General features: G+C 64.8%; 46 protein-coding genes. 26 read left to right on the top strand and 20 right to left on the bottom strand.

The genetic code is table 11. The features are described from left to right. Positions 1-147: 147 nt before the first annotated feature. Positions 148-786, bottom strand: coding sequence for a methyltransferase domain-containing protein (locus I6F21_RS35655; protein ID WP_035999078.1), 639 nt, complete (start codon positions 784-786; stop codon positions 148-150). Between the two features lie 81 nt (positions 787-867). Then, positions 868-2049 carry a tRNA 2-thiouridine(34) synthase MnmA gene (gene mnmA / locus I6F21_RS35650; RefSeq protein ID WP_225139216.1) on the bottom strand — a complete coding sequence of 394 codons (1182 nt, stop codon included), beginning with the start codon at positions 2047-2049 and terminating at the stop codon, positions 868-870. A 364-nt stretch (positions 2050-2413) separates the two neighbouring features. Here mnmA and I6F21_RS35645 point away from each other — a divergent pair, with 364 nt between their 5' ends. The 9 genes from I6F21_RS35645 (at position 2414) to I6F21_RS35605 (ending at position 12111) form a co-directional block, all read left to right on the top strand. Continuing rightward, positions 2414-3994, top strand: a complete 1581-nt coding sequence (locus I6F21_RS35645) for a flagellar hook-length control protein FliK (protein ID WP_346656848.1) — start codon at positions 2414-2416, stop codon at positions 3992-3994. A 13-nt stretch (positions 3995-4007) separates the two neighbouring features. Beyond that, complete coding sequence (locus tag I6F21_RS35640; protein WP_109142571.1) at positions 4008-4712, top strand: flagellar hook capping FlgD N-terminal domain-containing protein; 705 nt, start codon at positions 4008-4010, stop codon at positions 4710-4712. A 384-nt stretch (positions 4713-5096) separates the two neighbouring features. Further along, positions 5097-5372 carry a DUF1153 domain-containing protein gene (locus I6F21_RS35635; RefSeq protein ID WP_002714638.1) on the top strand — a complete coding sequence of 92 codons (276 nt, stop codon included), beginning with the start codon at positions 5097-5099 and terminating at the stop codon, positions 5370-5372. A 178-nt stretch (positions 5373-5550) separates the two neighbouring features. After that, positions 5551-7161 (top strand): flagellar basal-body MS-ring/collar protein FliF, encoded by a 1611-nt coding sequence (gene fliF / locus I6F21_RS35630; RefSeq protein WP_225184200.1) that lies wholly within the window; start codon positions 5551-5553, stop codon positions 7159-7161. Between the two features lie 32 nt (positions 7162-7193). Then, complete coding sequence (gene fliG, locus I6F21_RS35625; protein WP_225184199.1) at positions 7194-8291, top strand: flagellar motor switch protein FliG; 1098 nt, start codon at positions 7194-7196, stop codon at positions 8289-8291. After that, positions 8291-8914: a FliH/SctL family protein gene (locus tag I6F21_RS35620; RefSeq protein ID WP_225184198.1), complete on the top strand. Its 624-nt coding sequence runs from the start codon at positions 8291-8293 to the stop codon at positions 8912-8914. The genes fliG and I6F21_RS35620 overlap by 1 nt, the downstream gene beginning before the upstream one ends. A 3-nt stretch (positions 8915-8917) precedes the next feature. After that, the gene (fliN, locus tag I6F21_RS35615; RefSeq protein WP_035704875.1) at positions 8918-9268 is read left to right on the top strand and encodes a flagellar motor switch protein FliN; all 351 of its coding nucleotides are present in this window, start codon (positions 8918-8920) and stop codon (positions 9266-9268) included. 51 nt (positions 9269-9319) lie between these two features. Then, the gene (locus tag I6F21_RS35610; RefSeq protein WP_225184197.1) at positions 9320-10705 is read left to right on the top strand and encodes a sigma-54 dependent transcriptional regulator; all 1386 of its coding nucleotides are present in this window, start codon (positions 9320-9322) and stop codon (positions 10703-10705) included. Between the two features lie 257 nt (positions 10706-10962). Beyond that, a complete protein-coding gene (locus tag I6F21_RS35605; protein WP_225184196.1) occupies positions 10963-12111 on the top strand; it encodes a M20 family metallopeptidase in 1149 nt (382 codons plus the stop codon). Positions 12112-12243: 132 nt separating this feature from the next. Here I6F21_RS35605 and I6F21_RS35600 read toward each other — a convergent pair whose 3' ends face one another. The 8 genes from I6F21_RS35600 to I6F21_RS35570 form a co-directional block, all read right to left on the bottom strand. Next, positions 12244-12399 (bottom strand): hypothetical protein, encoded by a 156-nt coding sequence (locus I6F21_RS35600; protein ID WP_035999067.1) that lies wholly within the window; start codon positions 12397-12399, stop codon positions 12244-12246. 94 nt (positions 12400-12493) lie between these two features. Then, positions 12494-13075, bottom strand: coding sequence for a flavin reductase family protein (locus I6F21_RS35595; protein ID WP_225146494.1), 582 nt, complete (start codon positions 13073-13075; stop codon positions 12494-12496). A 34-nt stretch (positions 13076-13109) separates the two neighbouring features. Beyond that, positions 13110-13958, bottom strand: a complete 849-nt coding sequence (locus I6F21_RS35590) for an ATP-binding cassette domain-containing protein (RefSeq protein ID WP_225184195.1) — start codon at positions 13956-13958, stop codon at positions 13110-13112. Between the two features lie 20 nt (positions 13959-13978). After that, positions 13979-14785, bottom strand: a complete 807-nt coding sequence (ssuC, locus tag I6F21_RS35585) for an aliphatic sulfonate ABC transporter permease SsuC (protein WP_225184194.1) — start codon at positions 14783-14785, stop codon at positions 13979-13981. Continuing rightward, the gene (ssuD, locus tag I6F21_RS35580; RefSeq protein WP_225184193.1) at positions 14782-15945 is read right to left on the bottom strand and encodes an FMNH2-dependent alkanesulfonate monooxygenase; all 1164 of its coding nucleotides are present in this window, start codon (positions 15943-15945) and stop codon (positions 14782-14784) included. Before ssuD ends, ssuC begins: the two co-directional genes overlap by 4 nt. A 9-nt stretch (positions 15946-15954) precedes the next feature. Further along, positions 15955-16077, bottom strand: a complete 123-nt coding sequence (locus I6F21_RS38915; protein ID WP_260344179.1) for a hypothetical protein — start codon at positions 16075-16077, stop codon at positions 15955-15957. A gap of 2 nt (positions 16078-16079) precedes the next feature. Continuing rightward, a complete protein-coding gene (locus tag I6F21_RS35575; protein ID WP_225184192.1) occupies positions 16080-17030 on the bottom strand; it encodes a sulfonate ABC transporter substrate-binding protein in 951 nt (316 codons plus the stop codon). 368 nt (positions 17031-17398) lie between these two features. Then, positions 17399-18565, bottom strand: a complete 1167-nt coding sequence (locus tag I6F21_RS35570) for a cytochrome P450 (RefSeq protein ID WP_225184191.1) — start codon at positions 18563-18565, stop codon at positions 17399-17401. Positions 18566-19219: 654 nt separating this feature from the next. Between I6F21_RS35570 and I6F21_RS35565 the strand changes: the two genes are divergently transcribed. Then, positions 19220-20332 carry a helix-turn-helix transcriptional regulator gene (locus I6F21_RS35565; protein ID WP_036022142.1) on the top strand — a complete coding sequence of 371 codons (1113 nt, stop codon included), beginning with the start codon at positions 19220-19222 and terminating at the stop codon, positions 20330-20332. Positions 20333-20459: 127 nt separating this feature from the next. After that, positions 20460-20663, top strand: coding sequence for a hypothetical protein (locus tag I6F21_RS35560; RefSeq protein WP_050995847.1), 204 nt, complete (start codon positions 20460-20462; stop codon positions 20661-20663). A 49-nt stretch (positions 20664-20712) separates the two neighbouring features. Here the strand turns inward: I6F21_RS35560 and I6F21_RS35555 are convergent, their stop codons facing one another. Continuing rightward, complete coding sequence (locus I6F21_RS35555) at positions 20713-21057, bottom strand: hypothetical protein (RefSeq protein ID WP_225184190.1); 345 nt, start codon at positions 21055-21057, stop codon at positions 20713-20715. A 329-nt stretch (positions 21058-21386) separates the two neighbouring features. On the opposite strand from I6F21_RS35555, the gene I6F21_RS35550 reads away from it, so the two are divergent. Together I6F21_RS35550 and I6F21_RS35545 are read left to right on the top strand one after the other, a co-directional pair. Then, positions 21387-21710 (top strand): hypothetical protein, encoded by a 324-nt coding sequence (locus tag I6F21_RS35550; RefSeq protein WP_225151280.1) that lies wholly within the window; start codon positions 21387-21389, stop codon positions 21708-21710. A 31-nt stretch (positions 21711-21741) separates the two neighbouring features. After that, positions 21742-22644, top strand: a complete 903-nt coding sequence (locus tag I6F21_RS35545) for a tetratricopeptide repeat protein (RefSeq protein ID WP_225137776.1) — start codon at positions 21742-21744, stop codon at positions 22642-22644. A gap of 65 nt (positions 22645-22709) precedes the next feature. On the opposite strand, the gene I6F21_RS35540 is transcribed toward I6F21_RS35545, so the two are convergent. The 3 genes from I6F21_RS35540 to I6F21_RS35530 form a co-directional block, all read right to left on the bottom strand. Next, positions 22710-23399 (bottom strand): hypothetical protein, encoded by a 690-nt coding sequence (locus I6F21_RS35540; protein WP_225184189.1) that lies wholly within the window; start codon positions 23397-23399, stop codon positions 22710-22712. Between the two features lie 133 nt (positions 23400-23532). Next, a complete protein-coding gene (locus I6F21_RS35535; RefSeq protein ID WP_225184188.1) occupies positions 23533-24309 on the bottom strand; it encodes a helix-turn-helix transcriptional regulator in 777 nt (258 codons plus the stop codon). A gap of 195 nt (positions 24310-24504) precedes the next feature. Then, the gene (locus I6F21_RS35530) at positions 24505-24774 is read right to left on the bottom strand and encodes a hypothetical protein (protein ID WP_225184187.1); all 270 of its coding nucleotides are present in this window, start codon (positions 24772-24774) and stop codon (positions 24505-24507) included. Between the two features lie 101 nt (positions 24775-24875). On the opposite strand from I6F21_RS35530, the gene I6F21_RS35525 reads away from it, so the two are divergent. The 3 genes from I6F21_RS35525 (at position 24876) to I6F21_RS35515 (ending at position 27692) form a co-directional block, all read left to right on the top strand. Next, a complete protein-coding gene (locus tag I6F21_RS35525; protein ID WP_225114793.1) occupies positions 24876-25781 on the top strand; it encodes a LysR family transcriptional regulator in 906 nt (301 codons plus the stop codon). 157 nt (positions 25782-25938) lie between these two features. Continuing rightward, the gene (locus I6F21_RS35520; RefSeq protein ID WP_036022129.1) at positions 25939-27213 is read left to right on the top strand and encodes an SDR family oxidoreductase; all 1275 of its coding nucleotides are present in this window, start codon (positions 25939-25941) and stop codon (positions 27211-27213) included. After that, positions 27213-27692: a DUF2269 domain-containing protein gene (locus I6F21_RS35515; protein ID WP_225114794.1), complete on the top strand. Its 480-nt coding sequence runs from the start codon at positions 27213-27215 to the stop codon at positions 27690-27692. The genes I6F21_RS35520 and I6F21_RS35515 overlap by 1 nt, the downstream gene beginning before the upstream one ends. Positions 27693-27776: 84 nt before the next feature. Here the strand turns inward: I6F21_RS35515 and I6F21_RS35510 are convergent, their stop codons facing one another. The 5 genes from I6F21_RS35510 to I6F21_RS35490 are packed head-to-tail and all read right to left on the bottom strand — an operon-like array spanning position 27777 to position 32031. Next, on the bottom strand, positions 27777-28511 hold the full coding sequence (locus I6F21_RS35510; RefSeq protein ID WP_225184186.1) for a hypothetical protein: 735 nt from the start codon (positions 28509-28511) through the stop codon (positions 27777-27779). Beyond that, entirely contained in the window at positions 28508-28924 is a 417-nt protein-coding gene (locus tag I6F21_RS35505) for a phage holin family protein (protein ID WP_225184185.1), read from the bottom strand. The genes I6F21_RS35510 and I6F21_RS35505 overlap by 4 nt, the downstream gene beginning before the upstream one ends. Next, complete coding sequence (locus I6F21_RS35500) at positions 28921-29598, bottom strand: hypothetical protein (protein WP_225184184.1); 678 nt, start codon at positions 29596-29598, stop codon at positions 28921-28923. The genes I6F21_RS35505 and I6F21_RS35500 overlap by 4 nt, the downstream gene beginning before the upstream one ends. An 11-nt stretch (positions 29599-29609) precedes the next feature. After that, entirely contained in the window at positions 29610-30779 is a 1170-nt protein-coding gene (locus I6F21_RS35495; RefSeq protein ID WP_346656847.1) for a DUF3618 domain-containing protein, read from the bottom strand. A 46-nt stretch (positions 30780-30825) separates the two neighbouring features. Continuing rightward, positions 30826-32031, bottom strand: a complete 1206-nt coding sequence (locus I6F21_RS35490) for an LLM class flavin-dependent oxidoreductase (protein ID WP_225184183.1) — start codon at positions 32029-32031, stop codon at positions 30826-30828. Positions 32032-32261: 230 nt separating this feature from the next. Here I6F21_RS35490 and napE point away from each other — a divergent pair, with 230 nt between their 5' ends. The 7 genes from napE to I6F21_RS35455 all read left to right on the top strand — a co-directional run bounded on the left by napE (position 32262) and on the right by I6F21_RS35455 (position 39353). Then, positions 32262-32447, top strand: a complete 186-nt coding sequence (napE, locus tag I6F21_RS35485) for a periplasmic nitrate reductase, NapE protein (protein WP_018318384.1) — start codon at positions 32262-32264, stop codon at positions 32445-32447. A gap of 26 nt (positions 32448-32473) precedes the next feature. Beyond that, on the top strand, positions 32474-32788 hold the full coding sequence (locus tag I6F21_RS35480) for a chaperone NapD (protein ID WP_225184182.1): 315 nt from the start codon (positions 32474-32476) through the stop codon (positions 32786-32788). 16 nt (positions 32789-32804) lie between these two features. Then, positions 32805-35318, top strand: a complete 2514-nt coding sequence (napA, locus tag I6F21_RS35475; protein WP_225184181.1) for a nitrate reductase catalytic subunit NapA — start codon at positions 32805-32807, stop codon at positions 35316-35318. After that, complete coding sequence (locus I6F21_RS35470) at positions 35315-35785, top strand: nitrate reductase cytochrome c-type subunit (protein ID WP_225184180.1); 471 nt, start codon at positions 35315-35317, stop codon at positions 35783-35785. The genes napA and I6F21_RS35470 overlap by 4 nt, the downstream gene beginning before the upstream one ends. After that, positions 35782-36435 (top strand): NapC/NirT family cytochrome c, encoded by a 654-nt coding sequence (locus I6F21_RS35465; protein WP_035998932.1) that lies wholly within the window; start codon positions 35782-35784, stop codon positions 36433-36435. The genes I6F21_RS35470 and I6F21_RS35465 overlap by 4 nt, the downstream gene beginning before the upstream one ends. A gap of 266 nt (positions 36436-36701) precedes the next feature. Continuing rightward, on the top strand, positions 36702-37817 hold the full coding sequence (locus I6F21_RS35460; RefSeq protein ID WP_035998929.1) for an ATP-dependent RecD-like DNA helicase: 1116 nt from the start codon (positions 36702-36704) through the stop codon (positions 37815-37817). Positions 37818-37973: 156 nt separating this feature from the next. Continuing rightward, positions 37974-39353, top strand: a complete 1380-nt coding sequence (locus I6F21_RS35455) for a lysophospholipase (RefSeq protein ID WP_202801492.1) — start codon at positions 37974-37976, stop codon at positions 39351-39353. 6 nt (positions 39354-39359) lie between these two features. On the opposite strand, the gene I6F21_RS35450 is transcribed toward I6F21_RS35455, so the two are convergent. After that, the gene (locus I6F21_RS35450) at positions 39360-41048 is read right to left on the bottom strand and encodes a caspase family protein (RefSeq protein ID WP_035998926.1); all 1689 of its coding nucleotides are present in this window, start codon (positions 41046-41048) and stop codon (positions 39360-39362) included. 247 nt (positions 41049-41295) lie between these two features. Between I6F21_RS35450 and msrA the strand changes: the two genes are divergently transcribed. From msrA to I6F21_RS35435, 3 genes are all read left to right on the top strand, one after another. Continuing rightward, a complete protein-coding gene (msrA, locus tag I6F21_RS35445) occupies positions 41296-42000 on the top strand; it encodes a peptide-methionine (S)-S-oxide reductase MsrA (RefSeq protein WP_035998921.1) in 705 nt (234 codons plus the stop codon). Between the two features lie 30 nt (positions 42001-42030). Further along, positions 42031-42450 (top strand): peptide-methionine (R)-S-oxide reductase MsrB, encoded by a 420-nt coding sequence (gene msrB / locus I6F21_RS35440; RefSeq protein WP_035998918.1) that lies wholly within the window; start codon positions 42031-42033, stop codon positions 42448-42450. A gap of 108 nt (positions 42451-42558) precedes the next feature. Next, positions 42559-42723 carry a DUF3309 family protein gene (locus tag I6F21_RS35435; RefSeq protein ID WP_035998916.1) on the top strand — a complete coding sequence of 55 codons (165 nt, stop codon included), beginning with the start codon at positions 42559-42561 and terminating at the stop codon, positions 42721-42723. Positions 42724-42891: the final 168 nt, after the last annotated feature.

Genomic DNA, 42891 nt, shown 5'->3' with positions numbered 1-42891 from the left:
GTCGCTTGCGGCGGCGTCGCCGGGGCGGGCGGGGCCTGCGCGATCGCCGGTGCAGAGGCGGCGATCAGGAGGCCCGCGAGGATGAGGTTTGTCGTGCGCATGGGAAGCAAACGCGCGCGCGAGGCCCCCTGTTCCCGCAGGTGGCAATCACGATTTGCGGTAGCGGATCAGCGAGAAATGGCCCATCGGCGGCATGGGACGGCGCTCGGTGAGCGCGACGCCGCCGTGCCTTGCGGCCCAGCCCTCGAGGCGCGCCCACGGGAATTCCGGGCGCCAGCCGAGACGGCGGGCGATGGGCGCGAAAGCGAGCTCGAACAGCTTGCGAGGACCGCTCTCCGCGCCGATGTGATTGACCAGGATCAGCTCGCCGCCTGACTTAAGCACGCGCATGAACTCGTCGAGCGTGCCTTCGGGATCGGGCACGGCGGTGATGACATATTGCGCCACCACCGCGTCGAAGAAATTGTCGGGGAAGGCGAGGTTCTTCGCATCCATCACCGAGAGCACTTCGACATTGGAGAGACGTAAGCTCCGGACACGCGCCTGCGCCTTGCGCAGCATCGGCTCGGAGATGTCGACGCCGCAGACCTTCGTGGTGCGCGCGTATTCGGAGAGCGAAAGACCGGTGCCGACGCCGACGTCGAGGACGCGGCCGCCGATGCGGTCGGCCTCGGCGATGGTCGACTGCCGGCCGGCGTCGAACACCTTGCCGAACACGAGATCATAGACCGGCGCCCAGCGGCCATAGGCCTTCTCGACCCCGGCCCGCGAGATGTCTGCTGCCATGCCCCCTGCCCTTACTTCACCTCTCCCCGACGGGAGAGGTGAACCCAGCCCAATGAGTTGCGCTTGATCTCGTCATCACGCTCAGCCGCGCACGGCTTCCGCGAGCGGGCGCGATGTGCCCGTGCCGACCTTCGCCGCGGCGCTCTGGATGAAGCCGCCGCCGAGCACGCGGGCCTGGCCGCCGGCTGCGTCGTAGAACACGCAGGCCTGTCCCGGCGAGACGCCCTCTTCGCCTGCGACGAGCTCGACCTCGTAACGGCCATTGCTGCCGCGCAGCCAGGCCGGTTGGGGGCTACGGGTGGAGCGCACGCGCACGAACATTTCGAGGCCGCTTCCGATGGCGCGGTCGATGTCGCCGTCGCCGATCCAGTTGACGTCGCGAAGTGCGATGCGGTGCATCTTCAGTGCCTCGCGCGGGCCGACCACGACGCGGCGGGTCGCCGCGTCCAGCCGCACCACGAACAGCGGCGAGCCGGAGGCGATGCCGAGGCCGCGGCGCTGGCCGACGGTGAAATTGGCGATGCCGTTGTGCCGGCCGAGCACGCGGCCCTCGAGATCGACGATGTCGCCGGGGTCCATCGCATTGGGGCGCAGGCGCGTGATGATGTCGGTGTAGCGGCCGGTCGGCACGAAGCAGATGTCCTGGCTGTCGTGCTTGTCGGCGACCGCAAGCCCGAAGCGGCGCGCGAGCTCGCGCGTCTCGGGCTTGGTCATGTCGCCGAGCGGAAAGCGCAGGAAGTCGAGCTGTTCCTGCGTGGTCGCGAACAGGAAATAGCTCTGGTCGCGATCGGCGTCGGCGGCGCAGACCAGCGCGCGCGAGCCGTCGCCCCGGCGGCGCGAGGCGACGTAATGGCCGGTGGCGAGCGCCTGGGCGCCGAGCTCGCGGGCGGTCTTCAAGAGGTCGCGGAATTTGACGCTGCGGTTGCACTCGATGCAGGGCACCGGCGTTTCGCCGAGCGCGTAAGAATCGGCGAAATTGTCGATGACGGACTCGCGAAAGCGGTCCTCGTAGTCGAGCACGTAATGGGGAATGCCGAGCTTGGCCGCGACGTCGCGGGCGTCGTGGATGTCCTGGCCGGCGCAGCAGGCGCCCTTGCGGTGGGTGGCCGCGCCATGGTCGTAGAGCTGCAGCGTGATGCCGACGACGTCGTAGCCCTCAGCCTTCAGCAGCGCAGCCGTCGTCGAGGAATCGACGCCGCCCGACATGGCAACGACGACCCTGGTGTCCTCGGGACGGCCTTCGAGATCCAGACTGTTGAGCATGGGCCCTAGAGCGTTGTGACGGCGGCGACGCGCGATTTGCTTTCTCGGGGGACGGCGGCGATCCCCCGGAACCTTGGTTCCCGAAGAGCACGACTGCCCAAGTCGAAAGCGGCTGAGAGTAGCCTCTTTAATATAGGCGGCATTCCGGTGAAGCAATCACGCGAGCCCCCCGCTTAGGGCAATTCTTGCCGGGGCGGCAGAAATGACGGGGTCGCAGCCGGCTGGCCGGCGATGGACCCACATCATCAAGGCTTTGATTACATTGATGAAATCGACGCCTTAGGTGGCTGGCCCGCTCCTTGCTCCCTCTTGATGCGAAGTTGCTTGCAAGGGGTTGCCTGTGGTCGGTCGGATGTCAGATGTCGTGGCAAGCGTGCAAATCCAGAGCGCGCAGCAGAAGCCTGCCCGGTCGCAAGCCCCGAAGGACACGCCCGCGAGCGAGGCTTTCGGCTCGCTGGTCGACAGCAACACGCAGGCCAGCGGCAACAACGCGCCGGCGCAGGACAGCCCGCCGCGCCGGAGCGAGCAGACCTCGTCCTCTCCGGCGGCCGAGCGGCCGTCGCGCGACACCTCGTCCACGGACCAGGCTTCGCAGAGCAAGGCGAGCGACGACACCGAGGCGTCTGCGCCGGCGGAGAATGACAGGGGCGAGGCGTCCAGCGATCCGGCCAAGGGCGCCGGCAAGGTCAAGGACAAGTCCGAGACGGCGGAGGCCAAATCGGCGGACAAATCCGACGAGCCCGAGAGCGACGCGACTGATGGCACCGAGGTCCTCACCGCCGCCGTCGAGGCGGCTGCCGCCGCGCCGTCCGCGACGACGCAGACCGCCCTGCCCGACCCCGGCATCATCGTTGCCGCGCCGGTCGTCCCGGTCGACCCGAATGCAGCTGCGAACCAGGCTGGCGATGCCGCCGCCGCGCCGCTCGCGATCGCCGCGGCAGGTCTTGCCGCCAGCGCCTCCATCGCGGCCCAGATCGCCGGCACCAAGACCGATACCGCCACGGCGAGCGCCAAGGCCGCAGGCGCCGAGGTCGATGCCGAGACCACGACGACGCTCGGCGAGGCCGCGGCCGGAACGACCGAGACCGCCTCGACCGATGCAAAAGCTGGTGGCGGACTGATCGCCGCGGTCAGCCAGGGCACGCCCAAGACCGCGTTCAAGGATGCCGCCACGGTGCAGGCCGAGACCGACATCTCGAATATCGGCCAGGACACCGGCAAGACGAACCTCGCCACGGCGCAGGCACCGGCCGCCAGCGCCGCGCATGCGCAAGGCGTCAAGCCGCAGCCCGATCGCGTCGCGACCGACGCCAAGGCGGGCCCCGCCGACCGCGCCGCCGATCAGGCCCAGGGCACGTCGGCCGCGCCGGCGCATGCCGGCCCGCAAGCCACGATCGCTCCGACGGATACCAGCGCGCAGGCCGCTTCTACCGTGCAGGCGCCGCTGACGAATGCGACCTCGGCCGCGACAGCATCAACCGCGACGCTCACCGCGACCGCGGCGACCCACCCTACGGCGGTGCCGATCAGCGGCATCCCGATCGAGATCGCAGCCGCCATTCGGTCCGGCAAGTCGCGGTTCGACATCAGCCTCGATCCGGCCGAGCTCGGCCGCATCGACGTGCGCATCAACGTCGACCGCGCCGGCAACGTCACCTCGCATCTCACCGTCGAGAAGCCGGAGACGCTGCAGATGCTGCGTCAGGACGCCCCGCAATTGCAGCGCGCGCTCGACGATGCCGGCTTCAAGACCGGCAGCAACGGCTTGTCCTTCAGCCTGCGCGACCAGAATTCATCGGGCCAGCACTCGGGCCAGAACAACGACAATGGCGGCAATGCCCGCCGCCTGATCATCAGCGAGGACGACAGCGTTTCCACGGCGCCAATCGGGCGCGGCTATGGCCGCATGCTCGGATCGAGCAGCGGCGTCGACATCAGAGTGTGAGGAGTATCTGGCAATGACCACCACGAATGCCGCCACTTCGCCCCCGGTCGTCTCCGGGACGACCGACCTGCCGAAATCCTCGTCGAATTCGTCGATGAGCTCGACCACGGGGTCGACGCTCGCCGGCAATTTCCAGACCTTCCTGACCCTGCTGACGACGCAGCTGCAGAACCAGAACCCGCTCGATCCGCTCGACACCAACCAGTTCACCCAGCAGCTGGTGCAGTTCGCCGGCGTCGAGCAGCAGCTCAAGACCAACGAATCGCTGGCTCAGCTCGTCACCCTGCAGCAGACCACGCAGGCGACCCAGGCGCTGGGCTTCGTCGGCAAGACCGCGCTGGTCGACGGCTCGACCGCGACGATGACCAACTCGACGGCTGTCTGGCATCTCAACGTCCCGACCGACTCCACCGTCGAGATCTCCATCGCCAATTCCAGCGGCCAGACCGTGTTCAACGGCAAATATACCGCCGCCGCCGGCAACGACATTCCCTTTACCTGGAACGGCATGGGTAATGACGGCACGCAATGGCCCGACGGCAAGTACACGATCTCGGCCACGGGCAAGGACGTCGCGAACAACAATGTCGGCATCGCCGCGCAGGTGCAGGGCGTGGTGTCGTCGGTCGATCTGACCCAGTCGCCGCCGCTGCTCACCATCGACGGCGCCAGCTACACGCTGAGCCAGGTGAAGAGCATCATTGCGACGAGCAATTGAGGGAGCGCTGCAGCGACAAGTTCGGTGTCATCCCCGCGAAGGCGGGGATCCATAACCCCAGGGAGCAATTGTAGCGCGCAGCTGGTAACCCCGAGTCTTCGTCAAAACTACTCCCTGGGGTTATGGATCCCGGGCTCGCGCTCTGCGCGCCCCGGGATGACTATCAGGGTCTTTGCGACACCACCGCAGACCCCGCTTGTTAGTAAAGTATTTACCTTCTGCCCCGCTCAGCCGGCCGAGATTGCGTCTTTCGCCCGCCGAGTCGGCCGCGTTCCCGCAAGATTCAACGAGAATTGTATTGAACCCTTAGGCTTAGCGGATTTTTAAGCCGCGGGGGTTACGGTTACGGCGTGAGTTCAGTGGTTGAGAGTTTGTGAGTACGCCATGACAGAACCCCATCGCCCGAGGGTAAAATACGTCATCGGGCCGGACGGCAGTCCGTTGACGATCGCGGATCTGCCTGCACCCGGCACCAAACGCTGGGTCATCCGCCGCAAGGCCGAAGTCGTCGCCGCTGTCCGTGGCGGACTTCTCTCCCTGGAGGAGGCCTGCAGCCGTTATACCCTGACGGTCGACGAATTCCTCTCCTGGCAGTTTTCCATCGACCAGCACGGTCTGGCGGGTCTTCGCACCACCCGCATCCAGCAATATCGCCAGTAGGCGATCCGGAATTCTGCGGTCTTTGACGAAAATCGGCCTCGCTTCGCGAGGCCGATTTTTTTCATGATGCACTTTTGTCCGACCTCTTAACCTTCGTTAACCATATCGAAACCATCACCTAGGCAATAATTGCCCAGTCGACCGCTCGGTTGCGGGTCGGATTGGTCGGGGCGGTTGCTTGCAAGGTCTTGCGGACTTCTTAAAAAGTATCGGTGCCGCCCGGTTCGGGGCGATGATCGCGGTCACCGCCGCGCTCATCGGCTTCTTTGCCTTCGTCATCATGCGTGTCACCACGCCGCAGATGACGACGCTGTTCACGGACCTGTCCGTCGAAGACTCCTCCAGCATCATCAAGGACCTGGAACGCCAGGGCATCCAGTTCGAGATCCGCAATGAGGGCTCCATCATCATGGTGCCCAAGGACAAGGTCACGCGGCTGCGGATGAAGCTCGCCGAGGGCGGCCTGCCCAAGGGCGGCGGCGTCGGCTACGAGGTGTTCGACAAGTCGGACGCGCTCGGCACCACCTCCTTCGTCCAGAACATCAATCATCTGCGCGCGCTCGAGGGCGAGCTCGCCCGTACCATCCGCGCCATCGACCGCATCCAGGCCGCCCGCGTCCATCTGGTGCTGCCCGAGCGGCCGCTATTCGCCCGCGAAGCGCCGGAGCCGTCGGCCTCGATCGTGGTCCGCGTCCGCGGTGCGCTGGAAGCCCAGCAGATCCGCGCCATCCGCCACCTCGTCGCCTCCGCCGTCAACGGCCTGAAGCCGCAGCGGGTCTCGATCGTCGACGAGGCCGGCCAGCTGCTCGCCGACGGCGCCCAGACCGATCCGGAACAGGCGATCGGCGAGGAACGCCGCATCGCCTTCGAGAAGCGGATGCGCAAGCAGGTCGAGGACATCGTCTCCTCCGTGGTCGGCTCGGGCCGCGCCCGCGTGCAGCTCTCCGCCGATTTCGACTTCAACAAGGTCACCCAGACCTCGGACAAGTTCGACCCCGAAGGCCGCGTGCTGCGCTCGAGCCAGACCCGCGAAGAGCAGAGCATGACCGCCGACAACAACGGCCAGGTCACCGTCAACAACGAGCTGCCCGGCAACCAACAGAACAACGGCGTCGCGCCCAAGGACCAGAGCAAGAAGACCGAAGAGACCAACAATTACGAGATCTCCCGCACCACCAAGACCGAGGTGACCGAGGCCGGCCGGGTCAACCGCATCTCGGTCGCGGTGCTGGTCGACGGCATCTACACCAAGAACGACAAGGGCGAGCTGGCCTACCAGGACCGCACCAAGGAGCAGCTCGACCGCATCGCCACGCTGGTGCGCTCGGCAATCGGCTTCGACCAGAAGCGCGGCGACCAGGTTGAGGTCGTCAATCTGCGCTTCGCCGACGCGCCCTCCACCGCCCCGATCGGCGAGCCCAGCGGCTTTCTCGGCATGCTGCAGTTCACCAAGGACGACGTCATGTACTTCGTCGAGCTCGGCGTGATGATGCTGCTCGGCCTCGTCGTGCTGTTCCTGGTGATCCGCCCGCTGGTCAAGCGCATTCTCGCCTCCGACGAGGTCGCCGCCGCCATCTCCGGCGTGCTGACGGGCCCAGCCGCCTCGGAAGAGGCCGCGCCGGCCGGCCAGCCGCTGCTGCCGAGCGGCGGCACCAGCGCCATCGACGTCGCCACCATTCAGGGCCAGGTCCACGCCCAGTCCGTTCACCGCGTCGGCGAGCTCGCCGAACGCAATCCCAACGAAACCGTCGCAATCATCCGCCAGTGGCTGACTGAGCCGACGAAATAACCAAAGCCAAGTGCATCAAGAAGTGATCTGACATGGCCGCCACCTTGCAAAACGCCAACTCGAACGACATCACCAGCGTGATCTCCACGCTGGGTCAGCGCGCCGGCAATCGCGCCGCCGACGGCAAGGGCCTCGCGCAGCTGCCCGGGCCGAAGCGTGCCGCGATCCTGATGCTGGCGCTCGGCGAGCAATACGGCGGCAAGATCTGGGGCCTGCTCGACGACGACGAGGTGCGCCAGCTCTCGCTGGAGATGTCGACGCTCGGCACCGTCGAAGTCGACACCGTCGAGGACATGCTGCTCGAATTCGTCTCGCGCATGTCGGCCTCGGGCGCACTGATGGGCAATTTCGACGCCACCGAGCGGCTGCTCCAGCAATACCTGCCGCCGGAACGCGTCAACGGCATCATGGACGAGATCCGTGGTCCCGCCGGGCGCAACATGTGGGAGAAGCTCTCCAACGTGCAGGAAGAGGTTCTCGCCAACTATCTCAAGAACGAATACCCGCAGACCATCGCCGTGGTGCTGTCGAAGCTGAAGCCGGAGCACGCCGCGCGCGTGCTCGGCATCCTGCCCGAGGAGCTCGCGCTCGACGTCATCAACCGCATGCTGAAGATGGAGGCGGTGCAGAAGGAGGTGATCGAGAGCGTGGAGAAGACGCTGCGCGTCGAGTTCATGTCCAACCTGTCGCAGACCCGCCGCCGCGACGCCCACGAGGTGATGGCGGAAATCTTCAACAATTTCGACCGTCAGACCGAAACCCGCTTCATCACCTCTCTGGAAGAGGACAACCGCGAATCCGCCGAGCGCATCAAGGCGCTGATGTTCACCTTCGACGACCTGGTGAAGCTCGATTCCGGCTCCGCCCAGACCTTGATGCGCAACGTCGACAAGGACAAGCTCGGCGTCGCGCTCAAGAGCGCGAACGAGGACGTCCGCAATTTCTTCTTCGGCAACATGTCCTCGCGCGCGGCCAAGATGCTCCAGGACGACATGGCGGCGATGGGCCCCGTGCGCCTGCGCGACGTTGACGAGGCCCAGGCGCTGCTGGTCAATCTCGCCAAGGACCTCGCCGCCAAGGGTGAGATCATGCTGACCAAGAACCGCGCCGACGACGAGCTGGTGTACTGATGGCCGCTCCGGCAAAATTCCTGTTCGATACCGACTTCGCGGCGCCCGAACGCTCGACGCGCGAGAAGGCCGCGACCGCAGCCGAGATCGCCCAGAAGGTCGCGGAAGCCGAGGCCCGCGCCTATCAGGACGGCTTTGCCGCCGGCCAGCGCGAGGCCAAGGCCGAGAGCGACCGCCGCGTCGCGCTCGCGATGGAAGAGATCAACATCGCCATCCGCGGCGTCGCCGCCGGCATCGGCAACATCGAGACCAGGATGGAGACCGAGGCGGTCGAGGTCGCAATCGCGGTGGCTCGCAAGCTGTGCGCCGACCTCGTCGCCGCCGAGCCGCTCGGCGAGGTCATCGCGCTGGTCAAGGACTGCTTCTCGCATCTGGTCGCGACGCCGCATCTCGTCGTCCGCATCAACGATTCGCTCTACGACAGCGCGCGCGAGAAGATCGAGCGGCTCGCCAAGCAGAGCGGCTTCGAGGGCCGGCTGGTGATCCTGGCCGAGCCGGAAATTGCCACCGGCGACTGCCGGATCGAATGGGCCGATGGCGGCGTCGTGCTGGAGCGCGGCGCCATCGCGGCCAAGATCGACGAAATGGTCGGACGCTATATCGCGTCCCGCAGGGGGAGCTAAACCATGAGCGACACCGACGGACAGGTCCCGCTGCCCGATCTCAACGGCCCGATGCCGCCTGCCGGCACCGACGTCGGCTACAACGAGGACGAATATGCGGCGCGTGCCGCCGCCGACCTCGAGGCGGTGTTCGACGTGCCGGTGCAGGTCTCGGCCGTGCTGGGCCGCTCCAAGATGGACGTCGGCGAGCTCCTGAAGCTCGGACCGGGCACCGTGCTCGAGCTCGACCGGCGCGTCGGCGAGGCCATCGACATCTACGTCAACAACAAGCTGGTCGCCCGCGGCGAGGTCGTCCTGGTCGAGGACAAGCTCGGCGTGACCATGACGGAAATCATCAAGGCCGAACGCGGCTGACACGCAAGGACATGACGCGCGACGGCGCGAGCAGACGGACAGGAGACTGACATGCGGCTTCTCATCGTTGGCACATTGAAGGGCCAGCTCACCACCGCCACCAAGATCGCGATGGAGAACGGCGCCACCGTGACCCATGCCGAGGATCACGAGCAGGCGATGCGCGTGCTGCGCGGGGGCAAGGGCGCCGACCTCCTGCTGGTCGACGTCGCGCTCGACATCCGCGACCTCGTGCTGCGGCTGGAAGCCGAGCACATCCACGCCCCGATCGTCGCCTGCGGCATCACCAACGACGCCCGCGCCGCGGTCGCCGCGATCCATGCCGGGGCCAAGGAATACATCCCGCTGCCGCCGGATCCGGAGCTGATCGCCGCGGTGCTGGCTGCTGTCGCCAACGATTCCCGCGAGCTGGTCTACCGTGACGATGCGATGGCAAAGGTGATCAAGCTCGCCCAGCAGATCGCCGGCTCGGACGCCTCGGTGATGATCACCGGCGAATCCGGCACGGGCAAGGAAGTGCTGGCCCGCTACGTCCACTCCCGCTCGGCCCGCGCCAAGCGCCCGTTCATCTCGATCAACTGCGCCGCCATCCCGGAGCACCTGCTGGAATCCGAGCTGTTCGGCCACGAGAAGGGCGCCTTCACCGGCGCGGTCGCCCGCCGCATCGGCAAGTTCGAGGAGGCGACCGGCGGCACGCTGCTGCTCGACGAAATCTCGGAGATGGACGTCCGCCTGCAATCGAAATTGCTGCGCGCCATCCAGGAGCGCGTAATCGACCGCGTCGGCGGCACCAAGCCGGTTCCGGTCGATATCCGCATCATCGCGACCTCGAACCGCAATCTCGCCGAGGCCGTGCGAGAGGGCACGTTCCGCGAGGACTTGCTGTTCCGCCTCAACGTCGTAAATTTGAAGATCCCGCCGCTGCGCGAGCGTCCCGCCGACATCCTTGAGCTCGCCCAGCACTTCGTGAAGAAATATGCCGATGCCAACGGCGTGCCGCTGCGTCCGCTCTCGGGCGAGGCGCGGCGCGTGCTCTCCGCCAACCGCTGGCAGGGCAACGTCCGCGAGCTCGAAAACACCATGCACCGTGCGGTGCTGATGGCCCAGGGCGACGAGATCGGGCCCGACGCCATCATCACGCCGGACGGCGACCGCCTCGACCTCGCCAAGACCGCCCCGGCCGTGGCGCATGCCACTATGGCCGCCGAGCAGGTGACGCGCGCGCTGGTGGGGCGCACCGTCGCCGACGTCGAACGCGACCTGATTCTGGAGACGCTGAAGCACTGCCTCGGCAACCGCACCCATGCCGCCAACATTCTCGGCATCTCGATCCGCACGCTGCGCAACAAGCTCAACGAATATGCCGACGGCGGCATCCCAATCCCGCCCGCAGGCACGCCCGGGGAATATCCGCGGATGCCGATGATGGGCGCGTAGACGCCTGCGACCATCGAGCGGACGCGAATGCCCGGGCCAAGTCCGGGCATTTTTCGTTTGGCGCAGGCCGCCACCCCGCCATTGCGAGCGCAGCGAAGCAATCCAGCATCCCTCGGCGGCGACAGACCGGATTGCTTCGCTGCGCTCGCAATGACGAACCTCAAGAGCGTCCTTCGCATGACCGAACCGCGCCACGTGACTATGCCATCCGCGCGGCACGCCCTATAACCCCGCCCGAAAACCACGCGAGGGACCACATGTCTGAAGCTCAAATCACGGATTGGCTGGCGTCGCAGAAGCAGGCGATGATCGACCTGCTCCGCGACGTCGTGAACATCGATTCCGGCTCCTACGACAAGGAAGGCGTCGATGCGGTCGGTGCGCGGTTCGAGCGGCATTTTGCCGAGCACGGCATTCCGTTCCGGCGCGAGGCCAACGCCACCTTCGGCGACGCGATCCATGCCGAGGTGGCAAAGCCCGGCAGCAACGAGAAGCCGGTGCTGTTGATGGGACACCGCGATACCGTTTTCGGCAAGGGCGAGGTCGGGCGGCGGCCGTTCACGATCCGCGATGGCCGCGCCTATGGACCCGGTGTCGCCGACATGAAGTCCGGCCTCGTCATGAACGTGTTCGTGGCCACCGCCTTCCACAAGTTCGGCGGCTCACCGCATCCGATCAAGGTGCTGATCACCTCCGACGAGGAGATCGGCTCGCCCTCCTCGCGCCCGGTGATCGAGCGCGAGGGACGCGCGGCCCGCGCGGTGTTCAATTCCGAGCCGGGCCGGCCCACGGGCAACGTCGTCACCGGGCGCAAGGGCGGCATCTTCATGCACATGGCCATCACCGGCAAGGCCGCGCATTCCGGCGCCAACTTCGCCGCCGGCGTCAGCGCCATTGGCGAGCTCGCGCACAAGATCGTCCAAATCCACGCGCTCACTGATCTCGACAAGGGCATCACGCTCAATGTCGGCCTCGTGTCGGGCGGGCAGTCCGTCAACACGACCGCGCCTTACGCGGAAGGGCAGATCGACCTGCGCTATGTCGATCCGGCCGATCGCGCGCGGATCATGGGTGCGATCGAAAAGATCGTCGCGACCTCCTACGTGCCGGGCACCAGCGCGACGCTGTCGATCAAGGGCGAGTTCGTGCCGGTGGTGCAGAGCGCGGACTCGAAGGCGCTGTTCGAAAACTATCAGGCGGCCGCAAGGCAGGTGGGCCTCACCACGCTGCAGGGCGAGTTCTCCGGCGGCTGCGCCGATTCCGGCTTCACCGCCGCCGTGGGCACGCCGACCATTTGCGGTCTCGGCCCGGTCGGCGGGCTCGCGCACACGCCGGAGGAATATCTGGAGATCGACAGCATCGTGCCGCGCGCGCAGGCGCTGGCGCTGGCGATTCTGCGGGGGTGAACGGAGGTGCGTAGGGTGGGTTAGCCCTGCAGATGCGCAAAGCGCATCTGCTCGGCGTAACCCACCTCGTCATTTTCCGTGGAGACAAACAGTGGTGGGTTACGCCTACGGCTAACCCACCCTACGAGACCGTCACGAATAGCTCGGCGCATCCGGCTTGCGGAAGATGTGGATGGGATCGCCCGGCACGATCGGAGAGCCAGAGAACATCGCATAGGCGTAGAGCGCGAGATAGGCGATCGCGAGCGCGCCGATGGCGTAGAAGATCAAGGTAGCCACGCGCTTCATTGTTCCGCTCCATGCGTCCGGCGGGACAGTCAGGAGCGCTTCTAGAGCGACGAGGCGGAAAAGGCCAGCCTTGCGCGAGGCTCGCCGACGGCGATCAAATGCCGCGCCGGCCGCGCGCGGGAAGGCTGACATCGGCCAGCCGGGCCGCGTCTTCGTCCTGGTCGACCGCCACATATTGGCCGTGCCAATAGGCCAGCGCGGCGGTGCGGGTCGAGCTCCTGATGTCCCGGACACGGCCGATGACGATGCCGTGCGAGTGCCGCTCGACGATCTCCTCGACTTCGCAATCGAAGGCCGAGAGCGCGCCGACCAGCAGCGGGACACCAGAGACTGCCGTCACCCACTGGCTGCCTGCAAAGCGATCCGCACCCTTCAGCCCGCCCTTGCCGGCAAAGCGTTCGGCAATGTCGAGTTGGTCAGCATTGAGGATGTTCACGCCGAAGGCGCCGTGGCGGCGGATCAGCGGAAACGACGAGGCGTCGCGGTTGATGCTGACCAGCAGCGTCGGCGGCTCGACCGACAGCGAGGTGACCGAGGTCACCGTCATGCCGGAGATGTCCTTGCCCCGCCCGGCCGTGATGACGCTGACGCCGCCGGTAAGGTGGCGCATGGCGCCGCGGAAATCGGCGGACGAGACGGGAATTTCGGTCATGAGCTCGCGGGGCACTACATTCATGGCGCTACTCCCCGCAAGCGGGGGTTCCCTTTATTTAGGTACGATCGTCCGCCGACAACAGGTGGCTCAGGATGGAGCCTTCGAGCCCGGCAAGCTCGGCCGAGCCGCGCTGGCGCGGCCGGGCGGCGTTAACCGTGACGTCATGGGCGATGCGGCCCTCCTCGATGACGAGCACGCGGTCGGCCAGCGCCACGGCTTCCGAGACATCGTGGGTCACCAGGATCGCGGTAAAGCCCTGATCGCGCCAGACCCGCTCGAGAAGCCGCTGCATCGAGATGCGGGTCAGCGCGTCCAGCGCGCCGAGCGGCTCGTCGAAGGCGAGCACGCGCGGGCGCGAGACCAGCGCGCGGCCGAGCGCGACGCGCTGCTTCTGGCCGCCCGAGAGCACCGAAGGCCATTGGTCGCGCTTGTCAGCGAGGCCGACCTCGATCAGTGCCTTCTCGGCGCGGGCATGCGCATCGCTCGAGGCACGATCGCGGCCGAGGCCGACCTCGACATTGGCGAGCACGCGGGCCCAGGGCAGCAGCCGCGGCTCCTGGAACATCACGCGGATGTCCTCGGGCTGGATATCCTGCCCGAAGCTGATGCTGCCGGCATCGATCTTGTCGAGGCCGGCGATCAGGCGCAGCAGGGTGCTCTTGCCGCAGCCGCTCTTGCCGACGATCGCGACGAACTGGCCGGCGGGAATGTGCAGGTCGATGCCGCGCAGCACCTCGTTGTCACCGAAGGATTTGCGCAAGCCGCGGATGCTGAGCGGCAGGCCGCTGGCCTGAACTCGGTGTTCTTCTTGCCGCTCCTCGCGCACCACGCGGGCGTGAGGGGCGAAAGTGGCGCGGCCGGCGAGCTCGGTCTCGGGAAGAGAGGTACGAAGCGCTGTCTGCATGTGATTCCCAGTATTTTCGCTCAACGTTTCTGGAAGGCGGGGTGCCAGGAGAGCGTCAGACGCTCCAGCACGCGGGAGGCGCTGTCGGCGAGCTTGCCGAGCAGGGCGTAGATCAGGATCGAGAGCACGACGACGTCGATCAGCATGAACTCGCGCGCTTGCATCGCCATGTAGCCGAGGCCGGAAGAGGCCGCGATGGTCTCGGCGACGATCAGCGTCAGCCACATGATGCCGAGCGCAAAGCGGATGCCGACGAAGATCGAGGGCAGCGCGCCCGGGAAGATGACGCGGCGGAACAACTCACCGTCCGTCATGCCGTAGATGCGGCCCATCTCGATCAGCTGCGGATCGACGGTGCGGATGCCGTGCAGCGTGTTGAGATAGATCGGGAAGAACACCCCGAGCGCCACCAGGAAGAGCTTTGCGCTTTCGTCGATGCCGAACCAGAGGATGACCAGCGGGATCAGCGCCAGATGCGGCACGTTGCGCACCATCTGCAGGGTGGTATCGGTGAGCCTGGCCGAAAGCTGCGACAGGCCGTTGGCGAGGCCGAAGGCGAAGCCGATGCTGCCGCCGATCAAAAAGCCGATCGAGGCGCGCCAGAACGACACCCAGATGTTGCGGACGAGCTCACCGGAGACCAGCAGCTTCCAGCCCGCGAGCACGACGTCGCTCGGGGCCGGCAGTACCCGCGTCGGCACGAAGCCGGTGACGCTCGCGACCTGCCAGACCGCGATGATGGCGAGCGGCACGATCCACTGGATCAGGCCGTCGGCCCGCGGCAGGCGGATGCTGCGCGGAAGCCAAATGCTGTCGATCAGGCTCATGACTGCGACACCCGGTGCTGCGGACGGAAATCGCTGCCGACCGTCTCGCCGAACGGACCGCCGTTGAAATGCAGCTTCGTCACGTTGCTCGGCTGCTCCAGCGCGAGCAGCGGGAACACCAGCTCGGCGAAGCGATAGGCTTCCTCGAGATGCGGATAGCCCGACATGATGAAGGTATCGATGCCGAGATCCTGATACTCCCTGATGCGCGCCGCCACCGTCTGGGCGTCGCCGACCAGCGCCGTGCCGGCGCCGCCGCGGACGAGGCCGACGCCGGCCCACAGGTTCGGCGCGATCTCGAGCTTGTCGCGCTTGCCGCCGTGGAGCTGCGCCATGCGCTGCTGACCGACCGAGTCCATACGGGCAAAGTTCTTCTGCGCCAGCGCGATGGTGTCGTCGCTGACATGCCTGATCAGCTCGTTCGCGGCGTGCCAAGCTTCTTCGTTGGTCTCGCGGACAATGACGTGTAGACGGATGCCGAAGGAGAGTTTGCGGCCACGAGCGGCGGCAACCTCCCTCACCTTCGCGATCTTCTCGGCGACCAGCGCCGGCGGCTCGCCCCAGGTGAGATATTTGTCGACGGTGTCGACGGCGACGTCGATGCCGGCATCGGAGGAGCCGCCGAAATAGAGCGGCGGGCGCGGCGACTGCACGGAGGGAAACAGCAGCTTGCCGCCCTCGATGCGGATGTGCTTGCCCTCGACGTTCACCGTCTTGCCGGCGAGCAGGTCGCTGTAGACGTTGAGGAACTCGCGGGTGACCTCGTAGCGCTCGTCGTGGCTGAGGAAGATGCCGTCGCCCTTGTTCTCGACGGGATCGCCGCCGGTGACGACGTTGACGAGGAGCCGGCCGTTCGAGATGCGATCGAGCGTCGCGGTCATGCGCGCGGCTACGCTCGGCGATTGCAGGCCGGGACGAATGGCGACGAGATAGCGCAACCGCTCAGTGAACGGCGCGACCGAGGACGCAACGATCCAGGAATCCTCGCAGGACCGCCCGGTCGGCAACAGCACGCCGAAATAGCCGAGCTGATCGGCGGCCTGCGCGATCTGGCGCAGATAGTTGAAGTTGACCTCGCGGCCGCCGATGCCGGTGCCGAGATAGCGGCCGTCACCATGGGTCGGCAGGAACCAGAGGATGTTGGCGTTGGATTGGCTCATGGATTGCCCCTAGCCGTAAGTGGTGCCGACGGCGGCCGCGACGATGCCGATCGACAGCACGATGGCTGCGATCACGCGTTGAACGATGCGCTTCATGTTCAGACCTTTTTGAACGGGAAGAGTTGTCGGCACGGTCAGGCTGCCGGGTTGCGCCAGACGATGTCGCGGATGACGATCGGCTTCGGGATCAGGCCGAGCTTGTAGAAGCGGTCGGCGACGCCCTGCTGGGTCGCGGCGATCTCGTCGGTGACGGGGCCGACCACGAAGTTCGCGCGATTGGCGGCGACGGTCTGGATATCCAAGGGAACGCCGGTGATCGCGGCGAGCGATCTTGCGACCTCGTCGCGGTGCTGCTCGGCCCATCGGCCGGCCGCGGTGGTGACCTCGGCGATCTGCCGCAGGATCGCCCCATGGTTCTTCGCGAACTCGCGGTTGGCGATGTAAAAGGAATTGGTCTTGGTGACCTCGCGCGCATTGATCAGGATGCGGCCGTTCTGCCTGGTCTCGCCGATCGCAAAATAGGGATCCCAGACCGCCCAGGCCTCGATGCTGCCATTGGCGAAGGCGGGGCCGGCGTCCGGTGGCGTCAGGTAGATCGGCGTAATGTCGGCATAGGTGAGACCGGCCTTCTCTAGCGTTTGCACCACGATGTTGTGGGCGCTGGAGCCCTTGGTGAAGCCGATGCGCTTGCCCTTCAGCTCAGTGATGTCGCGGATCGGCGAATCCTTCGGCACCAGGATGCCCTGGCCGTTGGTGATGGGCTGGCCGGCGGCGTAGACGATCGCAGCGCCCGCGGCTTGCGCGAACACCGGCGGGGAATCGCCGACCGCGCCGAAATCGACGCTGCCGACGTTCATCGCCTCCATCATCGGCGGTCCCGAGGAGAACTCGATCCACTTCACCTCGATGCCTTGCGATGAGAAATGTTTTTCCAGGGCGGCCTGCTGGCGCGCGATGACCAGCACGCCGGTCTTCTGGTAGCCGATACGAATTTCCTTCACCGCGCCTTGCGCGATCGCTGGAGACGCGAAGGCGGCGGCGGCCGCAGTTCCAACCGACAATCTCAGAAAATCTCGACGCTGCATCTCACACTCCCGGCCGCGTGCGGCCGTCATCATTCATGTTTGCCGAATGATGGTGCGCGTCGTCGAAAGTGTCGAGACGTCCGGGAAAATAGCGATGCGAGCACTGCGCTGCATGCCGAGCGCGTGATTAATCTTTCAAGCGGCGAAGCGAATAAGGATGGAATTTTTCTGCACGCGAATGTGAGAGCTGCACGGATTTGTCCAAGCCCAGACCACCGAACATAAAAGTCGCAAAAACAACCCCATGCACAGTAGCCGCGGCGTGCGAAAACAATAACTTACGTATTTTCCGAATCGAATTTGACATGTCGGGCAAAACAGGAGCAGAATGGCACCATGGCAGCGTCCGGAGCGGGGGCACCACCGGCCTATTGCTCCCACCTCACCGGCAGATTCTGCAGCCCGCGGAAGGCCCAGCCGCCGATCCGCACCTCTTCGTCCTCGGCGAGCTCGATGCGCGAGGCCCGCGCGAACAATGTCGGCAGCGCGACGTCGGCGATCATGGCGCGCGAGGCGAAGGCGCCGGCGCAGAAATGCGGGCCGGCGCCGAAGGCGACGCTCTTGGAGGTGTCGCGCCGCACGTCGAACTGGTCCGCGCGCTCGAAATGCTTCTCGTCGCGGTTGGCGGAGCCGAACATCAGAAATACGCGTTCGTCGAGCTCGAACGCCACATCGCGAATGGTCCAGGGTTTTGCGATGCGGCGCGGCGACATGCCGATCGGCGAGATCCAGCGGGCATATTCCTCGAAAGCCTGCAGCCAGGACACCTCGCCGCGCAGGACCAGATCGAGCTGGTCGGGATGGGTCAGCAGCGCCCAGACCGTGCCGGCGATCGCCTTGCGCGGCTCGTTCTGGCCGCCGGAGATGGCAAGCTTGACGTTGGCGCGCACGCTCTCCATCGGCATGTCCGAGGCGAGCAGCACGCCCAAAATGCTCTGGTCGGGATGCTTGCGCATCACCGGCAGGACGTCGTCGATCGCGGCGTCGATGCCCGCGGTCGCCGCATGACAGCGCGCCTCGACCTCAGGGTCGCCGGCATAATTGGCGATGCCTTCGATCATGCCTTGCGACCACGTGTCCATGTCCTGAAAGCCGATGTTGGTGAGGCCGGTGATCGACTTCAGGCATTCGCCGGAGAACGGCAGCGCGAAGTCGCGCATGAGATCGATCCGGCCCGGTTCGAGTGAAGCGATGATGCGATCCGCATGGGCCTGGAACTGTGCGGTCCAGTAGCCCTTCACCGTCTTCGGTGAGACCGTCGGAAACATCGCCCGGCGCTCGACGAGATGCGCCTCGCCATCCTTGCGCATCATGTTGTGGCCCATCAGCCGGTTCATCAGGCCGGCGGGCTGGTGCGAGGAGAACACGTCGATCTGCTTCTCCGAGATCGAGATGTCGTCGCGGCTCGTCAGCAGCGTCGAGCCGAGCTGCGGCACGAAGGCGATCGGCGCCTCCTTCCGCATCTTGGCGAGCATCGGATAGGGGTCGGCCCAGAAGGCAGCCGGGTCGATCTCGATGCGCGGCGCGGTGCTCAAGCTTCGCTCCCTTGTCGTCTCCTCGATGCCGAGGCTAGCGCCTTTCAGTTGCCGCCGTCTGTCCCCATGGATTGGGACAGGCGGGCCAAAAGCTGCCTTTGTCTGCTTTCAACTCAGATGGCAGCTCCGGCCAGCAAGAAAGCACCGCCAAGCGCGACCATCACAAGTCCAGGCCAGTTCGATTTGACGCCGAAGCCGCTACCGGGCCTTTCAGGCTCCAGCGTGTCACGTCCGGAGCGAAGCCACTTCCCACCACTGAATCGACCTCGCCAAATGGGCTGAAACGCCATTTGGAATAGGCCGCCGAAAACAAGGAGCACTCCAAGCCATATGAGGATCATGCTCGCCTCCTCTACCCGCGAACGCCGATAGGTTGATGCGCCGAGAACCGTGGTCCATTCAGCGCTGCCCCCGGCTTACGGGATCAGACCGACCTTGAAGCCGCCGGGACAACCTCTGACCTGTCAAATAGTTGATATATGGACATGATTTCTGCTAGCCGTCCATCCGGGCCGGCTTGGGAAATAGTAGCAATTGGTTCCGCCGAAGCGGATTGGTATCAAGGGCCTTGGGCGGGCGAAGCACGAAGGCTGCTGCAGAAATGCACGCCGCGCGTCTGAAAGATCGGTCGAATCTGATGGGTCCAGCGCAGCAATGACGGGCATCGACTTCGAGCAGATCGTGGACCGCATCCACGAGGCAGCGACCGTTCCGGAGCTCTGGCCGGACGTCCTGGAGAACATCGCTCATGCCGCGGGCGCGCATGGCATGGTCATGATCACCTCGGACTCCGATCAGTGGTCCGGTGTCTGGAATGGTGTCGTGACGTCGCCGTCGATCCGCGAGGCTTTCTCGGCGTTCCTGCGTGGCGACCTCTCCAGCCGGACGGAGACGACCCCGCGACTCCTGGCGCTTGATCACCCCGGCTTCGTCGGCGAGCACGAGGCATTTTCGCCGGAGGAATGGGAGCGCGATCCATATCGGGTGGAATGGAACAAGAAGTGGGGCTTCGAACACGCCTGCGCGACGGCGGTCCGCAGCCCGTCCGGTGAGATCATCGTCTTCCACATGGAAAGACTGGCCGGCCGCCCCGCCTTTTCGCGGCAGGACCTCGATTTTCTCGACCGCTTTCGCCCCCATCTCGCGCGGGCGGCTTTGCTGTCGACACGCTGGCGCCTCACCCGGATGCGGGCGGCAACCGAGGCGCTGTCGCTGGTCGGCTTGCCGGCCCTCGCGATCACGCGCTCCGGGCGGGTTCTGACCGCCAACGCCTTGATCGAAGCCATGACCGACCTTCTGCAATGGTTGCCGAAGGACCGGATCGCGATCAAGGACCGCGCCGCCGACACCCTGCTGCGCGCCGGCCTCGCCCAACTCGATGCGCCGGACAAGGCCGTGTGCTCCTTCGCCGCGCGTCGCGCCAGCGATCTCGATCGGGTGGTGCTTCATCTGGTTTCGATGCCGGGCGAGGCCCGCGATCTCTTCGATGGAGCGGTTGGCCTCCTCATCGCGACGCCGGTCACCGCCTCACAGGCCCCGAGCCTCGCCCTCATTCGCGGCCTGTTCGACCTCACCCCGAGCGAGGCGCGCGTTGCGCGCGGAATCGCGCAAGGACAGACGATCGGCGACATCGCCGCGCATCACGGGCTCAGCCGCGAAACCATCCGCACCCAGGTCAAGGCCGTCCTCGCCAAGACGGGAACGCGCAACCAGAAGAGCGCAGCTGCCCTCTTCGGTGCGATCCCCAAATTACCGCTGAGAGATTGACGCCGGACTTGTCCGGTGGCGTGCGTCGGCAGGGACAAGCTTCGCTTCACCCAAATGGGTGAAGACACAGGCCGGCGCTCCGGGTTCAACTCCGCCCAAATTGGATGTCTGGCGAGAAGCGGCGGCGATGGCGGGACCGGAATTTCCGATTTTCGAAGTGACCCTGGCGCAGCGCAGGCGCAGGACATGGAGCTGGAGCGTCTGCACCATTCAAGGCGCGGTGGTGATGCAGGGCCGGGAAGCCAGTCGACCCGCAGCAAAGTACCAGGCCGAGAGAGCGCTGTTCATGCTGCTGCTCACCGCGCCCTATCGTTCCCGACTTTCCGCATAGCAAGGGGCTCCTCGAGCGCTGCAGGGTTGCCAGTGTGCGGGACAGCAAGCTAAGCGTCGGTCGGCGAGCGACCATGCGTCAGCCAATGGTCGATCTGCCAGGTCTCGTAACCGAGCAATTCGCCGAAGCGCCGTTCTCGATCATCGGACCAGGCTCCGGCCTCGTTCAGCAGCGCAAGCATGGCGTCAATCCGCCACTCGTGACCGGGCAATGTGTAGAACAGCATCCGATATTCGAGCTGCGGCGCCCCAGGACATGGCTCGATCAGCTCGCGCTTCGTCAGGCGGCCTTCAGCGACATGCCGGTCGAACATGCGCCAATACCGAATACAGATGTCCGGCTCCTGGCCGACGATATCCATGAAATATGCGAGGGGCTTGGTGCCCCGGAGCATCAGGCCGAGCTCTCTTTTGGTGTGAACCAGATAGGGCACTTGACGACGCCGTTTGGAATGCATGTCGAGCATGTTGGCGACGCAACGTTAATTTCCGCTGAGGGACCCCGCGCGAACGTTCTGAGCGAAAGGCAATGACGGCTTCCGGCCCAATCCGGACAATTGCAACGAATTTCACGGTGTGCCCTCGTGACGGTGGGCGTCATGATGGCCAAGGCGTACAGCAAAGAAACGGCTAACCACGTTGCAACGACCGCATGCGCGAGAGCATGGAGGAGAAATCAACTCATGATAGTATCGGCCTTGTCAGCCGACCAAAGGGAACTGCCGTGACTGAAATGACCAAGCTTCGATCTCGACTTCTGTTGATTGCCTTGTGGGTCAGTCTCGTCGGAGCTCTCGTCGCTTTCTTTGCGTTCGCCAACACACCAGGCGGAAGCGGTGGTTCATCCTGGGTCTTTAATCTGATCGTGTCCTGGTTGCCGTTCCTGGTGCTGGTGGGCGCCTGGCTATGGTACTCGCGCACGATCCGGCGCTCATCATCCGGGGCCAGCTGGGTCGATCTATACGAGCAGCAGGTCGCGGAAAACAGGCGAACCAATGCATTGCTGGAGAGGATCGCGACCGCTCTGGAAAAGCCGTCTCCTGGTTAGCGCGAACACCGGGCATCGCGGGGACGAAGTCATGCGCTCGGGCATTGCCGCCCACATCCTGCTGGTTGTTCTGGCACTCGCAGCCGCCGTCGTCAGCCGGCCAGCGGCTGCCGACGATCGACAAGTCTGTTTGGAACGGACAAAGGAAGCCTCTGCCGAGATCATCGCTGCCTGCACACGCGCGATCCAGAGCGGAGACTACAACGGCGAAGACCTGTCGAGTTTGTATCATGCGCGTGGCTGTTCCTGGCCATGGACAAGCTTCGCCGATCGCGATGACCGCGCCCTGGAAGATTTCACCGCGGCGATCCGGGTAAACCCGAAAGCTGGCGGCTCACTGCTCAACCGGTCGCACATCTACAACCAACGGCACGACCACGACCGGGCAATAGCCGACGTCGACCAGGCATTCGAAGCCGGCCTGTCAGACCATGGAAAGCGGGTCGGATACGGCGAGCGCGGCTACGCCTATCAAAGGAAAGGGGACAACGACCGCGCCATTGCCGACTATACCGCCACCATCCAGCTGAATGCGAACAATAGCTTCGCTCTCATGGCCCGGGGCAACGCCTATTTTGCCAAAGGCGATTTTGACCGTGCCATTGCCGACTACAACCGGGTGATCGCAGTTGATCCCGAATATGCCCACGACTATGCCGCCTACGGCAGCCGCGCGATTGCGTACCTACGCAAGGGCGACCTCCGCCAGGCCTTCGCGGACGTCGACCGGAAGCAGGCGCTATCCTGGCTCGCTGCCGGCGTCTTTCTGGCAGCGCTGATCTGGCTTTGTTGCCGAGGGGGCGCACGGGCGTTCGGATGGCGGTCTGGACGAACGATCATCGAGATGTGCGAACAGCAGCTGGTCGACTTGCGGCACACAAACGCCGCCCTGGAGAAAATCGCGGCGGCTGTCGAGAAGCGATCGTCGGGTTAGCTCGGGTTCGCCGGACGTTCGGCCGCGCCGACGTTGCTAACTTCCGGAATGGCCGTTAGCGCTCATCACCGCGCCAAAACACCAGCTAAGCGGCGTGTGAACCGGTGGAATGCATGGCGTAGGCCTATCACTCTGAACACGAGAGCTATGGCCCATTCCGGCGTTCCCAGATGACGGAGCGCCTCGACGCTCCCCTGCTCCATAGTCAGCCGCATATTTTCGTCGCTATAGTATGTGCCTTCGTCACGACACAAATCGAGCCTCTGCGCAATCTCTTCGTGCAAGGCATCAACGTCGGTCAGATGGAGGGCAAAGTCGAGCTCTCTTCTGGCGCAGATCCGTTCGATCCGGGAGCGGGCGGCCTCGTCGTAGCGGATCCCCCAGTTCTCAAGCCGTGCATGGGTCGCCTCATGAACGATAGCGGACGCGATCCATTCGATCGTCGTGGTTTCGGAAGCAACGACGCGTGGGTCAAGCAGGCAGGCGTTCAGGGAATGCTGATAACAGCCTGCGCCGTGTGGAACCAGCTGCACCCAGATTCGAGAAAGGCTCTTCTTGACCCGCTGGTAATGAAGCGGGGCCGACCGTTCAATCAGCCGAAGCGCGGCTTCAACGCGTTGCAGAGCCAGCTCGGGATCATCCGATAGAGTTCCGATCCAAAGGCCATCGATCATGCGGCCTTTCGAAAGCCACAGCTGGATTCTATCGACAAGCGGAGGTTTCACCGAGGAGCCGCGAGATATGGTGGCCAGCATCTCTTTCGCCGAACCTAGCGTATCTCCCAACTGATACAGGGACTCCACTTCGGCGGGTTTAACGAATTCATTCGAACATATCGATTTTTCGGGCACCTCCGCTTTTGGTCAACAGATCGCGAACCAATGTCCCCTAGTTCAGGCCGCGCGGACCCGTCAGCAGGCGCAGCACGATCGCAAACAATTCGCTCTGCGAGGAGATGCCGAGCCGCTCATAGGCGCGCTTGCGGTAGGTCAGGATCGAATGCAGGCTGATGCCGAGCGCCTGCGAAATCGCCTCCGAGCTGAAGCCTCCGAGGATATGGCGGCAGACCTCCTGCTCGCGCAGGGTGAGCGCGGAGAGCGGCTTGCGCGTCGCGAACAGGGACGCAAGATCGGCCGTCGGCTTCTCCTGGAAATGGCGGGCGACGCTGGCTGCGATCGCCGGTGCGATCGCCCCGAGCCGCTCGCGCTGGGCGGCGCTGAAGCGGCCCTGCGCGGCGATCCGATAGAAGTTGACGTAGAAGCAGGTGTCACCGGTCCAGATCGCGGTCGCACATTTGTCGACGATTCCGGAATCCTGGAAGAAGATCTTGCGGTAGCGCGCGCCGTACATGCGCGACGCGAAGTGAGGCAGCATGATCGGCGCGCCGCGCTCGCCTTCGAACAGCGCATCGCGGTTGGGATCCGTTTCGTGAAACTGGCCGGCATAGGCGGCGCCGAGATCGGCGCCGATCGGGATGTTGCCGGCATCGAGCAGGCAGCTTGCCGCGCCTGCCCGGCTCAGCGCGAACACCATGCAATGGCCGACATCGGCCTGCCGGCGCAGCGTGTCGATGAGCACATCGGGAAAATCCGAGCGGCCGATGGCGAGCACCGCGGGCGTGACATCGCCGGCCGACGGATGAAAGGTTATCCCGTTGGGTCGCACCGTATTCCTCCGCAAGACGCTCTCTTGCGAGAGGATAGCAGCAACGGAATCTTACCGGAAGCGCTCACGAGCACCGCCGCCCAGAGCCGCTCGGCTGTTGCAGACACCATTGGCGGGTCTCACGCTGCGCCTCCCCCTTCGAGACGGCATCGTCGCGATTTTCTCAGATGAGGCTGATCCGATGGCCCCACCGAGTCACTTCACCCTGTGCCTGAAAGCAATCTCGCGCAGATGACTGAAAAGCTTTGAGAGCCGCTTCAAGCGCTCACTTACCACCGCGCAAAGAAGCATCAGCCACGTTGCGAGCGCGACACACCACAACAGAAATTCCAATGCTGCGGGCATGAGGGCACCTTTCGAAACGTGTTGCGAAACAAAGGCGGCGGGGCACTGATGCTCGTTGAAAAACGCGAGCACTGCGTCTGCGTTATCAGCCTTTATGGCCTCTCGCGCTGCCGCGATCATGATCGCCTCCGCTGCCGACCGCATTCGAAGGCTATTACGACCTCCTGAATTGCACTAGAATTAATGCTGAAAGTCACAATTCCATTTCGGGGAATGATCCGATGGACAGGCTCGATGAACTTGCGACATTCGTCGCGATAGTTGAGGTTGGAAGTCTGGTAGGCGCAGCAAAGCGATTGAAGCGTTCGCCTCCCGCGGTCACTCGCGCGCTTGCGGCCCTCGAGGAAAGGGTCGGAAGACGATTGGTGGAGCGAACAACCCGCCGCCTTGCACCGACGGATGCCGGACGCCACTTTGCTGAGCGCGCCCGCGAGCTGGTCAACGGCTACTCGACCGTCATGAGCAGGCTTGTCGAGACGGAGGGGGCTCCGCTGCACGGTATCCTGCGAATAGCCGCTCCCACCATCTTCGGACGCCGTCATGTCGCTCCGATCGTATCGAGCTTCCTTGACGCTCATCCGGCGATCCGTATCGAGCTCGTCATGGGCGAAAGATCGCTCGACCTGATCAGTGAAGGCATCGATGTTGCGGTCAGGATAGGTCAGCCGCGCGACTCGCGCCTCGTCGTCAGATCGGTGGGGTCGGTCCGTCGCGTCCTGGTCGCCAGCCCTTCCTACTTGCGCAGGCAACCTGAGCTTCGACATCCGCGAGACATACCGAAGCACGATGTCGTGTTCTTTTCCGGATTTGCGGGGCCGACCGAACTGCGTTTTCAGAATCGAGGTCGCTTGCACACGGTTCGCATGATGCCGCGCCTCATGACGACAGATCTCGACACGGTCATTGCCGCCGTGACATCGGGCCAAGGCATCGCTCGACTGTTATCCTATCAGGTCGAAGCCGAGATTTCGTCAGGCAAGCTCGTGCGTCTTCTTCCGGCCTATGAGCCGCCGGCCGTACCGGTTCAAGTCGTGATTCCCGGTTCCCGGCGCACCGCACCGGCTGTGAGGGCATTCGCGGATCACGCCGCTGCGTCGCTCCGTACCCTTTCGATCATCCGCCATTGACTTCAAGGGAGCTGCGCGGGGCGGGGTGTCCGGTTCTCTGCCTGCAGCCAAACCCATCAGTTCCCCCGCGAGGAACGATTGCAGCCCCGCTTTATTGGTCCGTATCTTCAAGGCTTGATCAGGGCGTTGCCCAGGCCGCTCATCGAAGGATCAGTCGATGCGCATCCTTCTCGTCGGGGCTACAGGACTTATCGGATCGGCGATCCACGCCAGGCTGTCCGCCGAAGGACATGACTGCATCTTGGTGTCGCGTCATCCCGCGGCGGCGCACGATCCTCGCCACGTCGCGCTCGACGTCGCCCGGACCACCGATGTGTCGAAATGGAAGGGCCTTCTCGCCGGCGTCGATGCCGTGATCAATGCAGCGGGTGCGCTGCAGGGACAGGACATGCAAGGCGTTCATGTCGCCGGCAGCGCGGCACTCTATGCGGCCTGCGAGACCGCCGGGGTCCGCAGGGTCATCCTGTTCTCGGCAATCGGCAGCAATGTCGATGCGCTCAGCGATTTTTCCCGCACCAAGCGCGAGGGCGAAGCCGCCTTGATGGCGCGGGAGCTCGATTGGGTGGTGCTGCGGCCTTCTGTCGTGGTCGGCCGGCCCGCCTATGGTGGCAGCGCGCTGCTGCGCGGGCTGGCGGCGCTGCCGGTTCTGCCGGTCATGCCGGACACGGCGGCGATTCAACCGGTGCATCTCGACGACGTCGTTGAGACCGTGCTGTTCTTCCTGCAGCCCGGCGCGCCTTCACGGGTCGCGGTCGATCTGGCCGGCCCGCGGCGGATCGCCTTCAGCGATGCGGTCGCGCTGTTTCGCGCCTGGCTGCGCTGGCGCCCGGCCTATCGCCTGCAGCTGCCGCGCTGGGCGGCTTCAATTGCCTATCGTGCGGGCGACGTTGCGCAGATGCTGGGATGGCCAACGCCCATCAACACGACGGCACAGGCGGAAATGCGCCGCGGTGCGACCGGCGATCCCGAGCCCTGGCGTCGATTGACCGGCACTCCACCGCGCGATCTCGAAGTCGCGCTCGCACGCGAGCCTGCGTCGGTGCAGGAACGCTGGTTTGCACAGCTGTATGCGCTCAAGCCGCTGATCTTTGGTGTCTTCGGCGCGTTCTGGATCGCCACCGGCATCATCTCGCTGAGCGCGGGCTGGAATATCGGCATGTCGTTGCTGCTTGAAGGCGGGCTGCAAGGGAACGTCGCGGCGCTCGTCGTCACCGCGGGCGCGCTCGCCGACATCGTCATCGGCATCGCCATTCTCTGGCGGCCTCTGAGCCGCTACGGACTCTGGGCCGCACTGATCATCTCGCTCACCTATGCCGTGATCGGCACCGTCCTGGTGCCGCGACTGTGGGCCGATCCGCTGGGACCGATGCTGAAGATCTGGCCGGTGATCATGCTCAACCTGGTCGCCATGGCCATCCGCGAGGATCGCTGATGCTCTACTTCCTCGTGAAGATGGCGCACATCATCGGCGCTGCCGTGCTGCTCGGCACCGGGGCCGGCATCGCCTTCTTCATGCTGGTGGCGCATCTGCGCGGCGACCCGCGCGAGATCGCGGGCGTCGCGCGGACGGTGGTGCTGGCCGACTTCCTGTTCACGGCGAGTGCCGTGATCCTGCAGCCGATCACCGGGACATGGCTCGCCTGGTCGAGCGGCTATTCCCTCGGCGACGGCTGGGTGGCGGCGTCGATTGCACTGTATCTCGTGATCGGCGCCTTCTGGCTGCCGGTGGTGTGGATGCAGATGCAGATGCGCAATCTCGCCGTCGCGGCGGTCGCGAACAACGGCAAGCTGCCCGCCCGCTATCACCGTCTCTTCTGGTGGTGGTTCGCCTTCGGCTTTCCGGCGTTCGCGGCCGTGCTGATGATCTTCTGGCTGATGATCGCCCGTCCGGCCATTCCATACTGGGATTAGGTTCGCCTTCAGGACAACCCACCTGCCTGATCACCCAACCAGAGCGGGGCGCGTGGCCACGCACCCCGCTCTCCCTCGCCTCATTTAGGGAGCCTTCACCTCGGCCCGGGCAGCTGCCGCGGCGTCCATCCCGGCCTGCTTGACCCGATCCACAATTTCGGCGCCGGTATCGCTGATTTCCGAGAAAACCGTGTCCGAGGCTTCGCGCATGGCCTGCGAGACCGCACCGGCGCGCCGGTTCAGGTCAGCCTTCACGTCGTCGCTGACGTCTCCGATATACTGGTTCTCGATCTCGGAGGCGCGGAACGCGCCCGCCACGGCAGCACCAATTGCGATGCCCACGACCCCCAGCACGAGCGGTTGCCGCTCCAGCATGTCTGCCAGTGACGACTTCGCACTCGTCATGGTGTCCTTGTTCGGAAGCGCATTGCCCAGCTTGCTGAATTGCTCCTGCGCGAAGGCGACGCCCTCGTCGAAACGATCCCGGACGCCCTCGGCGGCCTGCGAGACAGTATCGGAAGTGGCGGCGGTCGCGCCACGCAGGGTCTCCCCGAACCCTTGCGAGCCGTCGTTGTCCATTTCGGGGGCGGTCGGCGGCGCCACGGTCCGCTTGATCGCGGATGCTGCCGAGCTGAAGCCGCGCGTCCCGATATCGGCAACAGGTTCGACGGCCTCGGCAGCAGAACGCGCTATAGTCTTTAACTTCTGGTCGCCGGCCAATAGCCAAAGCGCGCCGCCTCCGATGAGGGCCGCGGCGAGCGGATTGTCCCTGGCTGCCGTTACCAGATTGTCGATAAAGCCGGTTTTCGTGCTGCTCATCGCACCATTCCCTTCACGGTGTCCTTGTCTTTTTCCAGCTGGCCGATCGTTTCGCGGGGAGCCAGCTGACGCATATCAAGCCGGTTCATGCCCATGGCGACCAGCGCGGCGGCGATGGCCGCAGCGATGACTGCCGATGTCAGATATGACAGCGGCTGCGACCATCCTGCGGAGATCAATGCGGCCGAGAGGGCAAACAAGGCCATGACGATGGCCGGGATCACCAGAACGGCGCCGCCTACGATCAAGCCGACGGCGCCGCCGATCTTCTGGAGCTTCTCGCCAAGTTCTGCCTTTGCCAGGTCGATCTCGTTCTGGAACAGCTTGGCGAACTGCGACATGGCATCGCCGAGCAGCGTCGAGATTTCCCTGAACTCGCTTTTGCTGGTTTTGATATCGCGCTCGATGCTCATGGTAACGTGCTGCCCTGGAAGGATGAGGATTGTTGCGTATGGGGGTTACGGGTCCCGGACTCCTGATTCCAGTTTTGCGCTCCCGCCGAGAACGGGGTCCCACCCGACGTTTGCCCGCTCCCCGACCTGCTGCCGGGGGTGTTGCGCTGCCCTTGGGATGACGACTGTCCGCCCGATGCCTTCAGGAAGCGAACGGCCGCGAAGCCAGCCAGCACCGATATGCCAAGAAAGGCGGCCGGCTGACGTTTGGCGAAATCGGTCGCGCCTGCGACAAGATCTCGGAAACTTCCGTCCCGGATCTTCCGAGCGGCATCCTCGACATAGTCCGCCGCCGAACCGATGCCGCGTGCGGCGAACGGTACGTCGCTCTCGAAAGCCCGGCCGGCCTCGCGGATGTTGTCCGCGAGGCGCTCGACGAAATCGGCGCCCGATCGCTGCTGTTCGCGCGCCTGGCTCTGGATCTGGTCCATGGTTCCGTCCGCGACGCCCTTTGCTGCATCCGCGGCCTCGCCGAACTTGTCTCGCGCGACGTCGGCCGATGCCCGGAACGCATCGCCGGCGGGCTGCTTCATCTCCGCTCCGGCATCGCCGATCTGCTCTTTCATGTCCTTCGCGGTGCCCTTGTCCTGGTTCTTTGTGAACTGCTTCACGTTCTGCGGGTCCAAATCGCTCATGATGGTTTCCTTCAGGTGTTGGTTTGAGAGGGGCTAAAGGCAGCTTTGACCACGTCGTCCGCAGCCTCCTTCAGAGTGTCCGCCATGTTCTGCGTCATGCGGCTGGCATGGGTGCCGAGATCAGCATCGGCGACCCTTTGCACCGCAGCATCGGCCGCCGACGTGGTGGCGTCTTTCGCGGCCTCGAACCCGGATTGCGCCGCGGCGGCAGCAGCCTGCTTCACCTCGTCGCTCGTCCGGCCCATAACCTTAGCTTCGACCTTGGTCTCGGGAAGAGCAGCCGCAATGATGGCGCCGATCGCGATGCCCAGGCCGCCGATGAGCGCAGCATTGTCGCCAATGGCCTGCCGGGCCTGGTCAGGCGCGCTCGCGGCGGCATCCCTGGTTGCATTCATGCCACTCTTGAGCTTTTCACCCGCAAAACTGGCAGCACGCGCCGCGCTCTCCCGCAGATCGGCGGCAATGCCGGCGGCCTTCTCCTGCGCGTCATCAGCCATGCCAGCGGTTCGGCTTTGCGCGGAGGATAGCGTCTCCTTGGCGTCACCCTGCATCGCCCGTGCGCTCTCGGCCACCTCCTCAAGCATGTGCCCGGCTTTGTCCATGACCGGGGCGGTGACGTCTGCAGCACGATCGCGCACCGTCTTCGAGGTCAGAGCGAGTCCTGCGCCGACCATGAGAAGTGGCAACGGCGTACCTCGCACCAACCGAAGCAACGGAATGCCGACTGCGGCGCCCGCGGCGACTGCGCGCATCGGGTTGTCCATGATCTGTTGCTTGAGCCCTTCGACCCAGCTCTGGGTCTTGTGGCTGACGTATTCGGTAACTTCGGATTTGATGTGCTGCGGCGAGACCTTGTGGCGAATGTCCTCGGCGGTGTCCGATATCTGCTCCTTCAACCGTCCGACCGTTGCCGCCAGCTCGGCGCGGCTACGCTCGGACTCGCGTCTCAACTCCTCCACGGATCGTGTCATCGCGTTACCCTCTTGCCTTTGTTTCTTAGATTTGAGGTCGAACTCACGCTGTGTTGAATCGTTCCTCGCGCCGCTTGGGCGCTTGCCGGGACGACGATATGCGTGAAGCAGCGCAACGGCGCGCGACCTCGGCCGCCTAACCATTGCTGGATGCGGAAGGGTTCGAAAGGTCTGCTCCGGGTCAAAACGCCGCACTGATGCGCGGCTCACCGCACCGCTTCAGCACCAGGAAGCAGGACCTGTCGTTGCTTACAGGCTACCCCGCCGCCGCCTTCGCGGGGGCCACGTTGATCGCCAGCTTGCCGTAGCGATCGGTGAAAGCCTCGGTATCGATCTCTTCCAGCTCGATCTCGCCGCTCATCACGCCCTGCTTCCAGGCCGCCTGCGCCGGATCGTTCTGGAACTCCGGCATCACCTCGCGACCGAACAGCTCCAGCGACTCGCAGATATGCTCGTGGCTGTTCTTGCCGGCCTGGTTGAGCAAGATGACCTGGTCGATGTGCGAGGACTGGAAGCGCTTCAGCTTCTTCCGGATCGTGTCGGGCGAGCCGATCAGGCCGCCGCGCAGCGCCGCCTCCTGGGCTTGCGGATTGTCGCGCTTCCACTTGTTGTACTCGTCCCACATGTTGACGGTGTAGGGCGCGGGGCGCTGGCGGTTCTGCGCGGCGCCGTAGAAGCGCAGCGCGAACTGGAAGAAGGTGGCGCCGTCGGCGCGGGCACGCGCCTCCTCGTCGGTCTTGGCGCACATGAAGAACGAGACCAGCGCCATGTTCGGGTTGATTTCGTAGTCCGCGAGCTTGTGCAGCCGCTTGGTGATCGCGTTGTAATAGGCGTGCACCCAGGCATGCGCGGCATCGGCGCTGACGAACTGGAAGCCGAGCGCACCGAAGCCGTGGCGGCCGGCACGTTCGATGGTCGGCAGCTGCGAGCAGGCCATCCACAGCGGCGGGTGCGGCTTCTGCACCGGCTTGGGCACGACGTTGCGCAAGGGGATGTCGAAATATTTGCCGTGATGCTCTGAGCCTGCGTCCTTAAACATCGGGAAGATGGCCGCGACCGCCTCCTCGAACACCTCCTTCTTGGTCTCCATGTCGCGGCCGAACGGCTCCAGCTCGGTGATCGAGGCGCTCTCGCCCATGCCGAACTCGCAGCGGCCGTTGCTGAGCAAATCCAGCACTGCGACGCGCTCGGCAACCCGCGCCGGATGATTGGTGGTGAGCTGGAGGATGCCGTGGCCGAGCCGGATGTTCTTGGTGCGCTGGCTTGCGGCAGCCAGGAACGATTCCGGCGAGGGCGAGTGCGAATATTCTTCGAGGAAGTGATGCTCGACCGCCCAGGCATGGTCGTAGCCGAGCTTGTCGGCGAGCTCCATCTGCGAGAGCGCATTCTGATAAAGGGCGAGTTCGTCGCCGGCCGCCCAGGGCCGCGGCAGCTGCAGCTCGTAGAAGATGCCGAACTTCATGGCGTCGCTCTCCCGCTTATTGTTGTTAACGCCATCTTAATGCGCGAGGCGACGCTGTCTACGGATGCGCAATTCCGCCACGTGGGAGACGATCCATCCTCCGGCGCAGCGAGAAGCAGCCAACCGACATTGATCCAAATCAACGCGCTGTCGGGTGGAACGTATCTAAAGTGCAGCAAGGCGACGGCCCGGATGCCGTCACGATTCCCCACAGCTTCAAGAGACCGAATATGTCGGCCCCTGACGACACGACGTCGCGCGTGCGCCGTAAGCGCATGGAGATTTTCGCCTTCCTGTTCCTGACCGCGATCGTGATGCCCGTGCTCGCGGTCGGGACCGTCGGCAGTTACGGCCTTGGCGTCTGGATCTACCAGATGTTCGCCGGCCCTCCCGGCCCGCCGCCCTCCCCGCATTGATCGGCAACCAGCGAAAGACAGGCATCATGGCTCACGCCACACTCAACCGCCGCGCCTTGATCACCGGCCGGATGCTCAGCGCCGACCGCGTCATCGCGCCGCCGGGCGCCGAGATCGCCAGCATCATCGTGCAGGCGCGGCCCGAGCGCCTTGCCGAACTGGAAGCGCAGATCGCAGCGCTTCCCGGCTGCGAGATTCATGCCCGCGACGCGCGCGGAAAGCTCGTCGTCGTGGCTGAAGCGGCGGATGCCGGCAGCCTTGGCACCATGCTCAACACCATCCAGTCGCTGCCGAACGTCTATTCCGCAGCGCTCGTTTTCCACGCTATCGAAACCGCCTGAGTCAGGAAGAGCCATCATGACATCGCCGAAGCTCGACCGCCGCCAGATGCTCAAGCTCGAGGCCGCCGCGATCGCCGCGGCCGCCGCCGGCCTTCCGGCACCGGCGCTCGCCGCGAACCTCGCCGCCGAGCGGAAGGAGAGCGAATTGAAATGGGACAAGGCCGCCTGCCGCTTCTGCGGCACCGGCTGCTCGGTGATGGTCGCGACCAAGGACAACCGCGTCGTCGCCACCCACGGCGACATCAAGGCCGAGGTCAATCGCGGCCTCAACTGCGTCAAGGGCTACTTCCTCTCCAAGATCATGTACGGCCATGACCGGCTGACGCAGCCGATGCTGCGCAAGACGGGCGGCAAGTACGACAAGAACGGCGAGTTCACGCCCGTCACCTGGACCGAAGCCTTCGACATCATGGAGCTGAAGTGGAAGGAGGCGATCAAGAAGCGCGGCCCCAACGGCGTCGCCATGTTCGGCTCCGGCCAGTGGACGATCTGGGAAGGCTATGCCGCCGTCAAGCTGTTCAAGGCCGGCTTCCGCACCAACAACATCGATCCCAATGCGCGGCACTGCATGGCCTCGGCGGTCGCCGGCATGATGCGCACCTTCGGCATCGACGAGCCGGCCGGCTGCTACGACGACATCGAGGCCACCGATGCCTTCGTGCTGTGGGGCTCCAACATGGCGGAGATGCATCCGATCCTGTGGACGCGCATCGCCGACCGCCGGCTGTCCGCACCGCATGTCCGCGTCGCCGTGCTCTCCACCTTCGAGCACCGCTCGTTCGACCTCGCCGACATCGGCATGGTGTTCAAGCCGCACACCGACCTGTACATCCTCAACGCCATCGCCAACCACATCATCAAGACCGGTCGCGTCAACAAGGACTTCGTTGCCGCACATACCGTGTTCAAGCGCGGCCAGACCGACATCGGCTACGGCCTGCGGCCCGAGCATCCGCTGCAGAAGAAGGCGACGGGCGCGGCGAAACCCAACGACGCCACCGACATGAGCTATGACGAATTCGCCAAGTTCGTGTCGGAGTACACGCTGGAGAAAGCCGCCCAAATGTCGGGCGTGCCGCTGAACCGGCTCGAGGCGCTGGCCGAGTTGTATGCCGACCCGAAGACAAAAGTGGTCTCGCTCTGGACCATGGGCTTCAACCAGCACACCCGCGGCGTCTGGTGCAACAACCTCGTCTACAACATCCACCTTTTGACCGGAAAGATCTCCGCGCCCGGCAACAGCCCGTTCTCGCTGACCGGACAGCCCTCGGCCTGCGGCACCGCGCGCGAGGTCGGCACCTTCTCGCACCGTCTGCCCGCGGACATGGTGGTGACCAACAAGAAGCATCGCGACCACACGGAGCAGATCTGGCAGCTGCCCGAAGGCACCATTCCGGACAAGCCGGGCGCGCACGCCGTGCTGCAAAGCCGGATGCTGAAGGACGGCCTGATCAACGCCTATTGGGTGCAGGTCAACAACAACCTGCAGGCCGGTCCCAACGTCAACGAGGAGACCTATCCGGGCTTCCGCAACCCCGATAATTTCATCGTGGTCTCGGACGCCTACCCGTCGGTGACCGCGCTTGCGGCCGATCTGATCCTGCCCACCGCGATGTGGGTGGAGAAGGAAGGCGCCTACGGCAATGCCGAGCGGCGCACCCAGTTCTGGCACCAGCTCGTCCCCGCGCCGGGCGATTCGAAGTCGGATCTCTGGCAACTCATGGAGTTCTCCAAGCGCTTTAGAATCGAGGAGGTCTGGCCCGCGGAGCTGATCGCCAAGAAGCCGGAATATCGCGGCAAGACCCTGTTCGACGTGCTCTACAAGAATGGCCAGGTCGACAAATTCCCGGTCACCGATATCGAGCCGGGCTATGCCAACGACGAATCCAAGGCGTTCGGCTTCTACGTCCACAAGGGCCTGTTCGAGGAATATGCCCAGTTCGGCCGCGGCCATGGCCACGACCTCGCGCCGTTCGACACCTATCACAGGGAGCGCGGCCTGCGCTGGCCCGTCGTCAACGGCCAGGAGACCAAGTGGCGCTTCCGCGAAGGCAGCGACCCCTACGTCAAGCAGGGCACCAACGTGCAGTTCTACGGCCATGCCGACGGCAAGGCCCGCATCTTCGCGCTGCCCTACGAGCCGCCGGCGGAATCGCCCGACAACGAATATCCCTACTGGCTCTCCACCGGCCGCGTGCTGGAGCACTGGCATTCCGGCACCATGACGCGCCGCGTCCCCGAGCTGTTCAAGGCCTTTCCCGAAGCCGTCTGCTTCATGCATCCGGACGACGCGCAAGAGGCCAAGCTCCGGCGCGGCGACGAGGTGAAGGTGGTCTCCCGCCGCGGCTTCATCCGCGCCCGCGTCGAGACGCGCGGCCGCGACCGGCCGCCGCGCGGCCTCGTCTTCGTGCCGTGGTTCGACGAATCCAAGCTGATCAACAAGGTGACGCTCGACGCCACCGATCCGATCTCGCTCCAGACCGACTTCAAGAAATGCGCCGTGCGCATCGAGCGGGTGAACATGTCATGATGAGACGATCCGCAATCATCCTGCTCGCCTTCGCGATCGCAGCCGGCACAAGCTCGCTGACGGCGCAGACCGTGAGCTCCGGCCTGCGCGGCCCGACCCCGCTCAACGACGAGGGCCCGGCGCCGCCGATGCTGCCGAACCGCAACACCTCCGAGAAGGAGGTGCGCAACTATCCGGAGCAGCCGCCCGTCATCCCGCACAATATCGACGGCTATCAGGTCGACCTCAACGGCAACAAATGCCTGTCCTGCCATGCACGGGCGCGCACGACGGAGTCGCAGGCGCCGATGGTGTCGATCACGCACTTCATGGATCGCGACGGCCAGTTTCTGGCCTCGGTCTCGCCGCGCCGCTTCTTCTGCACCGAATGCCACGTGCCGCAGAACACCGCCAATCCGCCGGTCAGCAACGATTTCACCGACATCGACACGCTGCTGTCGCGCGCAAGCCCGGGTGGTCGCAGATGACGACGACTGCCGACGATCCCAACGCGGAGCTGAATGCCAAGCGCGGCGTCATCGCGCGCAGCCGGGCGTTCCTGCTCGAGCTGTGGCAGGTGCTGACCCGGCCGAGCTCGGTGTTCGCGCTCGGCACCCTGGTGCTGGCCGGTTTCGTCGCCGGAGTGATCTTCTGGGGCGGCTTCAACACCGCGCTGGAGATCACCAACACCGAGAAGTTCTGCACCGGCTGCCACGAGATGAAGGACAATGTCTACGCCGAGCTGAAGTCGACCGTCCACTTCACCAACCGCTCCGGCGTGCGCGCGACCTGCCCGGACTGCCACGTGCCGCACAACTGGACCGACAAGATCGCGCGAAAGATGCAGGCCTCCAAGGAGGTCTGGGGCAAGATCTTCGGCACGATCGACACCCGCGAGAAATTCCAGGATCACCGGCTCGAGCTCGCCGCGCACGAATGGGCGCGCTTCAAGGCCAACGACTCGCTGGAATGCCGCAACTGCCACAGCGCCGATTCCATGGACATCACGAAGCAGTCGCCGCGGGCCTCGGTGGCGCACCAGCGCTTCCTGTTCACCAAGGAAAAGACCTGCATCGACTGCCACAAGGGCATCGCCCACCAGCTGCCCGACATGCGCGGCGTTCCCGGCTGGCAGTAGGGTTTGGCGACGCCTGAGTGAACGCCTCGTCCTTCGAGATGGCTGCTTCGCAGCCTCCTCAGGATGAGGCTCAACGGCATCTTGCCCGCCAAAAATGCCGCCGCGCACTCAGCCCTGATCCTGAGGGCCCGCCAAAGGCGGGCGTCTCGAAGGATGGCGGCCGAGAACGGACTTCAAATGCGACGGGCCCGCGCTTGAACCAGCGGGGCGAATGGTTAGTTTGGGGGAAGGCGAATCGCCTCATTCGCCGCTCCCTCAAGACAGACATGGCCACTTTCACCCCGCATCAGGATGCTGCGCTCAAGGCCGTCGGCGACTGGCTCAAGGCCAAGCCGGGACGGGGCGGCACGCCGCCGGTGTTCCGCCTGTTCGGCTTTGCCGGCACCGGCAAGACCACGCTGGCGCGGCACATTGCCGAGGGTGTCGACGGCGAGGTGAAGTTCGCCGCCTTCACCGGCAAGGCGGCCCTCGTCATGCGCAACAAGGGCTGCGACGGCGCCTCCACCATTCATTCGTTGATCTACCGCGCCCGCGAATCCGGCGAGGAGCAGCCGAGCTTCGAGCTGTGGGACGACGCGCCCGCCTCCAAGGCCAAGCTGATCGTGATCGACGAATGCTCGATGGTCGACGCCGAACTGGGGCGCGACCTGATGTCGTTCGACTGTCCCCTCCTCGTGCTGGGCGATCCCGCGCAGCTGCCGCCGATCCAGGGCGGCGGCTTCTTCACCAATTCCGAGCCGGACGCGATGCTGACCGAGGTGCATCGCCAGGCCCAGGACGATCCGATCGTGCGGATGTCGATGGACGTCCGCGAGGGACGCGAACTCGACATTGGCCGTTACGGCGAGAGCGAGGTCGTCTCGCGCAAGGAGCTCGATCCCGATCGCGTCATGGGCGCCGACCAGATCCTGGTCGGCCGCAACAACACGCGCCGCGCCTACAACATGCGGGTGCGCCAGCGCCAGAACATCGAGGACCAGTTCCCGGTCGCCGGCGACAAGCTGGTGTGCCTGCGCAACAACCGCAAGAAGGGCCTGTTCAATGGCGGCCTGTGGCGCGTCAAGTCGCGCAACACCTCGCGATCGAAATCGCGCATCCTCTCAATGCGGTTGTCGCCGGATGAGGATTTCGGTCACAAGGTGACCAAGGTCTCAGTGCGCGCCGATTGCTTCGAGGGCGGCGTCGAGCAGATCGCTTGGGAGCAGCGCAAGCCCTATGACGAGTTCGACTACGGCTACGTCCTGACCGTGCACAAATCGCAGGGCTCGCAATGGGACGACGTCGTGCTGTTCGACGAGAGCTTTGCGTTCCAGGATTCGCGGGCGCGGTGGCTCTATACCGGCATCACGCGTGCCGCGAAACGGCTGAGCGTGGTGGTATGAAGCTGCCGTAGCGCGGATGAGCGTAGCGATATCCGCCGCTTGTAGCTGCGCTCATCCGGGCCACGGACCCTCACAATGAGCAGCCACGACGAGGTGCGTTCACCGCCCGCTAGGCTTTGTGCTGTATCAGCTTGCGATCTCCTCGGAGTGGAACGCATGACCTCTCGCGCGACAAAGCCTGATGACCTCGATCGCCGGCTCGATGATGTTGCAGTGAGCCGCCGGAGCTTCCTCAAGTCCGGAAGCGCGGCAGCGGGCCTTGCGCTCTCGACCACAATTCCGGACACCGCTTTTGCATTGCCGGCGCAGGTACGACGCACGGATGCGGGCAAGCCTGTGCGCGTCTCCAAGGAACGGCTCAATACGCTGGCCGCAAAGTTCTATGCCGTCTTCAACGAAGGCAATATCCTGCCAGCTGCCTTTCCCGAAAGATATGCGGCACGAAACGACGTGGAGCTGCGGCGCATCGTCACCTTCACGCGCATCCCGGATACCGGAGAACGCGTCAAGGTCAGCGGCCTGCTTGCGGTTCCGGTCGGCGCGCGCGGCACCTTGCCGCTCCTGTCATGGCAGCACGGCACGATCCTCTCCTTCGATCAGGTCCCGTCGAACCTGCTGCGGCTGAAGGACGAAAATTACGAGCTGCGCGACAATGTCGATTCGATCGAGACCCTGTTCAACGTCCAGCGCTTCGCCGGCAACGGCTATGCGGTCGTCGCGGCCGATTATGTCGGCAAGGGCCCTTATCGCAACGGTCGGAGCGAAGCCTATGCCGTGAAGGGCGCGACGGTGCAATGCTGCCTCGACATCCTGACGGCAGGGTTGCACGAATTGCGGACACTGAGCCTGCGCCAATCAAACCTGTTCCTGAACGGTTGGTCGCAAGGCGCCTTGAACACGCAGTGGCTGAAACAGGAGCTGCAGCGCCGCGGCATCAAGGTGCGGGCGACCGCCACACAGAGTCCGTTCAATGATCTCGCCGAGAGCTTTCACTATTGGACGAACCCCACGGCCTATATTCCGGCCTCGGAAACCTCCTACCCGATGCCGCCGGCCTGGATCACACCCTGCCTGATCGTCCTGCTCGGCAGCTATCGCCGCTACTACGGACTGACCGACTTGTTCAAGACGGCGGTCAAGCCCCAATATCAAGCCTTCGCGGAGAAATACTGGTCCGATTACAGCCTCGAGGGCGAGATCGCGAAGAGCATTCCGCCCGCCGGCGATTTCCTGGTCGAAGGCTTCTTCGATCGCTTCACCAACGAGACCAACAGCGCATTGCTGCGCCGCCTTGGTGGCAATGGTGCGACGTACTGGCAGTACGATTCCCCGATCAGATTTTACTACGGGCTGGCCGATGAGGCGCTGCATCCCCGGCTGGTGCGGCCCGCAATCGCCGCCGGCGGGCATTTCGCCGCGGGCGTCGCGGTCAATGGCGCAAGCCATCGCGGCACGTTCCTGTCGAGCCTCTATGGCGAAGCGGCCGTTCTGAACGGACACGCGACGGCGTTCGACTGGTTCAATTCGCTGGCGTGAGCGCGGCTATTTCCCCGCGACGAAGTAAAAATCTTCCCGCCCGGGCGGCGACCCATAGGTGAACGGCTGCTGCTCGTGCCTGGTCGCGGCCCAGACGTCGTCGCGGACGATGTCGAACAATTTTCGGATCTCGACCTTCGGCTGCTTGATCTCGCGCGCGAGCGCGGTGGCGAACGGGCTGTTGGGGCTACCATCGCCATCCATCGCGGTCTGGCCGTGCTTGGCGGCGTAGACCACCATGAAGCCCGCACCTGGCTCGATGTTGGAAAAGCCCTTCTCGACCAGCTTCAGCGACAGCGTGCGCTGCATGGCCGGCGCGAACGGATCGTCGCGGCAGGCATCGAGGACCACGAGGCGCACTTTTCGCGCCGCGCCGACCGCGGCGATCACCTGCTCGAGCGCGACGGCCTCGGTCTCGGCGTCCTTGTCGGCGGTGAGCTTGGCGTCGACCGGAACGAGATAGTTCACCCCGCCGATCTCGAAACCATGGCCGGCATAATAGACCATGGCCCAATCGGCCTTTTCCGCTTCCTCGGCGAAGGCCTTCAGCGTCTGGAAGAACGCATCGCGGGTGAGGTCCCTGGTGTCCATCACGGTCTGGAAGCCGAGGTCGCGCAGCACGCCGGCGATCAGCTTCGAGTCGCGCGGCGGATTGGGCAACGCATGGACGTTCTTGTAGGCGCCGTTGCCGACCACCAGCGCGACGCGACGGCCGGTCGTCGCGCTCGCCGCCTCCTTCGGCGTCAGGGCGGCGAGCCGCTCCTGCGCGATGGCGCGGGCGCGCGCAACCTCGGTCTCGTCGAACCTCGTCAGCGAATAGGCGGCGGCGCGATAATCGGCGCGGGCCTGCGCGAGATCCTTCCTGCGCTCGTAGATCTGGCCGCGGCCGGAATGGGCGCGGACATTGTTCGGGTTGTTCTGGATGACCGTGTTGTAATCCTTCAGCGCCGCGTCGAGATCGCCCTTCATCATGTTGAAGTCGGCGCGGTTGTTGATCGCGAACGCGTTCCTGGGCTGCTTTTCGATCAGGCCATTGCAATCGGCCAGGGCTCGGTCGAACTTGCCCATCATGCCGTAAGTGATGCAGCGGTTGCCGGCGATCTGCGGCGCAGCCGCATCAATCTTCTCGGCCTCGGCGAAATCGGCGATGGCGCCGTCGAAATCCTTCATCAGCGTGCGCGCGCGGGCGCGATTGGTCCAGGCGAGCAGGAATTTCGGCGTGTACTTGATCGACAGGCTGAAATCGTCGATCGCGCTCTGCAGCGCACCGCGGCGCGCGTGGATGACGCCGCGGTTGTTGTAGGGAACGCCATAGGCCGGGCGTTTCCGGAGCGCGAGGTTGTAGTCGGCCATCGCGAGATCCTCCTGGCCGCTCCGCTCATAGGCGAGGCCGCGCAAGTTGAGCGCGACGACGTTGTCGGGATCGAGGTCGATGGCCATGGACAGCGTCTCGATCGCGTGGACATGGTCGCGCTTGTTTAGAAGGACATTGCCACGCGCGGACAGGGCGATCGCCTTGTCCTTGGCAGTGAGGCGATCGGCGCTCAGCAGATTCTCGCAGGCGGCGGCGCGGGCCTGCAGCTCGGCCTGGCGGTCGCGGCACAAAGCGAGATCGTCGCCGGCTCGGAGATCGGCCGCGGCAAAGCAAGTGCCGGCGGCGAGGACGGCCAGGATCAGGAGTACGACGCGCAGCATGTTGTCAGGCCAGCTCCAGCCACCATTTGGTCGATCATCGATCGCGCCGGTTCATCTAGCGCGGAGTTCCGCATCCCGCCAAGCCGGCCCGTCGCCGCGTCAGCCGCGTCCTCACGGTCTCGTGTCCGCCCCGGCGTAACAATCTGCGGTACGGCCCGTATCTCGGATGATGCGAAAACGCGGCCGGGCAGGCTGTTCGCCCGGTCCCGACCGCCCTAGACTGTCAGCCCTTCCGAAAGAGGATGCCATGCGCCGAACCGCCCTCTCCACCCTGCTCGCCGCAACCACCGCCCTGACGCTGGCTTTCGTGATGCCGTCGCGGGCCGCGGAGGAGGCGGTCGTGATCCCAGCCCCTACCTTGGACGCGGCGCCCGCGAGCGGCGTCCAGACCGCCGTGCTCGCCGGCGGCTGCTTCTGGGGCGTGCAAGGCGTCTTCCAGCACACCGCAGGCGTCGTCAACGCGGTCTCCGGCTATGCCGGCGGCACCAAGGCGACCGCCGATTACAAGACCGTGTCGAGCGGCCGTTCCGGCCATGCCGAGGTGGTCGAGATCAAGTACGACCCGAAGAAGATCTCCTACGGCAAGATCCTCCAGATCTACTTCTCGGTGGTGCACGACCCGACCCAGCTCAACCGCCAGGGTCCCGACGTCGGCCCGCAATATCGCTCGGCCATCTTCACCACGTCGGACGAGCAGAAGAAGGTCGCGGAGGCCTATATTGCCCAGCTCAACGGCGCCAAGGTGTTCAACAAGCCGATCGTGACCAAGATCGGCGCGCTGGAGGCGTTCTATCCGGCGGAGGCCTATCACCAGGATTATCTGACGCTGCACCCGAACCAGCCCTACATCGTCTATAACGACATCCCGAAGGTCGAGAACCTGAAAAAGCTGTTCGCGGATAACTACATCGAGAAGCCGACGCTGGTGAATGCCGGCAAGGCCACCAACTGATCGCGAGATCCCCAAAGCAACGGGAGACCCATGCCCGACACCAAGACGAAAGCGACCGACGACAAGGTCATCAAGAGTGAAGAGCAGTGGCGGCGCGAGCTGACGCCGATGCAATACGCCGTGCTGCGCGAGAAGGCGACCGAGCGTCCCTTCTCGGGCGAATATGAGCACGACCACCGTGCCGGCACCTATGTCTGTGCCGGCTGCGGCAATGTGCTGTTCGAGTCGGATGCCAAGTTCGATTCCGGCTGCGGCTGGCCGAGCTTCACCCAGCCCGCGGTCGAGAGCCACATCGACGAGGAGCGGGACACCAGCCACGGCATGATCCGCACCGAGGTGCTCTGCTCCAAATGCAGCGGCCATCTCGGCCACGTCTTCCCCGACGGCCCCGGGCCGACCGGCCTGCGCTACTGCATCAATTCCGCGGCCCTGAAGCTCGAGCCCAAATAACCCAAGCCCGCCGCCGGGTTCCCCCGTGGAACCCGGCGGCGCGATGTGCTTTTCTGCTCTGGCGGTGCGGCCGATCATCGCATTTCGGTGGCCGCCAGGGAGGATGCCATGGCGCTTGGGACCATCCTAATCATCCTGGTGATCATCTATCTCGTCGGCGGCCTGTCCGGCCGGTTCGGCGGCTACGGCTATGGCCTTGGCCATTCCGGCATCGGGATCGGCGGGGTCGTGCTGGTGATCCTGGTCGTGCTGCTGCTTCTTGGCAAAGTTTAAGCCATATAAGTCATTGAAACATTGATAAGTTTCGTCTCCGCGGGGCTGCCATGCGCTGATTCATCATCTCGCATCGCGGGGGTCGCATTTTTGTCAAATCGGCCTATATTAGAGGGCGACAACGACATGCGGCGGGCCCGCTCGATTGCGGCCCCTGCCCTCCCCAAC

This window comes from Bradyrhizobium sp. NBAIM03, from assembly GCF_020194055.1.
Lineage (GTDB): Bacteria > Pseudomonadota > Alphaproteobacteria > Rhizobiales > Xanthobacteraceae > Bradyrhizobium > Bradyrhizobium yuanmingense.
This window is presented reverse-complemented; position numbering and strand designations above follow the sequence as displayed.

Bases quoted from the DNA above. Each gene is read 5' to 3' on its own strand.
- I6F21_RS35490 (WP_225184183.1), bottom strand. From the start codon at position 32,031: ATGAAGTTCGGCATCTTCTACGAGCTGCAGCTGCCGCGGCCCTGGGCG.
- I6F21_RS35465 (WP_035998932.1), top strand. From the start codon at position 35,782: ATGACGACGACTGCCGACGATCCCAACGCGGAGCTGAATGCCAAGCGC.
- ssuC (WP_225184194.1), bottom strand. From the start codon at position 14,785: ATGAGCCTGATCGACAGCATTTGGCTTCCGCGCAGCATCCGCCTGCCG.
- mnmA (WP_225139216.1), bottom strand. From the start codon at position 2,049: ATGCTCAACAGTCTGGATCTCGAAGGCCGTCCCGAGGACACCAGGGTC.
- msrB (WP_035998918.1), top strand. From the start codon at position 42,031: ATGCCCGACACCAAGACGAAAGCGACCGACGACAAGGTCATCAAGAGT.
- I6F21_RS35520 (WP_036022129.1), top strand. From the start codon at position 25,939: ATGCGCATCCTTCTCGTCGGGGCTACAGGACTTATCGGATCGGCGATC.
- napE (WP_018318384.1), top strand. From the start codon at position 32,262: ATGTCGGCCCCTGACGACACGACGTCGCGCGTGCGCCGTAAGCGCATG.
- I6F21_RS35635 (WP_002714638.1), top strand. From the start codon at position 5,097: ATGACAGAACCCCATCGCCCGAGGGTAAAATACGTCATCGGGCCGGAC.
- I6F21_RS35555 (WP_225184190.1), bottom strand. From the start codon at position 21,057: ATGCTCCGGGGCACCAAGCCCCTCGCATATTTCATGGATATCGTCGGC.
- I6F21_RS35655 (WP_035999078.1), bottom strand. From the start codon at position 786: ATGGCAGCAGACATCTCGCGGGCCGGGGTCGAGAAGGCCTATGGCCGC.
- I6F21_RS35565 (WP_036022142.1), top strand. From the start codon at position 19,220: ATGACGGGCATCGACTTCGAGCAGATCGTGGACCGCATCCACGAGGCA.
- I6F21_RS35545 (WP_225137776.1), top strand. From the start codon at position 21,742: ATGCGCTCGGGCATTGCCGCCCACATCCTGCTGGTTGTTCTGGCACTC.
- napA (WP_225184181.1), top strand. From the start codon at position 32,805: ATGACATCGCCGAAGCTCGACCGCCGCCAGATGCTCAAGCTCGAGGCC.
- I6F21_RS35435 (WP_035998916.1), top strand. From the start codon at position 42,559: ATGGCGCTTGGGACCATCCTAATCATCCTGGTGATCATCTATCTCGTC.
- fliN (WP_035704875.1), top strand. From the start codon at position 8,918: ATGAGCGACACCGACGGACAGGTCCCGCTGCCCGATCTCAACGGCCCG.
- I6F21_RS35470 (WP_225184180.1), top strand. From the start codon at position 35,315: ATGATGAGACGATCCGCAATCATCCTGCTCGCCTTCGCGATCGCAGCC.
- I6F21_RS35460 (WP_035998929.1), top strand. From the start codon at position 36,702: ATGGCCACTTTCACCCCGCATCAGGATGCTGCGCTCAAGGCCGTCGGC.
- I6F21_RS35515 (WP_225114794.1), top strand. From the start codon at position 27,213: ATGCTCTACTTCCTCGTGAAGATGGCGCACATCATCGGCGCTGCCGTG.
- I6F21_RS35560 (WP_050995847.1), top strand. From the start codon at position 20,460: ATGGCGGGACCGGAATTTCCGATTTTCGAAGTGACCCTGGCGCAGCGC.
- I6F21_RS35575 (WP_225184192.1), bottom strand. From the start codon at position 17,030: ATGCAGCGTCGAGATTTTCTGAGATTGTCGGTTGGAACTGCGGCCGCC.
- I6F21_RS35455 (WP_202801492.1), top strand. From the start codon at position 37,974: ATGACCTCTCGCGCGACAAAGCCTGATGACCTCGATCGCCGGCTCGAT.
- I6F21_RS35595 (WP_225146494.1), bottom strand. From the start codon at position 13,075: ATGAATGTAGTGCCCCGCGAGCTCATGACCGAAATTCCCGTCTCGTCC.
- I6F21_RS35505 (WP_225184185.1), bottom strand. From the start codon at position 28,924: ATGAGCATCGAGCGCGATATCAAAACCAGCAAAAGCGAGTTCAGGGAA.
- I6F21_RS35480 (WP_225184182.1), top strand. From the start codon at position 32,474: ATGGCTCACGCCACACTCAACCGCCGCGCCTTGATCACCGGCCGGATG.
- I6F21_RS35510 (WP_225184186.1), bottom strand. From the start codon at position 28,511: ATGAGCAGCACGAAAACCGGCTTTATCGACAATCTGGTAACGGCAGCC.
- I6F21_RS35610 (WP_225184197.1), top strand. From the start codon at position 9,320: ATGCGGCTTCTCATCGTTGGCACATTGAAGGGCCAGCTCACCACCGCC.
- I6F21_RS35450 (WP_035998926.1), bottom strand. From the start codon at position 41,048: ATGCTGCGCGTCGTACTCCTGATCCTGGCCGTCCTCGCCGCCGGCACT.
- I6F21_RS35620 (WP_225184198.1), top strand. From the start codon at position 8,291: ATGGCCGCTCCGGCAAAATTCCTGTTCGATACCGACTTCGCGGCGCCC.
- I6F21_RS35600 (WP_035999067.1), bottom strand. From the start codon at position 12,399: ATGAAGCGCGTGGCTACCTTGATCTTCTACGCCATCGGCGCGCTCGCG.
- I6F21_RS35590 (WP_225184195.1), bottom strand. From the start codon at position 13,958: ATGCAGACAGCGCTTCGTACCTCTCTTCCCGAGACCGAGCTCGCCGGC.
- ssuD (WP_225184193.1), bottom strand. From the start codon at position 15,945: ATGAGCCAATCCAACGCCAACATCCTCTGGTTCCTGCCGACCCATGGT.
- I6F21_RS35530 (WP_225184187.1), bottom strand. From the start codon at position 24,774: ATGATCGCGGCAGCGCGAGAGGCCATAAAGGCTGATAACGCAGACGCA.
- I6F21_RS35500 (WP_225184184.1), bottom strand. From the start codon at position 29,598: ATGAGCGATTTGGACCCGCAGAACGTGAAGCAGTTCACAAAGAACCAG.
- I6F21_RS35605 (WP_225184196.1), top strand. From the start codon at position 10,963: ATGTCTGAAGCTCAAATCACGGATTGGCTGGCGTCGCAGAAGCAGGCG.
- I6F21_RS35540 (WP_225184189.1), bottom strand. From the start codon at position 23,399: ATGCTGGCCACCATATCTCGCGGCTCCTCGGTGAAACCTCCGCTTGTC.
- msrA (WP_035998921.1), top strand. From the start codon at position 41,296: ATGCGCCGAACCGCCCTCTCCACCCTGCTCGCCGCAACCACCGCCCTG.
- I6F21_RS35640 (WP_109142571.1), top strand. From the start codon at position 4,008: ATGACCACCACGAATGCCGCCACTTCGCCCCCGGTCGTCTCCGGGACG.
- I6F21_RS35525 (WP_225114793.1), top strand. From the start codon at position 24,876: ATGGACAGGCTCGATGAACTTGCGACATTCGTCGCGATAGTTGAGGTT.
- fliG (WP_225184199.1), top strand. From the start codon at position 7,194: ATGGCCGCCACCTTGCAAAACGCCAACTCGAACGACATCACCAGCGTG.